We start from the raw sequence: 56,379 nt of genomic DNA, 5'->3' as shown, positions 1-56,379 counted from the left end.
ACCGCGACAAAAATCGTCACCGGAAGCCCAACCTCCGCCTGATTGACCCGCGCCGAATAACCCGAAATCACCCCCCGATCTTCGAGGTTGGCCACTCTGCGCGCACAGGGGGTCGGCGACAGCCCAACGGCCTCTGCAAGGTCTGCGATCTTCATCCGGCCATTGTCCTGCAAGGCGGCAAGGATCTTGCGATCGATCTGATCCACGATTTTCCTCCAATAGGTGCGGCCAAGATAGCGGAAACCTCCAAATCTGGCAATTCATACGCGTGAATTTGGCGAAAACCGGCAAACAGCTGGTGGTAATCTCTGTCGAAACGGAGGAGCACCCCACCCATGACACTCACACTCACCCCTGTCGCCACACCGACGCATGAAGAAATCTACCGCGTCGAAGACGCCTCTGTTGGGCTGACCGGCTTTATCGCCGTCCATTCGACCCTGCTGGGTCCGGCGGCGGGTGGGCTGCGCATGCGCCCCTATGACAGCGCCGAGGACGCGCTGGTCGACGTGCAGCGTCTGTCCGAGGGCATGACCTACAAAAATGCCGCTGCGGGCCTCGCCCTTGGTGGCGGCAAGGCGGTGATCATCGGTGATCCCGCCAAGGACAAGACCCCCGAGCTGCTGCGGGCTTTTGCCCGTGCCATCGACAAGCTGGACGGCCGCTACATCACCGCCGAAGACATGGGCATGAGCCCGACCGACATGGCGATCCTGGCCGAGGAAACGAACCATGTTGCCGGTCTTTCGGATGGTGAATTTGCCTCTGGCGACCCCTCGCCGATCACCGCGCGGGGCATTTTCAACGCGATCCGTCAGACCTGGGCGCATAAAACCGGCAGCGACAGTCTCAAGGATGTAACCATTTCCGTGCAGGGGCTTGGTCACGTTGGCTGGTATCTCTGCGATTTCCTCAACAAGGCAGGCGCAAAACTGGTGGTCACGGATGTCAACACCACCCAGGTCGCGCGCGCAGTCGAGCGCTTTGGCGCCACGGCAGTCACCCCGGATCAGATCTATGCGGTTGAGGCAGACATCTTTGCCCCCTGCGCCATCGGCGGGATCCTGAACGCAACCACCATCCCCCAGCTCAAGGTCGCTGTTGTTGCGGGTGGGGCGAACAACCAGCTTGCCACCGCTGAAGATGGTCAGGCGCTGCATGCCCGTGGCATCCTTTACGCCCCGGATTTCGTTGCAAATGGCGGCGGCATCATCAATGTCGCGACCGAGATCCTCAAGATCGGCAACCGCAACGCCTATGTTGCAGAGCGCCTTGATGCGCTGGTGGTGACACTTGACGCCATCCTGAAACAGGCAACCGCCGAAGATACCAGCCCGGATGCCGTGGCCATCGCAACCGTCCAGGCCAAGATGGCGCCAAAGGCAGCCTAGACCAGACCATTCGACGGGCCCCGCCCTGCGCGGCCCATCGGATCAACCCCGCCGCGCAAGAGCCGGCGCCAGACGGAAGAGCCCGAAACATCGGGAACAAGAATAAAACCTTATCCGGGCGGCCCCAATGGGGTCGCCCTTTTTCATGCCAGCAGTGTCCAGACGCCGGAAGCTGAACCAATCGCGCGCCCGCGCGTTAAGATGAAAAGCCACCAAACCAGACCAAAGCGACGGAGGACAAGATGGCCCTGTTTCACCCCGACAATCGCAACCGCAGTGACCGCCACAAAAAGATCTACGCATATTGCGAAATCGCCTACACCTTTGTCGATGTCTCTGCGGCGCTGCTGTTTGTGGTGGGCTCTATCCTGTTTTTCAATGATGCGACCGTGACCATCGGAACCTGGCTGTTCCTGATCGGCTCAATCCTCTTCGGCATGCGCCCTACGATCAAATTATACCGTGAAATCATGTATATCCGCCTTGGCGACTATGAGGATGTCGCAGGCAAATAGGGCCGCAGGACAGGACCGAAACCGCCTGTCACAGTTTTCCAGCTCGCACAGTTCGCCCGCTCGCACGGCTTGGCTGTCGGGCCGGCACTTGCACAGAGACATGCAAAAGGGCGACCCAGAGGGCCGCCCTTTGCGTTTAGTCCATTGCGTTCAGTTCAATGCGCTCAGATCAAACTGGCGATCAATGTGCCGTTGCGCTGGCGCTGTCATCAGACGCGCCCAGTGCCGCCTTGGCGGCTGCCGCGGCCTCTTCTGCATCCTCGTCCCATTCAATGGGCTCCGGCTGCGAAACAAGCGCGTGCTTCAGCACTTCGGACACATGGCTGACAGGGATGATTTCCAGCCCCTCTTTCACGTTATCCGGGATATCCGGCAGGTCCTTTTCGTTTTCCTGCGGGATCAGCACGGTCTTGATGCCGCCACGCAGCGCCGCCAGCAGCTTCTCCTTGAGACCACCAATCGCGGTTGCATTGCCACGCAGGGTGACCTCGCCGGTCATGGCGATGTCCTTGCGCACCGGGATTTGCGTCAGCACCGACACAATACCCGTCACCATAGCAAGGCCCGCGCTCGGCCCGTCCTTGGGGGTGGCCCCATCCGGCACGTGCACGTGAATGTCCCACTTGTCAAAGCGCGGCGGCTTGATGCCCAACTGCGGAGAGATGGAGCGCACATAGCTAGATGCCGCCTCGATCGACTCCTTCATGACATCGCCCAGCTTGCCGGTGGTCTTCATCCGACCCTTGCCCGGCAGGCGCAGCGCCTCGATGCTCAGCAGCTCACCACCGACCGAGGTATAGGCAAGGCCGGTGACGACACCCACCTGATCCTCTTTCTCGGCCAGACCATAGCGGTACTTTGCAACCCCAAGAAAATCATCAAGATTTTCTGGCGTAACCGTAACGCTTTCGGTCTCTTTCTTGACGATCTTGGTCAGCGATTTCCGCGCCACCTTGGCAATTTCACGCTCCAGGTTCCGCACGCCCGCCTCGCGGGTGTAGGTGCGGATCACCTCGGTCAGCGCCTCATCGGTCAGCTCGAACTCCTTGGCCTTCAGACCGTGGTTCTTCACCTGCTTGGAAATCAGGTGCTGCTTGGCGATCTCGCGCTTTTCGTCCTCGGTGTAGCCGGACAGCGGAATGATCTCCATCCGGTCCAACAGCGGCCCAGGCATGTTGTAGCTGTTCGAGGTGGTCAGGAACATCACGTTCGACAGGTCATATTCCACTTCCAGATAGTGGTCCATGAAGGTCGCGTTCTGTTCCGGATCCAGCACTTCCAGCATCGCCGAGGCAGGGTCGCCACGGAAATCCTGCCCCATCTTGTCGATCTCATCGAGCAGGATCAGCGGGTTGGTGGTCTTTGCCTTTTTCAGCGCCTGAATGATCTTGCCGGGCATGGACCCGATATAGGTCCGGCGGTGGCCACGGATCTCGCTTTCGTCACGCACCCCGCCCAGGGAAATGCGGATGAACTCACGCCCCGTTGCCTTGGCCACGGATTTACCAAGCGAGGTTTTACCAACACCCGGAGGGCCAACAAGGCACAGGATCGGGCCCTTCAGCTTGGCAGAGCGCTGCTGCACCGCGAGATATTCGACAATGCGTTCCTTGACCTTCTCCAGACCATAGTGGTCGGCATCCAGAATGTCCTGCGCCCGGCTCAGGTCCTTTTTGACGCGGGATTTGGTGCCCCACGGCAGCGCCAGGATCCAGTCGAGGTAGTTGCGCACAACTGTGGCCTCGGCGGACATGGGCGACATGTTCTTGAGCTTCTTCAGCTCGCCTTCGGCCTTTTCGCGCGCCTCTTTGGACAGCTTGGTTTCCGCGATCTTCGCTTCCAGCTCGGCCACCTCGTTAGAGCCGTCCTCGCTGTCGCCCAGCTCCTTCTGAATGGCCTTCATCTGCTCATTCAGGTAATACTCGCGCTGGGTTTTCTCCATCTGCGATTTGACGCGGGTCTTGATCTTCTTTTCGACCTGCAGAACCGACAATTCGCCCTGCATCAGGCCATAGACCTTTTCAAGACGCTCGGACACCGACAGCGTTTCCAGCAGCTCCTGCTTGCGGTCCACTTCGATGCCCAGATGGCCGGCCACAAGATCCGCCAGTTTGGCAGGTTCGGTGGTCTCACCCACGGCAGAAAGCGCCTCTTCGGGGATGTTCTTGCGGACCTTCGCATAGCGCTCGAACTCGTCGCCAACGGTGCGCAGCAGCGCCTCGACAGTGGTGACGTCACCGGGAATTTCGCTCAGGTATTCTGCGCGCGCCTCAAAGAAGCTGTCGTTTTCCAGATATTCGGTGATCTTGACGCGGGCGTGGCCTTCAACCAGCACTTTGACAGTGCCATCAGGCAGCTTCAGCAGCTGCAGAACATTGGCCAGCACGCCGACATTGTAGATGCCATCGGACTGGGGATCGTCCTCGCCGGGATCGATCTGACTGGACAGCAGGATCTGCTTGTCATCGGCCATCACCTCTTCCAAGGCGCGCACCGATTTGTCCCGCCCGACGAACAGCGGCACGATCATGTGGGGAAAGACCACGATGTCGCGCAGCGGCAGGACGGGATAGGATGAATTGAGTGGCTCTTGCATACTCGGTCCTTTGGTTTGGCAAGACGCCCCCACCCCGGTTATCGGCAGCTACGGCGCGTCTCCTCTTTGGAATTGTTATCTGGTGCAGCGCTTGTCACATTTCAACCGCCGTGCCTCAAGGTTGGGATCACATTGCCCGCTGCGCCAGCGGACCACAAGGCACCAAATCGACAGAAGGTTCCCAAAAGGTGAAAGGCGGCCCTGTCAGAGCCGCCCTTTTGCGCGTTTCTTGCAAAAACCTGCCTTTTCGCCCCTCAAAGGCGCAAAAACCGGCCTATTTCGTCGCCGTTTGTGTCAAATGAGTCAGGCTGCCACCTTTGCCTGCATGGGCCTCGCCATCATCCAGCAACGCAAAAATCGCCACACCAGCCGCCAGCAGAACCATCAGCGAGCAATGCGCAAGTCCGGTTGAAACAGTCTCATTCATCGGGTCTCTCCACTCCACTCATTCCAGTACGCCTCCCACTTCAGCGCGCGTTTGTGGCGCAAAAGTGTTCGGCGCTGGACCGGCCAGTGAACATTCCCTCAACTTTGACTTAACGCTGGCAGCGATGCCCCCTAAAGCCGCTCAATATCGCCTTGCGCGCGGGTGTCGTGAAAATCCTTTTGCCAGGCTTCAAACGTGCCCGCCGCAATCGCCTCGCGCATTCCGCCCATGATCTCCTGAAAGTAATGCAGGTTGTGCCAGGTCAGCAGCATGCCGGAGATCATCTCGTTGGAGCGGAACACATGGTGCAGGTAGGCGCGGGAATAGTTGCTGCACGCCGGGCAGGAGCACTTCTCATCGAGCGGGCGCGGGTCGTCCTGGTGGCGGGCGTTCTTGATGTTCACCACGCCATAGCGGGTAAACGCCTGACCCGTGCGGCCAGAACGAGACGGCAGCACACAGTCCATCATGTCGATCCCGCGCGCCACCGCGCCGACGATATCATCGGGTTTGCCCACGCCCATCAGGTAGCGCGGCTTGTCCTCGGGCAGGAAACCCGGGGCGTAATCCAGACAGTCGAACATCGCCTCCTGACCCTCGCCCACCGCAAGACCGCCAACGGCATAGCCCTCAAAACCGATCTTCTTCAGCGCCTCGGCGCTTTCTTCGCGCAGGTCTTGCTCCAGCCCGCCCTGCATGATCCCAAAGAGCGCATGGCCCGGACGGTCCCCGAACGCCTCGCGCGACCGCTCGGCCCAACGCATGGACAGGCGCATTGATTCAGCAATGCGGTCGCGGTCCGCAGGCAACGCGGGACATTCGTCGAAACACATCACGATGTCAGACCCCAACAGCCGCTGGATCTCCATCGAGCGTTCCGGCGTCAGCTCGTGTTTGGAGCCATCCACATGGGATTTGAAGGTCACGCCCTTCTCGGTCAGCTTGCGCAACCCCGCCAGCGACATCACCTGAAAGCCGCCGCTATCCGTCAGGATCGGGCGTTCCCAGTTCATGAACTTGTGCAAGCCCCCCAACCGGTCGATGCGTTCCGCCGTCGGGCGCAGCATCAGGTGGTAGGTATTGCCGAGCAAAATGTCGGCGCCGGTCAAGCGCACGCTTTCAGGCATCATGGCCTTCACGGTTGCAGCAGTGCCAACCGGCATGAAAGCAGGCGTGCGGATCTCGCCACGCGGGGTATTGATGACACCTGTACGTGCCTTACCGTCGGTTGCCTTCAGTTCGAAGTTGAAAAGCTCTGCCATCTCGTATTCCTGCCGTTACCATGACACCGGCAATCCGGTGATTCCCCCTAATGCCAAGGAGCCCCGCGCATGTCCACAGCAGACCAGGCGCCAACATTGAAACTCGGATGGGAAGAATGGGTCGGCCTGCCCGATCTCGGCCTGCCTGCGTTGCGGGTCAAGGTCGACACAGGGGCCCGCACCTCGTCGCTCCATGCCACCGAAATCGAAACCTTCGGGCCGCAGAACGCCCCCAAGGTCCGCTTTCTCGTGCATCCCATTCCGGGTCAGTTCGATCTTGCGATCCCCTGCTCCGCCGTGATCAAGGACCGTCGCGATGTGACCTCCTCCAATGGCGAGAGCGAGCTGCGCTATGTGATCGAAACCAACCTGGCGATTGCCGGGCACCAGTGGCCGATCGAACTGACGCTCACCGACCGCAGCGGCATGGCGCTTCATATGCTGCTTGGCCGTCAGGCGCTGACCGACAATATCAGCGTCGTGCCTGCCGAACGGCTCTGCCAGCCAGAACTGGATTACTCGGTCTATTCCTCCGCCAGCATCCGCAAATCCGCCCCCAAACGGGCGCTGCGCATCGCTGTTCTTAGCCGCGAAGACAATTATTCCACCCGCCGCCTCGTCGAAGAGGGCGAGGCGCGGGGTCATACGGTTGAGGTCATCAATACCACCCGCTGTTATATGGCAATCAATGCGCTGGCGCCGGAAATCCACTATGACGGCAAACGCCTGCCCCGCTATGACGCCGTGATCCCGCGCATCGGCGCATCCATCACCCAATACGGCACCGCGCTTTTGCGGCAGTTCGAAACGCTGGGCACATTCTGCGTCAACGGCTCTGACGGCATCACCGCCAGCCGCGACAAGCTGCACGCCCATCAGGTGCTGGCACGTCACCGGATCGGCATGCCCTCCACCGCCTTTGCCGCCTCGCCCAAGGACACCGCAAACCTGATCAATATCGCAGGCGGTGCGCCCCTGATCGTCAAGCTGCTGGAGAGCACCCAGGGCAAAGGCGTGGTTCTGGCCGAAACCAAGAAAGCGGCGGAAAGTGTCATCACCGCCTTCCGTGGGCTCAAGGCAAACTTTCTCGTGCAGCAATTCGTCAAGGAAGCCGCAGGCGAGGACATCCGCTGCCTTGTCGTCGGCTCGCGGGTTGTCGCGGCAATGAAACGCTCAGGGGCTGAGGGGGATTTTCGCTCCAACCTCCATCTCGGCGGCAGCGCCACATCCGTGCGCATCAGCAAGGAAGAGCGCGCCACCGCCGTGCAGGCCGCCCGCGCCTTTGGGCTCAATGTGGCGGGTGTGGATCTGCTGCGTTCGGAAACCGGCCCAAAGGTGCTGGAGGTGAACTCCTCCCCCGGTCTTGAGGGGATCGAACGCACCTCCACAAAGAACATCGCCGGGCTGATCTACGACGAAATCGAGAACCGCGTCCGCCCCACCCCACTGCGCCGCCGCATTGCGCCGGCCTCCTCGTGACAGATCACAAGATCTTGAAAATCAACCGCGCGACACCCAAATGCATACCATAGCATACATTCATTGAAGGACACCCGCATGAGCGAAGACCTTATCCTCAGCCTGATTGGCGAGAACATCATTTTCCTTCTCGGCGCCCTCCTGTTGGTCATTCTGGTGGTCAAAGGCGTGCGCATCGTGCCGCAATCCGAGAAATACGTGGTTGAGCGGTTTGGCCGTCTGCACGCCGTGCTTGGCCCCGGCATCAATTTCATCGTCCCGCTTCTGGATTCCGTGGCGCATAAGGTGTCGATCCTCGAACGCCAGTTGCCGAACGCGACACAGGACGCCATCACCAAGGACAACGTGCTGGTGCAGATCGACACCTCCGTCTTCTACCGCATCCTTGAGCCGGAAAAGACCGTTTACCGGATCCGCGACGTGGATGGCGCTATTGCCACAACGGTTGCAGGCATTGTCCGCGCAGAGATCGGCAAGATGGATCTGGACGAAGTGCAGTCCAACCGCTCGCAACTGATCGCACAGATCCAGAAAAGCGTGGAAAGCGCCGTGGATGACTGGGGCATTGAGGTCACCCGCGCCGAAATCCTGGACGTGAACCTCGATCAGGCTACTCGTGATGCGATGCTGCAGCAGCTCAATGCCGAACGCGCCCGCCGCGCCGAAGTCACCAAGGCCGAGGGCCAGAAACGTGCGGTCGAACTGGCGGCTGATGCCGAACTATATGCAGCCGAACAAACCGCCAAGGCCCGCCGCATTCAGGCCGACGCCGAAGCCTACGCGACCGAAGTGGTGGCCAAGGCGATTGCGGAAAACGGTCTGGAGGCAGCCCAGTATCAGGTCGCGCTGAAGCAGGTCGAGGCGTTGAACGCGCTCGGCGATGGCGATGGCAAGCAGACCATTCTGGTGCCAGCCAACGCGCTGGAGGCCTTTGGCAACGCCTTCAACATGCTCAAAGGCCCCGGCAAATGACCGCGCTCTGGGAATTGTGGTGGGTCTGGGTAGCGGCCGCCATCGGCCTTGCCATCATAGAGGTCCTGGCGCCGGGCTTCCTGTTCCTCGGCTTTGCCATCGGTGCAGCCATCACCGGCCTTCTGGTCGCCCTCAGCGCCGCAGGCAGCATGACATTGCCCGTGCTCCTGCTGGTCTTTTCCGGGCTTTCTCTGGTGGCGTGGCTTGTTCTGCGCCGCAGTTTCAAGGGGCCAAAAGGCCAGGTCAAAACATTCGACCACGACATCAACGACGGCTGATCGCCACCAAACAGGCTGCCCCCCTGGCGGCCTGTTTTCTTTGCGCGCGGTCCTATCCGGCGATCCGACGCATCGCCGCCTCAATCGGCCCCCGTTTGAGCAACCGCGCCCACAACACCGCATAAACCGTGGCCACGGCACAAAACACCAGCGCCGCCATCAGCGCCTCTTGCACGCTGCGCCCGCCCAAAAGGCCCAGCGCCTCAAGCGCTCCCATCCCCAGAACGATATGCGCAATATATAGCGTCAGCGTCTGACGCCCCGCAGGCACCAGCAGCGACACCAGCCCAACCCGCGCCAGCGGACCCGCCAGCAGCAGGCAGGCGCCAACCACAGCTGCGGCAGCTCCACAGCCCGCGACAAAGTAAAAGACCGTCGCAGGCACCGGATCAGTGCCTGCCAGCGCTGCCAGTTCAGGATCTATCGACGCCAAGACAGGCGCCAGCATGCTGCTGCCCGCCTCAGCCAGCGCAACAGCCAGAACACCGCCCAGCACCAGCCACAACTGAACCGCCCGCTGTGCCAGCGCCTGACGGCTCAGCAGCACCCCAAACACCAGAAACCCAAGCCAGGGCACAACCGGATGCCAGCCATTGAAAAACAGGTTCCGCACAACCCCCGCCGCTGTCCAGAAATCCGCATAGTGATAGCTCTGCCAATCCCACCCCTGATCGAAATCAAGGCTCAGGATCATGACCAGCGCGAGCCCGTTCAGCCCAGCCATGACCGCGATCAGCCCCGCAGAACTCAGCCGCAGCAGGGCAACGCCAAAGACAAAGTAAACCGCGTAGTAATGCAGGATATCTGCTTCGAATATCGTCATGTTCACAAGGCCAAGCGCCAGAAGAAACAGCGCCCTGCGCAACGTCACCGCGCCCGTCTGCGCCAGCCCGGCCTGCCCTGCAAGCCCCAGACCGATGCCTGCCAGCACCACAAAGGTGGCCGCTGCCCGCCCCTCGATCGCAGAGGTCACAGCAGCCGCCAGCCCCGCGCCCCCTTCGGCGCCCATCGCAATCTTGAAATTGACGATGACCATCCCAACAAAGGCAACATATCGCGCCAGATCCAGCCCCAAGAGCCGGTCCGCGCCGCTTGATGGGCGCGTCATGCCGCTGCCCTCTTGGCGCGTCTTGTCACAAATCCGGCCTCAGAACAGGAAATCGCCACTGTCCAAGAGATCAGCATCCACGCCCTCCAGCACCACAGATCCCCCGGCCCAGCTGATACGCGCGCCATCGCCCTGCTGTTCAATGGACAGATCGGCCATGCTCTGGCCTGTAAACTGCAGCCGGTCGAGCCCATCTGCGAAATCCTTGACCAGATCATCGCCATTTCGCCCCCGCGAAAAGACAAACACATCGCTGCCAACCCCGCCGCTCAGCACATCATTTCCGCGCCCGCCCGCCAGTCTGTCAGCGCCGAAGCCGCCCGCCAGCACATCGTGCCCTGCCTCGCCAAACAGCCTGTCGCGTCCGGCACCGCCCAAAAGCGTATCGCCATGGCTGCCCCCCTTCAGGGTGTCGTGGCCCGCACCTGCGCGCAGGGTGTCAAACCCCTGTCCACCACGCATAAGGTCACGACCAAAACCACCTGCCAGAACATCAGATCCCGCTTGCCCCAACAGGGTATCAGCACCGGCATTTCCGCTCAGTTGGTCGTGACCGTTGCCACCAGACAGGTAATCGCGACCGCGACCGCCGCTCAGACTGTCCCGCCCGACCCCGCCGATCAGATGGTCCTCACCCTCGTGCCCTGTCAGCACGTCATGGCCACCACGGCCCAACAGAGTGCTGCCCTCCGCCCGCGCGATGACCGTCTCGTCGCTGTCATCGCCCCACCAGACGTCACCGCCCTGTCCACCGCCGATCGGCGACAGGCTGTTTATCCTCGCGGTATGACCATCGGTTTCGCTGTAATCACTGGTGTAGATGACCACCCAATCGCCGCTTTCGCTCAGCGCGTAGAGAGAGAGGCCCCCGTCACTGCGAGCTGACGCATAGAGCGTTCCGTTCTGTACACCGTGGAGCGTTACATCCGGCGAGGGCAACTCCAACGGGACCAACTCGCCATTCCGGATCGCATAGGCCAGCCCTCTCGCGTCGGAGTTCATGTATTGGCGGACACCAGAGGTATCGAAATCGATAATTATGTCCGGCCAAGGAAGCCGTTCGTCGGCCCCCAGCCCGTTGACAGTTTCAATCGTTCCGGTCTCATCAATGCGATAAATGTCATCAGTGTCGTCACTTTTCACATAGATCTGCTCTCCCAGCCTGAACGACCGCAACAGCACTGCGCCATTCCCACGTCCCGGGACAAAATCGATCGCGAGCGAAAAACCATCTTCGGTCAGCCGGTACAACTCACGACCATAGGCATCATTCACAGCTGTGAAGTAATGCTCGCCATTCTGGGTAAACGCATAAGACGGAGAGCCATAGCCACCCCCCGGTGAATGATCGTCGAACAGGGACCAAACGCCGTCCTTCAGCTCCCACAGCTCCCGCCCGTAGGCGGACGTGTAAATCTGGGCAAAGAGGCGATCTTCAACCTGGTAGACATTGCTGACGCTCCACCCCGAAACACTTCGATCAAACTCGCCGTACTGGGTGTATCGTCCTGCAACAGGATCAATCTCAAACAGCCGCCCCCCATTTTCCCCATTGGCATCTGCGATCATGAGATAGGCGTCACCACGCCGACCCACAAAACGCGCATCAGCAAAACTGTCATATCCGGAAAAGAAGGTCGCAAAATGAGTCCAGGTCCCATCTGCGCGCAAAACCGTCGGGATAGCCTTTTTTCCGCCCGTGACGGCGACCACATAACGGTCACCACCCAGCCCACCAAAGGCCTTGTCAAAGTCAAAGAATGAAGGCCCATCCCCCGCCGCGATATCCGCAAACAGGCTGACGATGCTGGTCTTTGTATCCAGCGAATAGACTTCATACCCCAGGGTCTGCCCCGTCGCAGATGTCACCTCCCCAGAGATGAGCGTCTGACCAAATGCCTCATAGGGCGCGCTATAGGGCTTGAATTGCGCACCATTGGGGCCAGAAACCTGCGCGAACCCACCAGATGTGTCCTGGAAGTGAAACGCGGAAATCTCCTGCGTTCCGGGAAATCCGCGAAAGAAACTGCCGGACAGGCCCTTGATCCACATTTTGTCTGAAATCCACTTTTTCAAATTTGACGAAACACTATCCGCAACCTGAAGGGGAATGAACCCCCCAAACCCGGAACAGCCCCGCGTCCTGCCGTCATCCGCCACTGGACCCTCAGGGCCAGCTTCCCTATATAAACACTCAGGAAACGAACCGAGGCCCAAATGACCAACGCATCCGAGCCACTGGAAGGCACCCCCCTTATCGCCCCTTCTTCCGTGAACCATCCGCTGTTTGACGCGGTGGTAGAGGCGTGCCGCACGGTCTATGACCCTGAAATTCCGGTGAATATCTACGAACTCGGCCTGATCTACACGATCCACATCTCAGACGAGAACGACGTGCAGATCATCATGACCCTGACCGCGCCGGGCTGTCCGGTGGCAGGCGACATGCCTGGCTGGATCATCGACGCCGTCACCCCCGTTCCCGGCGTCAAGAGCTGCGATGTCGAACTCACCTGGGAGCCGCCCTGGGGAATGGAGATGATGTCAGACGAGGCCCGTCTCGAACTCGGCTTCATGTAGGCCGTGGCGCTCAGCGAAAAGCAAAAGATGCTATCGGGGGCGCTCTATGACGCGAGCGACCCCGAATTGGTGGCAGACCGCACCCATGCCCAGCAGGTGATGCGCGCCTATAACGCCACCATCGACGCCGAGGTCACAGTACGCCACAGCCTGCTGGACCAGCTGATCGGCAGCTATGGCACCCCCTGCGAATTGCGCGCGCCATTCTATGTGGACTATGGCCGCAACATTCACCTGGGTCGCGGCGTGTTCATGAATTTCGGCTGCGTGCTGCTCGACGTGTGCGAAATCCGCATCGGCGATGGCACCGAAATCGGCCCCTATGTCCAGATCCTGACCGCAGACCACCCTCGCGACCCCGCTGCGCGTGCCTCGGGACGGGAATTTGGCCGCCCGATCACCATTGGTGCTCAGGTCTGGATCGGCGGCGGTGCCATCATCCTGCCCGGTGTGACAATTGGGGACGGCGCGACCATCGGCGCTGGCGCGATCGTCACCCGCGACGTTCCTGCAGGGGCAACCGTCGCAGGCAACCCGGCCCGCCCAATCACCACTGGTCCAACCGGGACTGCAAGCTAGATACCACCAAGGCCGGAGCAACCGGCCCGTTTCATTTCCAAATTCCGTTTCCGACCGTTTCAGATGCGCGCCGCCATTTGCCCCGCGCCCCAAGATCAGGAGATTGCCCGCGTGCCCCGCCCCGTCTTTTGCAACAGAAGCCTTTCCATCAGCCTGTCCCTCGCCCTTGCGACGCTCACACAGCTGCCCCAGACCGCGGCGGCAGACAGCCCGTCAATCGCTCTCAGCTATGGCCAGCGCCCGGCCTATCTGGTGGATGCCCTCCCCGATGGCCCGCTGAAGACAAAACTGCAATCCTGCGCGCAGCAGACCCCCACGCCCACCGATTTCTCCATCGCCCACCGTGGCGCCCCGCTGATGTTTCCCGAACACACCGTCCAAAGCAACACAGCCGCCGCGCGCATGGGGGCGGGCATCCTGGAATGCGATGTCACCTTTACCAAGGATCTCGAACTGGTCTGTCGGCATGCTCAGAACGACCTGCACACAACCACCAACATCCTGACCACGGATCTGGCCGAGCGCTGCTACATGGGGTTTGAACCGGCCACCGACAGCGCCCCCGCCAGCGCCGAATGCCGCACAAGCGACCTCACCCTCGCCGAATTCCAGAGCCTCACCCCGAAATTCGACAGCCGCGACCCAAAGGCCACCACCCCCAGCGCCTATCAGCAGGGCCTCGCCCCCTGGCGCAGCACGCTTTACGGAAACGGCGCCACGCTGATGACCCATGCCGACAGTGTTGCGCTCTTTCGTGATCTGGGGGTGAAATTCACCCCCGAGCTCAAGGCGCCCGCCGTGCAGATGCCCTTCAACGGGATGACCCAGGAGAACTATGCCCAGAAACTGATCGACGCATATGTCGAGGCAGGCATCCCGCCACAGGACGTCTGGGTGCAGAGCTTTGACCTCAGCGACATCAAATACTGGATCGAACACACGCCGGACTTTGGCAAACAGGCGGTCTATCTCGATGATCGCTTTGCCCGCCACGATGACGACGAAGGCAAACTGGACCCGATGGACCCGGCCAGCTTCCGCCCCAGCATGGCAGAGCTGAAAGAGATGGGCGTCAACTACATCGCCCCGCCGATCTGGATGCTGCTGACGCTGAAGGACGGCCAGATGGCGCCCTCTCCCTATGCGATCCAAGCCCGTGAGGCAGGGCTGAACATCATCACCTGGACGCTCGAACGTTCCGGCCCCCTGCACAATGGCGGCGGCTGGTACTACCAGTCGGTGGCCGAGGCCATCACCTCGGACGCAGCCACCTATCAGGTACTGGATGTGCTGGCACAGGATGTGGGCGTCGTGGGCGTGTTTTCCGACTGGCCCGCAACGGTCACCTATTATGCCAATTGCATGGGGCTGTGATCCGCTCCCCTCTTGAGCCGCAGCCCCACACCCCCTAAATTACGCAGTAACGCGCGACATTGGAGTATGAAATGTTCGGTATCCCCGGCAAACAAGCGGTCACAATCACCGACAAGGCGGCCGCTCAGATCGCCAAACTGATGGACAAGGGTGGTCATTCCGGCCTGCGCATCGGCGTCAAAAAGGGCGGCTGTGCGGGCATGGAATACACCATGGAATATGTGGACGAAGCCGACCCCAACGACGAGGTTGTCGAACAGGATGGCGCCCGTGTCCTGATCGCCCCCATGGCGCAGATGTTCCTCTTTGGGACCGAAATCGACTATGAGGTCTCGCTTCTGGAAGCCGGGTTCAAGTTCAACAACCCCAATGTGGCAGAGGCCTGTGGCTGCGGCGAATCCATCAGCTTCAAGGACATGCCCGCAGGCTGACCCATCTGCGCGGCGCCGTGCTTGCCCTTGGACAGACACTTGGCTGGCACTTCACTGGACTGGCACCACACTGGACCAACACCGCACTGGACTGACCCCACTGGACTGGCCCGCCGCTCAGCTGGATCCACACAGTCTTGCAAGCTTGCGACAGCATCAAACCAGATTGAAACGGGACGGATTCCCCATCCGTCCCGTTTTTCGTGCGATGGCCTTGCCGCGCGCAAACCCTCCATCCACCACGCCCCACCCTGTAATGACCTTCGGACGGCTTCGGCCTGGTTACTTTGGTCTGGGCACTGGGGGCGAATGACTGTTGTCTGATGATTGCCTTCTGGCGAATTGTTCTGCCCCGGCAAGGATGCTACCAACAGCGCTAACAGGGCCAAGGCCCGCCCCCTCAACGCTGAATGACACAGCAGAAAACCCAAGGGAGATCACCACATGCGGCGCAAACTTGCAGCAGGCAATTGGAAAATGAACGGAACCGCAGCTGCGCTTGATGAGCTGGCCGCCCTGGCAGAGGCCACCCGCGAAGCCCGCGCTGAGGTGCTGATCTGCCCACCTGCCACGCTTCTGTCACGTGCCGCCGATCGCCTGTCCGCCAGCCATGTCACCCTCGGCGGGCAGGACTGCCACGCCGCAACCTCCGGTGCCCATACCGGTGACGTCAGCGCCGAAATGCTGCGCGATGCCGGCGCCAGCGCGGTGATCCTCGGCCATTCCGAACGCCGCGCCGATCATGGCGAAACCGACGCCGAGGTCCGCGCCAAGGCCGAAGCCGCCATTGCCGCCGGGCTCACTGCGGTGATCTGTGTGGGCGAAACCCTCGAAGAGCGCGAAAACGGCAAGACCCTTGATGTGGTACGCAGCCAGCTCGACGGCTCGCTCCCCGATGACAGCACCGGTGACACCGTGGTGGTTGCCTATGAACCGGTCTGGGCCATCGGCACCGGCAAGGTGCCCACGGTTGCCCAGATCGCAGAGGTGCACAATGACCTGCGCAACAGCCTGATCCAGCGCTTTGGCGGCGAGACAGCCAATGCCATCCGCCTGCTCTATGGCGGGTCTGTCAAAGCCTCCAACGCCGATGACATCTTTGCAGTGGCCCATGTGGACGGCGCGCTTGTGGGCGGCGCCAGCCTCAAGGCCGCCGATTTTGCCCCCATCACCGCCGCGCTCGACGCCAGCTGAGGCGCAGCTGAGTATTTAAGGGAAAGATGACAAGACCAGGCGCACCGCCGCATCGTCATCTTTCCACAAATACTCTGGGGTGAATGCGCGCCCGCGCAGAGGGGCAAAGCCCCTTTTTCTTCGCCCAGCCCCCTGATCCCAAACAAAAAAGGCGCCCCGGTCTCCCAGGGCGCCTTACTCGTTATCCACTCATACGAACCTGCCGATGCCGGCCTACTTGGTAATGATCTCCGGCCCCATGACCGCATTGGGCAAAACGGTCGACAGCCAGGGGATATAGGTAATCATGATGAGGAAGACGAAGAGCACCGCCAGGAACGGCAGAGCCGCCTTCACCACGCCCATCATCGGCATCCCCGCCACGCCCGAAGTCACGAAGAGGTTCAGCCCCACCGGCGGTGTGATCATGCCGATTTCCATGTTGACCACCATGATGATGCCCAGATGGATCGGATCGATCCCCAGTTCGATGGCAATCGGAAACACCAGCGGCGCCACGATTACCAGAAGACCCGAGGGCTCCATGAACTGACCGCCAATCAGCAGGATGACATTCACCACAACCAGGAACATCACCGGGCCGAAACCTGCCGACAACATCGCATTAGCGATATGCTGCGGCACTTGCTCATCTGTCAGCACATGCTTCAGGATCAGCGCATTGGCAATCACGAACAGCAGTGTGACGGTCAGCTTGCCCGCCTCAAACAGCGTGTGTTTCGTATCGCTGTGGAAAAAGGCGGTGATCAACGCATGCGGCTTCTTCAGCAGCGGCGTCTTTGCCTCCCCTTCGCCATTGGACAGCGGGCCCATGTCTTTATAGACAAAGCACGCAATGAAGAAGGCATAGACCGCCGCAACAGCTGCGGCCTCGGTGGGGGTAAAGATCCCGCCATAGATGCCGCCCAGAATGATGACGATCAGGAACAGGCCCCAACCGGCCTCACGCGCTGAGGTAAAGATCTCTCCCCAGCCGAGCCACTCACCCTTGGGCAGGTTCTTGACCTTGGCCATCACATAGATGGTCACCATCAGCATCAAGCCCGCCATCAGGCCCGGAATGACACCCGCAAGGAACATCCGCCCGACAGAGACTTCGACCGCAGCCGCATAGACCACCATGACGATGGAGGGCGGGATCAGGATGCCCAGCGTGCCTGCGTTACAGATCACACCGGCCGCGAATTCCTTGGTATAGCCCACCTGACGCATGCCTGCGATCACGATAGAGCCAATCGCCACCACGGTTGCAGGGGAGGAGCCGGACAGGGCGGCAAACAGCATACAGGCAAAAACACCCGCAATCGCCAGACCACCCGGCAGATGGCCAACACAGGCGATGGAAAACCGGATGATCCGTCGCGCCACGCCACCCGTCGTCATGAAGGACGACGCAAGGATAAAGAACGGGATCGCCAGCAGCGTGAAATGCCCCTCAAAGGCCTCAAACAGCGTGCCTGCAACCGATGCCAGCGAGCTGTCGGAATAGATCAGCAGGAACAACGTCGAGCTGAGGCCAAGCGCCACCGCAATCGGCACCCCGATCAGCAACAGGCCAATGACCATGGAAAACAGCAGTACAACGTCCATCAGTCGTGCTCCCCGCGCTGCGCCTGTACTTCGGCGATCTCATCTTCAACTTCGTGGCTCGCCACCAGACGGTCTGTCTCTCCCCGCAGGATCTGCAAGGCCGCCTGCGCAAAGCGCACCACCAGCAACAGCATCGACACTGGCAACACCAGATACGGCACCACCTTGGGCAGCTTCTCGTAGGCGTCGCCATAGTTGATCAGATCTTCGAGAAAGCGCAGAAAGCTCACCATCGGCACATCCTGCACCTCATAGAAACTCTGGCTGCGGGCCTTCATGTCGAACCCCGTCGGGAACCAACGCCCCGAGGTGGGCGGCAGATCTGCAAAGACCGCCCAATAGTCATAGGCGCCTTTCAGCAGCAGCAGCGAAAACACCAGGCAGCAGGTCACAGAAATGAGTCCGATGACCCGGCGCGCCGGAGGGGCCAGCATGTTCAAAACCGCATCCACCCCCAGATGGGCATGGACCTTGACCGCATAAGACGCCCCCAACAGCACCAACCAGGCAAAGAGAAACACCGTCAGCTCAAGCGCCCACAGGATATTGGAATTAAAGACAAATCGCGCAATCACATTGGCAAAGGTGATCAGAGCCATCAGGCCCAGCAACAGCGCGATCAGGGTTTCTTCGAGCTTATGGATAAAGCCGCTCGGGCCAGGTTTTGCCCCCGCCATCTTTCTCTCCCCGACATGTTTGGAAACTGGATATCGGGGCCGATCCGCCGCCGATAGGTTGGGGCGGGCGCATCATGGCGCCGGCCCCTGATTTCATTTGATTGCGGGCTTACATGCCTGCGTTGATGGCCTGCGCCGCGTCGATCATGTCCTGACCCACGTCACCTGCGAACTTGTCCCAGACCGGCTTCATTGCATCGACCCAGGCCGCGCGCTGCTCCGGTGTCAGCTCGCGCACAACACCACCGGCATCGATGATGGCCTGACGCGCCTCACCGTTCACCTTGGTGGATTCGGCGTTCCGCGTCGCGGTAACTTCGCCCAGGATGGTCAGGAACTGGTCGCGCACTTCCGGCTCCAGGCTGTCGAGCCAGTCGACAGAGGTCACCACCAGATAATCCAGCGCACCGTGGTTGGTTTCGGTCACACCATCCTGCACCTCAAAGAACTTCTTGCCGTAGATGTTGGACCAGGTGTTTTCCTGCCCGTCCACAACACCCTGCTGCAGCGCGCCGTAGACTTCGGAAAAGGCCATTTTCTGCGGGCTGCCACCGATGGCTTCCATCTGGGCGACCAGCACGTCAGACGACTGCACGCGGAACTTCAGACCATTGGCGTCAGAAGGCTCGATCAGCGGCTTGTTGGCCGACATCTGCTTCATGCCATTGTGCCAATAGGCCAGGCCCTGCAGGCCGCGGCGCTGCATGGAATCCAGCATCGCCTGACCGTTTTCAGACGCCTGGAAGGCATCAACCGCATCGATGTTCTTGAACATGAACGGCAGGTCGAACAGGCGGAACTGCTTGGTGAACTTTTCAAACTTCGACAGGCTCGGCGCGGCCAGCTGGACATCGCCCTGCAGCATCGCTTCCAGCACCTTGTTGTCGTTGTACAGCGTGGAGTTCGGATAGACCTCCAGGCACATGGTGCCGTTCATCTCTTCGTTGATGCGCTTTTCCAGCAGCGAGGCGGCAATCCCCTTGGGGTGCTTGTCGGTGTTGGTCACATGGCTGAACTTGACGACGATTTCGCCATCATCACAGGCCGCCATTGCGGTCCCGGCACTCATGGTCAGCGCCACAGCGGTGGCGGCAGCAGTTACGAATTTCATGTCTTTCCTCCCGGAATTTCTCCATAGCCTCCGCCAAGGCGAAGACCCCAGATGCAGCATCACGGGCCTGCGCCCTCTGCTCAAGGGTTCCGTGCCGCCCTTGAAAAAATCTAAATTCCCGTGGAAAAACCGATGCTTACGCAGCGCACCTCAATGGCAAACCCGCCCGCTGTCACTAAGCTGTGCGATTTCCCGCACAAGGCTGCTGCCAACATGTGCGAAAATCCGCACACCCTGTTAGCGCTGGACATTTCTGCAAACGGAATCAGCGCCCGTCATCTTTCCACAAATACTCAAACCCCGCCGCGCGCAGCAAAATGACCGGATGCCTGCCGGGTGTTGCCTGGGCTGCGCACGCATTGGACGCGATCTGTTCATTCGGGTCTGTCAGACTGGCCTTTGTCGCGACACCGGGGTGATTTGGCACATCACCCCAACAAAGCAGCCTCTGGCACAGGCTGCAAACCGGAGACCGGCCCGTCGCTGCAGCGCTGCTGCACACCACGGGCGTTCACATGACCGATGTTGACACTGGTTGACGAACATGGGGCCGACCGACACGCGGCCCCATCCCCCTCCGCCCCTGCCCCTGATCGGGGCTCTGGCGGCGCCGCCACCTTCTGCCCCGCGCCTGTCACAGGACGCGGACCACACCAGAAGCCGGGACAGAGCCCTCAGCGGCGATAGTCCTCAGGCCGGATGCCATAGCGCGCCAGCTTGTCATAAAACGTCTTGCGCGGCAGCTTCAGGGCTTTGGCCGCGGCAGAGGCATTGCCGTTCTGCCGTCCGAGCGCCGCAATAAGCAGCGAGCGTTCGACCTGCGCCAATTGCTCGGCCAGCCCCAGCTCCGCCGACTGCGCCGCTTCCTCCGGCATCCCCAGCACAAACCGCATCGCCGCCGACATCAGCGAACGCGCATTGCCGGGCCAGTCCTGCGCCATCAGCGCCGCCAGATGCTCCTGCGGGATATCCGGCGTGGCGATGCCTGCCTGCTCGGCGGCCTGGGCGACATAGTGGCTGAACAGCACCGGTATGTCCTCGGGCCGCTCTGACAGCGCCGGAATGCGCACCCGCATCACATCAAGGCGGTAGAAAAGATCGGCCAGAAACCGCCCCTCTGCCGCCTCCTGCGCCAGATCCGCAACCGAGCCCACAAGAACCCGCGCCTCGATGCCCTGCTCCAACGCCTCCAACATGGCATATTGCGTTTCACTTGGCAGGGCGGCGATTTCATCAAGGTACAGCGATCCCCCCGCGGCCTCGCGGCACAGGTCTGCAAACCCTTCCGCACTGAGCCCCGCCGCCGGACGTTTCACAAACGGCCCCTGCCCGCGCGGCGACATCAGGTGAATGACCTCCGCCACCTTGGAAATTCCGCCCCCCGGCGCACCGGTCACCAGCACCTCGGCTCCTGTGGCCGCCACCGCGCGGGCCCGCGCGCGCAGCTCTTCCACCTGCGGCGAGGTGCCAAAGATCATCCGCGCTGCCGGATCGCCGCTTTCCAGTCGCGACTTCAGGGCGCGGTTTTCCCGCACCAGCGCCCGCGTTTTCAGCGCCCGACGCACCACCGCCATCAGATCCGCGCTGGCGCAGGGTTTTTCGAGAAAATCAAAGGCGCCTTCGGCCATCGCCTGCACCGCCATGGGAATATCGCCCTCGCCGGTCAGCAGGATCACCGGCAGATCCGCGTCCACCTCGCGCACATAGCGCAGCAGATGAAACCCATCGCGCCCCGGCATTCGCATGTCCGACAGGATCACACCGTCAAAATCAGGCGTGATCAGATCCTTGGCCGCCACAAAGGATCCCACGGTGATGGCATCACATTCCGCCAGCTCCAGCGTCTGCCCCAACGCCGCGCGCACCGCCGCATCATCATCCACCACCAAAACCCGATTGGTCATGCCAGTTCATCCCGTTGTTTGGCCCGTTGTTCGGCCTGCTGATTGGCCTGTTGGCCAGCCTGTTGTCCCGTAACGGTCTGCGCCTGGTCGCGCCAGCGATCCAGCTCTACCGTGAACTCTGCGCCAGTGCCTGTGTTGGTCCCGCGGATATGGCCGCCAAAGCTCTGCACCAGCCCGTAGGAAATCGACAACCCCAGCCCCATGCCATCCGCGCCGCCCACCGCCTTGGTGGAATAGAACGGCTCGAAAATCTTCTCGGGCTCCTTCAGACCGGGGCCAATATCGCGCACCGTAACCGCCAGCCGCCCGCCTGCATCCACACCGCCGTCATCCTGACGTGTCTCAATCGCGATGTGGATTTCGCGCTGTTCCTGATCCAGCATCGCGTCCGCCGCATTGTTGATGAGGTTCACAAACACCTGCGACAGCCGCACCTCTCCCCCCCAGGCAAAGACCGGCTCCGCAGGTGGCTGCCAGATCAGGTCAACCCGGTCCTGCCGAAGACGCGGCTCTGTCAGCTCAATCGCGGATGCAATCACCTGCCCCAGATCGACCCGCCCCATCGGCTCGCTTTCATTGCGGGCAAAGGCGCGCAGGTTCTTGATGATCCGCGCCATCCGACCCGCCATCTGGGCAATGCGGCCAAGGTTCTCTCCTGCCCGCTCCGGCTTGCCGCGCGCCACAAACGCCTCGCCGTTTTCGGCATATTGCTGGATCGCCATCAAAGGCTGATTCAGCTCGTGACTGATCCCCGCCGACATCTGCCCCAGCGCTGACAGTTTGCCCGCCTGCACCAGATCCTCCTGCGCGCGCTTCAGCGCGGCCTCGGCCTCCTGACGTTCCTGCACCTCGCGGGTCAGCCGCATGTTGGTGGCCGACAATGCCCGTGTGCGCGCCTCCACCCGGCTCTCCAGAACGGCATTTGCCTCCGCCAGCGTCCGGCGCCGCTCAATCGCGAGCACCAGCATCGCCCCAAGCGCCAGCACGATCGCGGCCACCGCCGCCGCCTGCAACCCCGCCAGACGCTGTGCAGGGGCCACATCCACGAGGATCTCGCCCACCATACCAATCTGCGGCAGGTTCACCGACAGATGCAGGGCGCGTTCCGGCAGATAGGGCGACCAGCGCAGATCCCAGATCTCATGCGGCCCTTCCAGCCAGGAGCGCAGCGCCACCTGCCGGCCATCCGGTGGCAACAGACCCGGCCCCGCGGTGCTGCGCTGCCAGAACAACAGCTCGCGCCGGTTGGCGATGAACACCTCACCACCCCGGTTGGTGAAAAACACCGCAGGCAGCGACCCGCGCCAGGTCTGTTCCACATCCTCGACATCGGCGACCACCACCAGCGCCCCGCGCACCCGGCGATCCACGTCGAAATCAGGCGCCGCGTAGATATAGGCGCGCCGCCCTCCCGGCTGCAGCACGCCATACCCGGTGCCCAGCGCGCCCTGCATCGCGCGCTGGAAATAGTCGCTCTGGGTCACATCGCGCCCCATCACCCCCTCGGCGGCCACAACCACCCGTCCCTGCCTGTCGACAAAGAACACATCCAGCGCCGCTGTCTTGTCCGCCACCTCGCGCAACAGCCCCTGCGCCGCTGCACGCGCCTCTGCCCGGTCCAGCCGCTTGAGCGTCGGGTGATCGGCCATCAAAACCGCCAGCTCCTGATAGACCTGCAACTGCGTGGTGACCCGGTCCGACGCCAGTTCCAGATCCGCGGCACTGCGTTCGGCAAGCGAATCAAGCGCTTGGCGATATCCCAGCCGGTAAACGCCCCCGGCCACAGCCGCCACCGCCCCCAAAAGAAGCGCCAGAATGATCCACCGATGTGCGTGAAATTGCGTCATTGGCCGCACAGTAGCAAAGCCCCCCTTGCATTGACCAGCCGCCTTGGCAAAAGCTGCGCGGATGAAGACATTGACTCAATCCCCCACCGATCCCGATTTCGTCCAATCGCCCTATGGCTTTTACGCCGCTGCACGGGCCGAGGGACATCTGCATTTCTGGCAGGACTACAAGATGGTTGCAGCCTTTTCACATGCTGCTGTCCACATGCTTTTGCGCGACCGCCGCTTTGGCCGCGAAATCCCGCCAGAGATGGCAAAGGAAAGCCCGGCCCATCTCGCCCCGTTCATGCAGGTCGAGGCCCATTCGCTCTTGGATGCGGAACCTCCCCGCCACACCCGCCTGCGCCGTCTGATCCTGCGCGCCTTCACCAGCCGCGAAATCAAGGCGCTGGCGCCGGGCCTGGACAGCCTCTGCCATGAGCTGATCGACAGCTTTCCCAAGGACGCGCCGTTTGATCTGCTGTCGACCTACTGCACCCAGGTGCCGGTGATCGCGATCTGCCGCCTTTTGGGCGTGCCGACCGATATGGCGCCGCAACTGCTGGACTGGTCACACAAGATGGTGGCGATGTATCAGGCCTCGCGCACCGAAGTGACAGAACACGCCGCCGCCCGCGCCAGCCAGGAGTTCATCGACTTCCTCACCACCTATGTGGATGAACGCCGCAAGACCCCGGGCGAGGATCTCATCACCCGCCTCATCCAGGCCGAAGAAGACGGCGAGAGCCTGTCGACGGACGAGCTGATCGGCACCTGCATCCTGTTGCTGAACGCAGGCCACGAGGCCACGGTGCATTCGCTGGGCAATGGCGTGAAAACCATGCTGCAACAGGGCTGGGACGCCGCTTGGCTGTCACCCGAGGGGATCGAGGGGCTGGTCGAGGAAATCCTGCGCTATGACCCGCCGCTGCACATGTTCACCCGCTACGCCTATGAAGAGGTCGAGATGTTCGGCCATACTTTCAAACTCGGCGACGAGGTGGCCTTGTTGCTGGCTGCGGCCAACCGTGACCCGGAGCTGCTGGAGGATCCGGAGCGTTTTGACCCCACGCGCCCGCCAAAGGTCAACCAGAGCTTCGGCGGTGGTCTGCATTTCTGCGTCGGCGCGCCACTGGCACGGATGGAAATGCAGATCGCCCTGCCCATCCTGTTTGAGCGCTGCCCGAACCTGAAACTGGCCGCGGCCCCGGAATACAACAACACCTACCACTTCCACGGGCTGACCCGCCTGATGGTCGAGGTGTGACACAGAGCCGGCGGGCCGCTTGGCCCGCCACCTGCCCTGTCCAAGCGGATTTGGCTGCCCTGTTTGGCCAGCCCTGAGTACGCCATCACGCAGGCGTCTTGGGCCGCCCCAGGATAAGCACGACACAGGCCACGATCGCCACCAGCGACGCGCTGCGGATCACGGTCTGGAAATCATAAGCCTGGGCAATCACCCCCACTGCCGGACCTGCCAAAATGCCGCTCATCATCAGGGCGTTCCAATAGATCGCCGTGGCCCGCGCGGGGGCGTCCTTGGCGAACGACTGCACATAGCTGATGCCGAGACTTGCGTAGAACCCATAATAAAGCCCCTCCAGCGCAGCCCCGGCCATCATCTGGGCAAAGGTCTCCACCAAGGCCAGCAGCTGGATCGTCACGATCGCCAGACAGGTCACCGCCAGCAGCGCCCGCCACATGCCAAACCGTGCAATCACCCAGGGTGTCGAGAAAATCGCAATGACCTCGACAAAGGTCTTCATGCTAAAGGCAACCCCCGGTGCATAGCCCGGAAGCCCGACCTCCTGAACGAAAAATACCGGCAAAGCGGAAAATGTCGCCGCATGGGCCAACGACAGGGAAAAAACAAACACAGCCGCGAGCCAGATCTCTCGCGACAGAGGCCCGGCCCCGACGGCAGAGCTGCGGGCCCCCGGCTGATCCACGGCCTGCCCCTGTGCCGGGGTCCGGCGCGCGCTCTGCTCCGGTGCCGCGGCCGTGATCTCCCGCGGCAAGGTCAGCCACCACAGCGCCACATAAACCGCCGCCGCCATCAGCGCCGCCACAAACACCGCGCGCGCACCAAAGCCGTCCGCGATCAGAAAACTCAACGCGGGCCCGATCATCCAGGCCGTCGAAGTGGTGGCCCGCATATGCGAATTGAACTGCACCCGCGACACGGCATGACGCTCTGCCATGTGACCGCCAAGGCTGAACATGGTGGAAATCGCGCTGGACGACATGCCAAAGCCCAGCACCCCAAGGCTCAGCAGCACCCAAAGCGCAGGTTTGAGCGCCAGCGCCCCTGCCGCCAGCACAAAGCCAGCAGCCGCCAGCCCCACCAGTGGAAACACCCGCGCGCCTGCATCGATGCGGCGCGCAAACAGCCGGTTCGCCGTCAAGGTCACGCTGATGGCCAGCACCGAGTACACCGAAATGACCCAAGGCGCCTGGCCCAGCCCCTCAACTAGAAAATAGCTCATGAACGGCAGTGTCATCGCCGTGCAGATGGTGCCGCTGAACAACAGCAGCAAAAACAGGATCCGCGCGCGAACCGGGCTGCGGTCCTGTGCCGGGGCAATCGGATGGGTCATGATCAAAGGGGCTCAACTGAAAACAGCCAAGCTATCCCAGAGCCCGCCGCCCCATGCAAGGGACTTGGTGCAAGGGATTTGACCGCCCCCTCTGCGCACCCGCGCCCGTCATCTTTCCCAAAATACTCCGGGGGAGAGGCGCAGCGCGCCGAGGGGGCAGCGCCCCCTTCTGTTCCCCCTTCTGGTCACCACCCCGTCAATCGGTGGCCACCGCCTCCAATGGCAAAAGCGTGGTCGATTTGATTTCCTCCATCGACAACAACGCGGTGACGTTGTGCACCTTCACCTCGGAAATCAGCGCCTGATAGAAAACATCATAGGCCCGGGCGTTCTTGACCCGCACCTTCAGGATATAGTCGATGTCCCCCGCCAGCCGGTGCGCCTCCTGCACTTCGGGGCGGTCGCGCAGCGCCTTGAGGAATTTGGCCTGCCACTCCGCTTCATGTTCCGATGTGCGGATCAGAACAAAGAAACAGGCCTCAAATCCCAGCGACTCTGCATCCAGCACCATGGTCTGCCGGCCAATGACGCCTGCCTCGCGCAATTTGCGGATACGATTCCACACCGGGGTCTTGGAACTGCCCACCCGACGAGCGATTTCATCCAGCGATTGGCCTGCATCGCGTTGCAGCTCTGCCAGGATTTTCCTGTCTGTGGCGTCAATCCGCACTGTCATTCCTGTTTTCTCCTTGTTTCGGGACCAACCAGACTGATTGCGTCACCGATTGGAACGATTTTCCTTATTTGCCGCAGCACGTAGCGCATAACAGGGAATATTTCCTATATCTAGGGACAAGTCAAACACACCCGACGCCCCCAAACCGGCGCATCCAGCAACAGAGACGAGGCCCAACATGACCGGTCCCATCAACACCACTTCCCACAAGCCCCTGCCCCAGCAGGCCGGGCGCTGTTGTGGGCTGGTTGCGGGCGAAGTGGCCTTTGCTGGCTCCGGCCCCGGCGATCCTGATCTGTTGACCCTCAAAGTGGCGCGCGCGCTGCAAGAGGCGGATGTGATCCTCTTTGATCGTCTGGTCAGCGCCGAGATCATGGCTCTTGCCGGGCCGCAGGCGCAGCTGGAAGACGTCGGCAAAGAGGGATTTGGACCGCAGGTCAGCCAGGAAGAGATCTGCGCCCGCATGGTGGCCCATGCCCGCACCGGTAAAAAGGTCCTGCGCCTGAAGTCCGGCGATCCCACCGTCTTTGGCCGTCTCGATGAAGAGCTGACCGCCTGTGAAGCTGCTGGCATCGGCTATCAGATCATGCCGGGCATCACCGCCGCCTCTGCGGCCGTGGCCTCCATTGGTCAAAGCCTGACGCAACGGGGCCGCAATGCCTCTGTGCGGTTTCTGACCGGCCACGACATGAAGGGCTTTGCCGATCACGACTGGGCCGCACTGGCCCGCCCCGGCGAGGTTGCCGCGATCTATATGGGCAAGAAATCCGCCCGCTTCGTGCAGGGCCGCCTGATCATGCACGGCGCCGATCGCGCAACCCCCGTGACCCTTGTCGAAAACGCCTCGCGGGCAGATCAGCGGGTGATTGAAACCACGCTGGACCGCCTGCCCACCGATCTTGCCGCGGCCAATCTGACCGGCCCGGCGCTGACTTTTCTTGGCCTTGCCCCGCGCGCCAGCGCCCAGGCCCTGAGTGACTTGAAAATGGAGCTCGCATAATGCCCCGCCCCTTTACGCCGAAAATCATCACCGCCAACGACCTGCTTGAAGGCGATGTGATCTATTACACCGCCGACAACAGCTGGACCCGCGAGATGTCGCAGGCCGAGCTGATCGAGGACGAGGCCGAAGCCCAGCTGCGCCTGATCGAAGCCGAAAAAGACGCGCTGCGCGTTGTGGGCATCTACCTGACCGACGCCAAGGCAGGCGCCAACGGCCCCGAGCCCACCCATTTCCGCGAAGATTTCCGCCGCACCGGCCCATCGAACTACCGCCACGGCAAACAGGAGGCCGCAGCCAATGTATAAGTACAACGACTTCGACACTGCCTTCCTGGAAGAGCGCAACCGCCAGTTCCGTGCCCAGGTCGAGCGCCGCATTGACGGCTCGCTGACCGAGGACGAGTTCAAGCCCCTGCGCCTGATGAACGGTCTGTATCTGCAGCTGCACGCCTATATGCTGCGGGTTGCGATCCCCTATGGCACGCTGTCTGCCAACCAGATGCGCCAGCTCGCGCTGCTGGCGGAAAAGTGGGACAAGGGCTATGGCCATTTCACCACCCGTCAGAACATCCAGTACAACTGGCCCAAGCTGAAGGACGTGCCGGACATGCTGGACGCGCTGGCAGAGGTGAACCTGCACGCAATCCAGACCTCCGGCAACACCATCCGCAACGTGACCGCCGACCATTTCGCCGGCGCCGCCGCGGACGAGATCGAAGACCCCCGCCCGATCGCGGAACTGATCCGTCAGTGGTCGACCGATCACCCGGAATTCCAGTTCATGGGCCGCAAGTTCAAGATCGCCGTCTCTGCCGGTGAAAAGGATCGCGCGGTTCTCAAGGCCCATGACCTCGCCGTGCGCATCGTGCGCAATGACGCGGGTGAGACCGGCTATCAGATCCTTGTGGGCGGTGGTCTTGGCCGTACGCCAATGATCGGCAAGGTGCTGAACGATTTTGTCAGCCAGGACGACCTGCTGCCCTATATCGAATCCGTGGTTTCAGTCTGGAACCAGCACGGTCGTCGCGACAACAAATACAAGGCGCGCATCAAGATCACCGTGCATGAGCTGGGCCTCGACAAGATCCGCGAGCTGACCGAAGAGCGTTTTGCGCTGGTGCGCCCAACCTTTGGTGGCGCCGATCTGGCCCTGTTCGAAGAGATCAAGGCCCATTTCGCAAACCCCGCCTTCCGCTCTGGCGGCACCGATGCCTATGAGGCCGCCTATCAGACCGATCCGGTCTTCCGCGCCTGGGCAGACACCAACCTGACCGCGCATAAGGCGGCCAACCACAGCATCGTCACCATCTCGATCAAGGCCCATGGCCAGACGCCCGGCGATGCCACCGCCGAGCAGATGCGCGTGATGGCAGATCTGGCCGAAGAGTACGGCTATGGCGAACTGCGCATCAGCCACGAGCAGAATGTGATCCTGCCGCATGTCCATCAAAACGACCTGCCCGCGATCCATGCGCGGCTGAAGGAACACGGTCTGGCCACCGCCAATATCGGCCTGATCTCCGACATCATCGCCTGCCCCGGCATGGACTACTGCGCGCTGGCAACCGCCCGCTCGATCCCGGTCGCTCAGGAAATCGCTACCCGCTTTGACGACCTGAAGCTGGAGCATGACGTGGGCCACCTGCAGATCAAGATCTCGGGCTGCATCAACGCCTGTGGCCACCACCACGTCGGTCACATCGGTATTCTGGGTCTCGACCGTGCAGGTGTGGAAAACTACCAGATCACACTGGGCGGCGATGCCACCGAAACCGCTGCCATCGGCACCCGCACCGGTCCCGGCTTTGCCTATGACGAAATCGTCCCGGCGGTAGAACGCATCGTTCTGACCTATCTGGACATCCGCGAAACCGAGGAAGAGACCTTCCTGGAGACCTATCGCCGCGTTGGCATGGATCCCTTCAAGGCAGCGCTCTATCCGGCGTCCGAAAAAAAGGTGGCCTGACCCATGGTTGGATTTGACCAGGCCCCGACAGCGGGTCCGGGCTCCGTAACCGAGACCGACCGGGATCTGGTCGAAAAGGTTGCCGAGCTGAACGCCCGCTACAAACACCATTCGGCCACCGCCGTGATGGAAGCTGCGTTGAATGATGCGGGCAACATTGCGCTGGTGTCGTCCTTTGGGGCGGAATCGGTGGTGCTGCTGCACATGGCGGCGCTGGCGGACAAAATGACGCCGGTGCTGTTTGTGGACACCGAATTGCTGTTCACCGAAACGCTGGTCTACCAGCAAGAGGTGAGCGAACGTCTGGGGCTGCGCAATGTTCAGGTCATCAAGGCCGATGACATTGCCGAAAAAGACCCCTATGGCGCGCTGCGGTTCTCGGACACCGATGCCTGCTGCGCCCTGCGCAAGACGGTGCCCCTGCAAAAGGCACTGGCTGGCTTTGATGGCTGGATCACGGGGCGCAAGCGCTTCCAGTCCGGCACCCGCGCCGCGCTTGACTTCTTTGAGGTCGAAGACGGCACCGGTCGCATCAAGGTGAACCCGCTGGCCCATTGGGCGCCCGATGATGTGCGCGCCTACATGACTGAAAACCGCCTGCCCCGGCACCCGCTTGTGGCAAAGGGCTATCCGTCGATCGGCTGTGCCCCCTGCACCAGCCCGGTCGCCGAAGGCGAAGATCCCCGCGCCGGTCGCTGGCGCAACCAGAACAAGGAAGAATGCGGCATCCACGTGGTGGATGGCAAATTCGTCCGCACAGGAGCTTGAGAGATGACTGTCATCATCACCGACGAGGGCTTTGGCCCTGAAACCTGGGACGCAGGCTTTGACGGCGCAAATGTGCTGGATCTTGCGTCTGACACCGACCCGCGCACCCTGGAAGGCAAGCTGGACGGGATCGAGATGATCCGCGTCGACTTTCCCTCCTTTGCGGATGGTCGCGGCTTTACCATCGCCCGGCATCTGCGCCTCATCGGCTACAAGGGCCGCCTGCGCGCCAAGGGTCATGTGATTTCCGACCAATACGCGATGGCGCGCCGCACCGGGTTTGATGAGGTGGAAATCTCTGACGAGCTGGCCGCCCGCCAGCCCGAAGACCAGTGGCAGTTCCGCGCCAACTGGCAGAGCCACAACTACCAGGCCCGCATGCGCGCGACCTCCAATCACGCCTGAGCCAGCCGGACCCCGAGCCCGGGAAAACCAGCGAAACCTGACCCTGACGCCGGTCCTGTTGCAAAAAGCGCGGGGCCGGTTTCACAAAACAGGGGTTTTCCTGACATGTATCAAAGACTAATCAGAGGTGCCGGCTACTCCTCCGGCAGTGCAACCGATGAATGAGATGACCTCCGTGACCGACACAGCAACCGACCAGAAGCCCGCCAAAGCCACCCCCGCGCTGCCCGACGCACAGACCGTGACCGAGGTGAAGCACTGGACCGACCGCCTGTTTTCGTTCCGCTGCACCCGCCCCGCGTCGCTGCGGTTCCGTTCGGGTGAGTTCGTGATGATCGGCCTGATGAACGACCCCGACCCCAAGACCGGCAAGCAAAAGCCGCTGTTGCGCGCCTATTCCATCGCGTCGCCCTCCTGGGACGAGGAAATGGAATTCTACTCGATCAAGGTGCAGGACGGTCCGCTGACCTCCAAGCTGCAGCACATCAAGGTGGGCGATGAAATCATCCTGCGCCCCAAACCCGTCGGCACGCTGGTGCATGATGCCCTGCTGCCCGGCAAGCGGATCTGGTTCTTTGCCACCGGCACCGGCTTTGCCCCCTTTGCGTCGCTCCTGCGCGAGCCGCAGACCTATGAAGATTACGACGAGGTCATCATCACCCACACCTGCCGCGAGGCCGGTGAGCTGACCTATGGCCGCGAACTGATCGAAAGCCTGAAAGAGGACGAGCTGCTGAACGAGCTGATCGGCGAAGGCTTCTGGAAGAAGATCAAATACTACCCGACCACCACCCGCGAAGAGAGCGCCAAGATGGGCCGCATCACCGACCTGATGCGCTCGGGCGAGGCCTTTGCCGATCTCGGCGTGCCGCCGCTGAACCCGGAAAGCGACCGCGCCATGATCTGCGGCAACCTCGCGTTCAATCTGGAACTGAAGGACCTGTTCGAAAACACCTATGGTCTGGAAGAAGGCGCAAATTCCAAGCCCGCGCATTTCGTGGTGGAAAAGGCCTTCCTCGACTGATCTCGGTCAGACACGGACAAGACAGCAAAACCCCCGCCGGATTGGCGGGGGTTTCTTTGTTTCTGGATGTTCATTCCGGGGGCGCTGACGGGCGCTGTTACTTCAGACCCAGCGCTTCCTGAATGCGGGTCAGGGTCTGCTCCAGCAGGGCCGGGTTGTTGCGCACCTGATCCAGCGTGGTTGTCAGCAGCGCCTTTTGGCCTGCGTCCAGCACAGAGGCGTCGATCATCTCTGCCACCTTGTCAAAATCAAAGCCTTCTGGGCTCAGCAGGGTTTTCTTGTCTGCATCGCTCAGCTCTGCCACCGGTGTATCAGCGGCCGCTGCGCTGGCGGCATCAGATGCGGTCTCGGCCCCCTCGCTCAGCGCATCAGCAGCGGTATCGGCAGCGCCGGTGACGGCCTCACCTGCGGCTTCGATCCCCTCGGCAACCGCCCCGGCGCCTGCGTCAACTGCGGCTCCGGCCTCTGCCGTGGCTGCATTGGCGGCATCAGATGCCCCTTCTGCCAGCTCTTCGCTCAGGGCGTTTGCGCTGTCCTGCGCCGCCTCTGCCTGATCGCTCAGCGTGGTTTCTGCGAGGTTTGCGCTGTTGCTGACACCCTCGGCAATGCCGCTGGCGGTGTTCTCGACGCTTTCGGCAACAGCCGCCGCCGCGTCATTGGCCGAAGAGACCGCCCCCGCAACAGCGTCATTGACCGCATCCGCCACATTGTCGGCAAGCGCTTCGGCCTGTTCCTGTACCTCGGCCCCGGCATCAGCGGCGGCATCGGCCGCGTTGTTCAGCGTCTGCTCCAGCTCTTGGGTGATGGTGGTGTCATCCGTGGCAAGCGGCTCCTGCGCGACGATCTCGGCGGGGGCCTCGTTGACCTGCTCTGGCGCTGCGGTGATGTCATCGGCCTGCTGGGAGGAGACATAGACATATCCACCCAAGGCAAGGGCGCCCACGCCAAGTGCTACGACGATCGGTTTCATGGTCATTCTCCTTCTGGTTTCCTGTCGGAATAACTGTGCCCTGCACTTGGCCCCTGACCTGCGCAACAACAAGGGGGAGAAATCCGCCCCCCGCCTCATCGGCCAAGCCCCGCTGATCGTGGCAGATTTTCCGCCGACCCGGCGCAGACAACATGACAGAAACGCGAAATCAGCGCACAAGTTCCCCTTGTGTCCCAAAGAAACCTTGAAATGCCCGGTGGGGGCGGTCATACCCGCATTTGACTTGAATCGCTGGCCCGGGGACGTTATTTTCCGGGCACTTTTCCGAAGTGACAGAAGGATAGACGTCATAGCCCGCAGACCTCATAATGCGCCGCCGCAACGCGATACCGGCCCGCGCACGAACGAAAAAATCCGTGCTCCTGAAATTCGCCTGATCGGCGCCGACGGGGAAAATGTCGGGGTGGTGCACCCTGCCAAGGCAATGCAACTGGCAGAAGAAGCCGGTCTTGACCTGGTAGAAATCTCGCCCAACGCAAACCCGCCCGTCTGCAAGATCATGGACTACGGCAAGTTCAAGTATGAACAGCAGAAGCGGGAAAGCGAAGCACGCAAGAAGCAGAAGATCATCGAGGTCAAAGAGGTCAAGTTCCGTCCGAACACGGATACCCATGACTATCAGGTCAAGATGAAGAACGTTTTCAAGTTCCTTGAAAACGGTGACAAGGTCAAAGTCACCCTGCGGTTCCGTGGTCGCGAAATGGCCCACCAGAACCTGGGCCGTGACCTGCTTTTGCGCGTTGCCGAAGACATCAAGGAACTGGGCAAGGTCGAAAACATGCCCAAGATGGAAGGCCGCCAGATGATCATGATGATCGCGCCGCTGCCCCAGAAATAATCCGCGCCACTGGCCGGACTGCCGACACCCTCGCACCTGATCCGTGCGGGGGTGTTTTGCGTTTGCGCCCCAGGCAAACCAGATCCCACCGCGCCTGTCGGATGGGTCGGCCACTGCCCCGCTGCTGCCCGCTCAAAAAAGAGGCAATTTATCCAATAGATACATGGCACGCTCACGTTTTCTTTACGTCCAGGCCCTAGCTCCTTTGGGGCAGATCGGCTGCAGCCGACACCACGACCGACAGAAGATGGAGCCCCCATGAAGCCTCTTTCCGACATTCAGAACAGTGCCTTCATGGCCATTGCCCCCTGCCGGGCCGCGTCTCTTGCGCTGGTGCTGATGGCCCGCGATGACACGCAGCAATCCCCCGAAGACAGCGCAACCCTGTTAGAGCAATCCGTCAGCCGCATCACTTCTGCCCATGACATGCTGACCCGTGGCCTCGACCGGCTGCTGGAAGAGGCCGAACATAAACTGCCTGCCGACCTTGAGGAACAGCGCAGAAACTCGCTCCAGGCGTTGCAACCATTTACCGATGTGATCGGTGAAGGCGGCAAATCCAGCCTTCTGGAGCGGATTTCAGCCAGGCCCTCACTGACGTCGCAATCGCTCTACCAGGTAGAGCCCATCGTCTCGCGTTTCCTCATCGACATGACCAAGAACATGTTCGACGAGCAGAAATCCCGCGACAGCGCCCGGGACGAGGGGATGCGCGACGCGATTGAAAATGCCGAAACCGTGGGGCGGCACATCCAGCTGATTGCCTTCAACGCCTCGATCGAGGCGGCCCGCATTGGCGATCAGGGCAAGGGGTTTGCGGTGATTGCGACCGAAATCCGCAACCTCTCAGGCCGCACGCAGACGCTCCTGGACACCATGTCGGACTATCTGCGCGCCTGATCAATGCAGGATCCATGAAAAACCAGCCCCAGCGATTGGCCGGGGCTGGTTTTTCTGTGTTTTACCTGTGTCTTACCCAGGTTCGGGTTCTGGGTTCAGGCCGCAGCGGCCACCGCCCTCTTGGTGATCACACCAACCAGATGGGCGCGGTAGGCCTTGGTGCCGTGCAGATCACCGATCATGCCCTCTGCATCCACGCTCAGACCGTCGATGGCGGCGGGGTCGAAATTCCCCGCAAGCGCCGCCTCGGCCTCGCTCCAGCGAAACACCCCCTCCTCAGAGGCGCCAGTGACAGCAACACGCACCCCATCAGCGAACCGCGCCACAAACACCCCCACAAGGGCAAAGCGCGAGGCGGGTTGGACGAATTTCTCGTAATGCGCTGCCTGTGGCACCGGCATCCGGACGTTGGTGATGATTTCGCCCTCGTCCAGCGCGGTGGTGAACAGGCCCTGAAAATAATCATCCGCCGCAATCTCGCGAGCGTTGGTCACGATCGTGGCCCCACTGGCCAGCGCCGCGGCCGGATAGCAGGCCGACGGGTCGTTATTGGCAAGCGAGCCACCGATGGTGCCGCGATTGCGCACTGCCGGATCGCCGATCTGTCCCGCCAGCGCAGACAGGGCCGGATAGCTGTCGGCGGTTGCGGCTTCGACCTCTGCGTGGGTGGTTGCGCCACCGATGGCAATGGCATCACCATCCGGGCAAACACCGCGCATTTCTGCAATACCGCTGAGGCTGACCAAGGTGCTGGGCATCGCCAGACGCTGTTTCAGCGTCGGGATCAGCGTCTGCCCCCCACCCAGGGCCTGCGCGTCCTCTTCGCCCAGAGCCTTCACCGCATCGGCGATGGTCGAGGGCTTCTCGAACTCGAATTCATACATGTCGTATCCTTTCCGAAAACCGGCTGACCGGCTGTCATCTTTCCGAAAATACTCCGGGGGTATGGGGGCAGCGCCCCCATGACCGTTAGCCGTTCATCGCCGCCCAGACCCGTGCCGGGCTCAGGGGCATGTCGATATGGGTGACATCCTTGCCCGCCGACTGCAGCGCATCCACCACGGCGTTGACCACCGCAGGCGGGGTGCCGATGGCGCCAGCCTCACCGCAGCCCTTCACGCCCAATGGGTTGTGGGTGCAGGGCGTCTGGCAGGAGTGATCCACTTTGTAAAACGGCAGATCATCGGCACGCGGCATGGCGTAATCCATGAATGAGGCCGACAGCAGCTGACCGTCCTCGTCATAAACGCAGCCCTCAAGGAGCGCCTGACCAATGCCCTGACCGATACCACCATGAACCTGGCCGTCGACAATCATCGGGTTGACGATATTGCCAAAGTCATCGGCCGCCGCAAAGCTTTCGATGGTGACCTTGCCGGTATCCGGATCGACCTCCACCTCGCAGGCATAGGCGCCTGACGGGTAGGTGAAGTTCGCCGGATCGTAAAAGGCGGTTTCCTCCAGCCCCGGCTCGATATCTTCCAGCGGGTAATTATGCGGCACATAGGCCGCAAGGGTCACATCCCCCCAGGCCAGCGATTTATCTGTGCCGGCAACGGTGAACTGGCCGTCTTTCAGCTCGATATCCGCATCCGAGGCCTCCAGGATATGGGCGGCGATCTTCTTGGCCTTGGCGATGATCTTTTCGGTCGCGCGCACCATTGCAGAGCCGCCCACCGCCAGCGAACGCGAGCCATAGGTGCCCATGCCCATCGGCGTATTGGCGGTATCGCCATGTTCGATCTCGACCATATCCTCGGGGATGCCGATCATATCGGCAATCACCTGCGGGAAGGACGTCTCGTGCCCCTGCCCGTGGCTGTGGCTGCCGGTCATGACGACGATGCCGCCGGTGGCGTTGACCCGCACCGTTGCGCTTTCATAAAGGCCTGCACGGGCCCCCAGCTGACCCACGAGGTTCGACGGCGCAATGCCGCAGGCCTCGATGTAGCAGTTGACGCCAAGCCCCCGCAGCTTGCCCTTGGCCTCGCTGGCGGCGCGGCGCGCGGCAAAGCCGCTGAGATCGGCGATCTCTTCCAGCTTGTCCATCGTCGCCACATAGTCACCGGTGTCATATTCCACCGCAACCGGCGTGGCATAGGGGAATTCGGTGATGAAGTTCTGGCGGCGCAATGCAATCGGATCCACGCCCAGCTCGCGCGCGGCCTTGTCGATGACGCGCTCCAGCTGATAGGTCGCCTCCGGCCGGCCGGCACCGCGATAGGCGTCAACGGCAACGGTATTGGTGAACACCGCCTTCACGTTCACATAGATCAGCGGCGTCTTGTAGTTGCCCGCCATCAGCGTGCCATGCAGCCAGGTCGGAACCGAAGGCGCAAATGTCGACAGATACGCCCCCATATTGGCGTAGGTCTCGGTGCGCAGCGCCGTAAAGTTGTTGTCCGCATCCAGCGCCAGTTCGATCTTGGTCACATGGTCACGGCCGTGGGCGTCGGACATGAAGGCCTCGGACCGCGATGAGGTCCATTTCACCGCCCGGTTCAGCGCCTTGGCCGCAAAGGTACAGAAGGCCTCTTCCGCGTAGTGGAAGATCTTGGAGCCAAAGCCCCCACCCACATCGGGCGCCACCACGCGCAGTTTGTGTTCAGGGATGCCCAGCACAAAGGCCCCCATCAGAAGGCGGATCACATGGGGGTTCTGCGAAGTGGTGTAAAGCGTGCTCTCCCCCGTGGCGCGATTGAAATCTCCCACCGCAACGCGCGGCTCCATCGGGTTGGCGACCAGACGGTTGTTGACCAGCTCCAGCGTGGTGACATGGGCGGCGTCCTGAATGGCCTTGTCTACCGCCTCGCGGTTTTCTTCGACAAATCCCCAGTCATAACAAAGGTTTGAGGTCAGATCGTCATGCACCTTGGTGGCGCCGTCCTTGACCGCCTCTTTCATGTTGATGACGGCGGGCAGCTCTTCCATTTCCACGGCAATGGCTTCGGCTGCGTCACGTGCCTGTTCGGGCGTGTCGGCCACAACCGCAGCGATGGGGTCGCCCACATGGCGCACCTTGCCCTGGGCCAGCACCGGATGAGCCGGTTCCTGCATCACCTCGCCAAAGCGGTCGGTCACCTGCCAGCCGCAGGGCAGACCGCCGACGCCTTCGAAATCGGCACCGGTGAAAATGCGCACAACGCCGGGCATGGCGGCGGCATCTGAGGTGTCGACCGAGACAAGCCGACCATGGGCCACATCCGAGCGCAGGAAATGCACATAGGCCTGGCCGTTGAGGTTGATGTCATCTGTGTAATTGCCGGTTCCGGTCAGGAACCTCACGTCTTCGCGCCGTTTTGGGCTGGCGCCGATGCCGCTATCCTTGGGCATTGTCCAATTCTCCTCCCTGGACGGTCCGCCTCTGGGCAGACCTCTTGGTCATGCTTTGGTTCTGAAACGGGTCGCATGCAGCTGCGCCATCCCGATCTGCCAGCCGCCCCGATTGTCGTTATCTGGGTGGGGTGGTCTGCCGCGTGGGGATGGTTTGCACCGCAGCTGCGGCGTTACTCTGCCGCGACGGCAGATACATCCTGACCCGAAGCCGCCATGATCGCCTTGACGATATTGTGGTAGCCGGTGCAGCGGCACAGGTTGCCTTCGAGATACTCGCGGATCTCCTGTTCGCTGGGTTTGGGGTTGTCCTTCAACAGGGCGGCCGCAGACATCACCATGCCCGGTGTGCAAAACCCGCACTGCAGCCCGTGGTGATCCTGAAACGCCTGCTGAATGACGTTGAGAGTGCCATCCGGGGCGGCCTGCCCTTCGATGGTGGCGATCTCTGCGCCGTCAGCCTCGGCTGCCAGCATGGTGCAGGACTTCACCGCCTTGCCATCCACATGGACGACACAGGCGCCGCATTGGCTGGTGTCGCAGCCCACATGGGTGCCGGTCAGGCCCAACTCTTCTCGCAGGAAGCCGGACAGCAGCGTGCGCCCCTCAACCTCTCCGCTGGCAGTCCGACCGTTTACGGTCATTGTGACTTTCACCATCTACTCCTCCCTTGGCTCGCGTGAACTCGCTGGCAGAAGTTAAGCACGGCAAAGTTGCTGGCGCGAAGCATTATTCGCATCGTTTGGACTAAAGTCGCAAAAGCCCGCCGGTTGGCCTTTTTCTGCCTGCGCGGCCCGCGTCAGACCACAGCGGAGCGGTAGCTGAAGGGGATGCAGGCGCGGCATGCTAGCGTGCGGATGCAGCAATTGCCGCAAAGGTATCTGCGCCTATTGCGCGTCGCTGCGGCGTGGGCGGGGGCGTGTGGGGATTTCCTTCAGCAGGCCCCCAACCCCCATCGCGGCGATGTCGGCACTGCTGACATCGATCCCGCAGACTAGCCGTTCCAGCACCCAATCCGCCCCGTTGAGCGCAGGCGAGCGGGCACAGCCCGGCAGACCCAGAACCGGGCGGCCAGACAGCTCTCCCAGGAACAGCAGGTTGCCAGGGTCCACCGGCATGCCAAAGCGCAGCACCTTGCCACCGGCGGCGCGCACAGCGGCAGGTGCCACATCAAGCGGATCGGAGGTCGCAGACCCCGTAAGCACCATGATCAGATCAGAGCGCGGCGTCTGTGCGGCGGCGTCGCGCAGGGCTGCGGCCAGATCCGCCTCGCGGTGGGGCACCACCTTGCGCGGGGCCAGTGCCATGCCGAACCGGTCAAGGCGGCCGACCATTGCAGCGCGCCCCTTGTCCGGGGGCGTTTCTGCGCTGATGCGGGTTTCAATCAAGGTGGCGCGCGCGCAAGTCACAGGCGCCAGGCGGATCGCGCCCGCCACATCCTGTGTCGCAGCTTGCAGGGCGGTTTCCGGCACCGCGTAGGAAATGATCTTGGCGGTGGCGACCATGCCATCTGCATCCGCGCGGTGATAGTCGGGCACGGTTGCAAGGGTGATCATCGGATCCACCGCATTCAACGCGTGAATGCGTTTGGCATCGACCCGCACCAAACCGGGATGCAGCGCATGAAGATTGACCCGCCCGGCCCCAGCACCGGAGATGCGCAGGCCGAGCGAAGCAGGATCGGGCAGCAGGGCCTGCGCCAGCATTTCGGCGGCGCGGTCTTCATGGAGATCGCCGCGTTCCAACCGCGCCACTGTCAGCTCTGTGTGGCCCGCTGCCGCCAGATCAGCGAGATCGGGGGCCGCCAGCCGCGTGCCCTTGGCGATGCGATGCTCTGCCCCCTGCAGGGAATGGGCGAGATAGCAGCCCGCCGCCTGATTGAGAGGCACCTTTCCAAAAATCACGCCTGTCGTCCCCGCAGAACTGCCGTCATCTCTGCTATGATCGAAACCGCGATTTCGGCGGGGCCGGCCGCCCCGATATCCAGACCGATTGGGCCGTGGATCCGTTCCAGCGTGGGCGCGTCAAAGCCTGCGTCCTGCATCCGGGTGATCCGTTTGGCATGGGTCCGGCTGGATCCAAGGGCACCGATATAGAAACACTGCGAGCGCAAGGCCGTCTCTAGTGCGGGGTCATCTATTTTCGGGTCGTGGGTCAGCAGGACAACGGCGCAGCGCGCATCCAGCCCGATCGCTGCGATCGCCTCGTCCGGCCAGTCGTCGATCAACACCTCATCCGGGAACCGCTCTGGCGAGGCAAAGGCGCCGCGCGGGTCGATGATAATGGGGTCATAGCCTGCGATGCGCGCCATCGGCACCAGCGCCTGGGTGATATGCACGGCCCCCACTGCAATCAGTCGAAGGGGGGGATTGTGAACCGCGACAAATGTCTTGCCGTCCTCTTCCACACCGGAACGGTCCATGCGCTTGCGGTCGGTGTGGCCTTCTGCATCAAGCCGCCCTGCGCCAGTGTCGAGATCCACCACATAGCTCACCGCGCGGCGCTCTGCACGGGCTGCGACGAGATCCGCCAAAGTGGTTTCGGACAAAGAGCCGCCGACGGGTTCGACAAGGATGCGGATGGTGCCGCCGCAGGCCAGCCCGACGGCAAAGGCATCTTCATCGCTGACCCCGAATTCGAGAATCTGGTGACGGCCATCGGCAATGGCGTCCTGTGCGGCAAGGATCACAGCGCCCTCGACACAGCCGCCCGAGACGGACCCCTCTATCCGGCCATCGCCAGCCACGACAAGCTGGGAGCCGGTGCGGCGCGGGGCGGATCCCCAGGTTTCCACCACTGTCGCCAGTGCAGCCCCCTGCCCGGCCCGATGCCAGGCAAGCGCCTGTTCCGGGATGGCATCAAACCGCTGGAGGCCGGAGTTGACTGAGGATCGGGCTGTGGTCATGAGCTCACCTATCAAGTGGCCGCGCCAAATCGGCGGCGCGGGCATGTCGTCGCCCGCCAAGTTCGAAGGCTCAACTGTAGCCGGTTCGCCCCGCTGTGTGACTGCGACTTTGGTGGCGGACCAGACATCCGCCGCCCCCAGTTCACCCGCGGGTCATTTCATTTTGGACAGTTTGTCCTGCAGCTCGGCCAGCTGGCGTTTGATGTCATCCAGATCGCCGCCTTCGCCGTTGTCGGCTTCGGGCTTGTCCGTCTCTGCGCCGCCGGTCCAGCCGCCAGCGAACCCACCGGTCATGGCCTTCAGAAAGGCCTCTTGCTGGGCCTTGATCGCCTCGAACCCGGGGATCTGTGCCATCGGGTTCATCGCGTTCATATTCTTGACCATCTTGTCCTGGCTTTCGCGCAGCATCTCAAACGACGACTGCAGAAACTGCGGCATGACACCGCCGCCGGGCACCATATAGCTGCGCACCAGATCATTGAGCACGTTGACCGGCAGGATGTTTTCCCCACGGCTTTCGTGTTCGGCGATGATCTGAAGGAGATACAGGCGGGTCAGGTCGTCGCCGGATTTCAGATCAACGATCTGCACTTCGCGGCCCTCGCGGATGAAGCCTGCGATGTCTTCCAGCGTGACGTAATCGCTGGTTTCGGTGTTGTAGAGCCGCCGGCTGGCATATCGTTTGATCAACAAGGGTTTGTCCTGATCCGACATGTCAATACTCCCCAGACATGATGCGTTGCAGCAAAGCCTATGCGAGCGCAGAACAAAAGGGAAGCACTACACCGTCCCGCGCAAGATTTGATCGCGCAAGTGATCTGCAAGTGATCGTAGAGGAGCGCGGACCCGGCGGCCCCTGCGATAAATGCTGCACCTGCAAAGTTCAGCCCCATGCTGCGCAGCATCTGCCCCGGCGGCATGCCCCAACAAGGACAAAGAAAAGGGGCAGACCGTTTGGCCTGCCCCCGCCTTGTGCAAGGAGACATAAGAGGGAGGAGGAGTAACGCCTCCTTGCGGTCGTGGCTTACTTCGCAGCAGCTTTCTTAGCTGCGGCGGTTACGTCGTTTGTTGCCTTTTTCACGGCAGCAGACGCTTCTTCGGACATGTCTTTGCCAGCCGACATCAGCAGCTCAACGGTGTCCATCTGGACTTTTTTGGCGACTTCAGCGAACGCAGCCATGTTCTCGGCAGCCACTTCGGCGGAAGCGGATGCGAAATCGGTTGCGGCTTTGGCGTAGTCTGCAGGCTCGGTCTTGGCCTTGGACATGTCGCCCATCTTGGACAGGGTTTCTTTTGCCCAGCTGTTGGAAATCTCGGCGGATTTCTCAGCGGCTTCCAGGGCAACGCTGGACAGTTTCTCGTTCAGAGCTGCGGTGGATTTGAACGCATCTTCCATCGCGGTGGTGTCCACCGGGAATGCGCCCATCATGTCTTTCATCATTGCGGTAAAATCTTGGGTCTTAGCCATCGTACTTGTTCCTCTGGTTACGCGGCCGGGACGGTCCGCCGCCTCCGCATGAGATGAATATACTTTCTGCAGCGCAGCATTTCAAGGTTTTCATTGCTGCAATGCAGAATATTTTTCAGATGCAAGGAATATCAGCGGCTTGCATGAGGTGGCGAAGGCCCGTCTAGCGACGCGCCTTGACCCGAACATAGTCACCCGGCGCCGGTGTCAGAGGCGGATGTTTCGAATCACCGGGCTCGCGGGCGGTGACCTGCTTGCCCGAGCGTTTCTTGAGCCAGGCCTCCCAGCGGGGCCACCACGAGCCTTCGTGAAAGGTTGCCCCCTCCATCCAGGCGTTGGCGTCGCCCTTGAGGTCGGTGTTGGTGTAATGACCGTATTTGTTGCGGCTGGGCGGGTTCACGATGCCTGCGATATGGCCGGATTGGGCGACCACGAACGTCTTGGAACGCGACCCCATCTGCTGCACGCCGCGATAGCAGTCTTTCCAGTTGGCGATGTGATCGGTTTCGCAGGTGATCGCCATGACCGGCACGGTCACCTCGCGCAGGTGCAGACGGTGGCCGAGCAGTTCAAACCCGCCATCTGCGAATTCGTTGCGCTGACACAGCCCGCGCAGATATTCCATCGCCATACGCCCCGGCAGATTTGCGCCATCGCCGTTCCAGTACAGCAGATCAAACGCAGGCGGGGTCTCTCCCAGCATATAGCTGCGAATGGCCGGGCCGTAGACCAGATCATTGGAGCGCAGGAAGGAGAAGGTGCGCGCCATGATATAGGAGCGCAGCAGACCGTTGTTGTTCACCTCTTCCTCGATCCCGTCGATGAAATCATTCTGCAGGAACGGGGTGAATTCGCCCTGATCGGAAAAATCGGTGAGCGCGGTAAAGAGCGTCGCAGATTTGACCGAGGTATCCCCGCGCTGTTTCATCAGCGACAGCGTCAGGCTGAGCGTGGTGCCCGCAATGCAATAGCCCACCGCGTTGACCTGTTTGACCTTGCAGATCGACTTGGCGGTGTCGATTGCGGTCAGGAACCCCTTTTCAACATAGTCATCAAGGCCAAGATCGGCGTGCTCTTGCCCTGGGTTGAGCCAGGACACCACAAACAGCGTATAGCCCTGCTCTGTCACCCATTTGATCAGGCTGTTCTGCGCCTTGAGATCGAGGATGTAGAACTTGTTGATCCAGGGCGGGAACAGAACAATGGGGGTTTCATGCACGGTTTCGGTGGTGGGCCGGTACTGGATCAGCTCCATCATCTCGTTGCGAAACACCACCTCGCCCGGTGTCGTCGCGATGTTGCGCCCGATTTCAAAGGCGGTTTCATCCGCAAGCCGCACAACCAGTTCGCCGTCATTGGCCTCTAGATCCGCAACAAGGTTCTCCAGCCCCTGGATCAGCGACTTGCCTTCGGTCTCCACCGCCTTTTCCAGCGCATCGGGGTTGGTTGCGAGGAAATTGGTCGGTGCCATCATCTGCACGATCTGATCCGCAAAATAGCGCACCCGGCGTTTGTCGATGTCTTCGAGGTTGTCGATCTCGGCCACCGCGCTCTGGATGGCTTCGGCGTTGGTCAGATATTGCTGTTTGATGAAATGGAAATACGGGTTGGTGTCCCACATCGGATTGGCAAAGCGGCGATCACCCGGTTTGGATTTGGGGGTCTCGGCGTCGCTGTCTTCACCTGTCATCTGCTCCATCTGCTTGGCCAGAAGAGCCTGGGCTTCGGCGAAATTCACCACCGCCTGCCCCCAGTAAGCCACCTGATTTTCGAGCAGTTTGGCCGGATTTTTGACCATTTCAGACCAATAGGCCGTTGCTGCGCGTGCAAAAAGCTCTTGATTCGGACCGTCCAGAGAGGGGGGGTGAGGTTTTTTCTGAGCCAGAACTTCCACCAGGCGTTTTGAAAGTTGCTCAACCTGCTCCATATTTTGTTTAATTCGTTCAAGGTGTTCTGGTGACACTATCGTCCCGGCACCGTCACTTGTTGTCATCTTAATAAATCCCCCGTAACCTTTCTGCTGTGCAGAATACCTTTGCACCATCTTACGACAAAGAGACGAAACGTCCGATGGGTTGTGACACAACCGCACGTTTAATGGGGATCAGGTCCGACGGACCGCTCAATGAAGAGGCAGACACATGCGTTACATGATGTCCTACGATCTGATGGAAACCATGCGCAACACCAACCAATGGTTGGGGGCAACCGCGCTGTCGATGGCGTCGGTCCCGGCCTTTGCCGCGCTGCCGAACCCGGCGCTGAGCTGGATGGCCGCATGGGGCGAAGTCACCGAACGCAGCTTTCAGCGGATGGTGGTCAAACCCGACTGGGGCATTCGCACCGTTACCTGCGCGGACGGGCGGGACCACGTGGTCGAAATCGACACTGTGGTGGAACGCGCCTTTGGCGACCTGATCCATTTCCGTGTCGCAGGCCGCGCCGAGCAGCCGCGCAAGGTTCTTTTGGTGGCGCCGATGTCCGGCCATTACGCGACGCTCTTGCGCTCAACCGTCAAAAGCCTGATCGAAAACTGCGAGGTCTATGTCACCGACTGGCACAATGCGCGCGACATCCCGGTGTCCGAAGGCAAGTTCGACATCGAAGACTACACGCTGTACCTTGTTGATTTCATGCGTGAAATGGGGCCTGAAACCCACGTAATCGCAGTCTGCCAGCCGGCTCCGCTGACGCTGGCGGCGACTGCCTATCTGGCAGAGCAGGATCCAGCGGCGCAGCCGTCTTCGCTGACGCTGATCGGCGGGCCGGTAGACCCGGATGCAACCCCCACCGATGTGACCGATTTTGGCCGCCGCGTGACCATGGGCCAGCTGGAAGAGACGATGATCCAGCGCGTGGGCTTCAAATACAAGGGCGTGGGCCGCAAGGTCTATCCCGGCCTGCTGCAGCTGAGCTCTTTCATGTCGATGAATGGCGAGCGCCATTCCAAAGCGTTCATGGACCAGATCCTGCGGGTAAGCCGTGGGGAAGCCTCGGACCACGACGCGCACAACCGTTTTTACGATGAATATCTCGCGGTGATGGACATGACCGCAGAGTTCTACCTGTCCACCGTTGAACGCGTGTTCAAAGGCGGCGAGATTGCCCGCAATGAATTTGTCGTCGCGGGGCATAAGATCGATATCGGCAAGATCACCGATGTGGCGGTCAAGACTGTCGAAGGCGCCAATGATGATATCTCTGCGCCCGGACAATGCATCGCTGCGCTGGATCTGTGCACCGGCCTGCCGGAGGAAAAGAAAGCCAGCCATGTGGAGCCCGGCGCAGGCCATTACGGCATCTTTGCGGGCCGCAGCTGGCGCGACAATATCCGCCCGCTGGTGATCGAATTCATGAACGCCAATGCCCGCACCGCCAAGAAACCCGCCGCAAAACGGGCCAAGGCCGCAAGCTAAGCACGCCCCTTGGCGCCGCATGTCGGCAGATCCCCCCGTGGGGCCAGGGCCGGGGTGCGGGCCGGGATATGGGTATGACGCCCAAGGCAAGAGATAGGAACAAAAATGGCAGATGGTCTGACGTTTTCCTGTAAATGCGGGGAGGTGCAGGGCCATCTCTCTGTTGCGGCGCGCAAGGCCGGCACGCGGGTGCAGTGTTTCTGTGCCGATTGCCGCGCGGCCGAAATTCACCTGACCCAACGCGATCCCGCCCCTCACCCGGTGGACCTGTTCCAGACCACACCCGACGGGCTGCACATCACTCAGGGCGCCGACAATCTGCGCCTGCTGCGGCTGAGCCCGCGAGGGCTGATGCGCTGGTATGCCGGATGCTGCGGCACCCCCATCGGCAACACGTTGGCCAAACCCGGCCTGCCATTTGTCGGGCTGAACAGTCATCTGTTCACCGATCCCGCAACCCTGGGCAAGGTGCGCGCCAAGGCGTTTATCTCGCGCCCCGGTCAACCCCCGCGCAGCAAGGGCGCGGGTCGGATGGCATTTGGCATCGTGACGCGGATGATCACCTCGCGCCTGTCCGGGCGCTGGCGCGAGACGCCGTTTTTTGACGTCGAAAGCGGCGCACCGGTGGCAGAGGCCGAGGTGCTGAGCAAGAAAGCACGGGACGCGCTGTTGCGTTAGGCGCTGGCGCGCGCCTCCTGCGTGGCAGGATCACAGCGGATTGGTCAGCGTCAGCGGTGGCAGCGGCGCCTTGGCCGCCGGTGGGTCAGTTTTTTCCCCTGATACCTTCTGCGCACCGGTTGCAGCGGCGCGCAGATCCGCATCCTCCAAAGGTGCGGCCAACCAATGGGCCAGCGCGGTTGTCACCTCCTGCGGCGCTTCCAGCGTTGGCAGATGGCCCGCGCTCTCGATCACCTGAAGGCGGGCGTTGGGCATCATGTTGGCGATAAATTCATGGCGCATGGGCGGGGTGATCGGATCCGCCCCCCCGCAAAGCGCCAGCGTCGGCCCGCGATAGCGCCGCAGGCTGGCCTGCTGATCGCTGCGCCGCTGCATGACGCGGCTGCGGGTGATGAAAAACGCCTCTCCCAGCATCAGCCCCTGTTCGTAAAGAGACGTCAGGATCGACGGGTGCGCCCCTGCCCCCAAGGCATCAGCAGGCAGACAGGCGCGCAAGGCCTCTTCCAGCCGGCCGGTGCGGGCGGCGATGATCTGCGGCTCACGCGCAGCCGCCTGATCGGGGGTATCCGGCAGCGGCGTGGTCGACATCAGACAGAGCCTCGCCACACGCTCTGGCGCGCGCCGGATGATCTCCATTGCGACCACCCCACCAAGCCCATGTCCCAGCAGGGCAAATCGCGGCGGCAGCTGGTCCAGCAGATGGCGGGCGATCGTCTCGACCCGCTCTCCACCCAGCGGCGGTGCAACCATGACCGGCAACACCCCGGACAGGGCCCGCATCTGGGGGCCAAACAGCACCGCGTCCCCGAATATACCGGGGATCATCACCAGTGGCTCGCTCAGCCCGGCTGCGGCAGGGCCTTCTCCGGTCTGCGCCTCAGCTGTCATAGCCATTCCAGCGAAAGGCGCCATTTTCGGCGAGTGGTGAAAACGGATTGTGGGCGATTTCCCAGATATGGCCGTCGGGCGCGCGGAAATAGCCGATGGTGCCGCCCCAGAACACCTCTCCGGCCGGGCGCAGGATGGTCGCGCCTGCTGCTTCGGCCTTGTCCAGCAGGGCTGCGACCTCTTCTACCGTGCGGGTATTGTAGCTGAGTGTCATTGCGCCGTGGCCCAGTTCCGACACCGGCAGGCCGATATCTTCGGCCAGTGCCTCCAGCGGATAAAGACCGAGTGTCTGCGAAATCAGATCAAAGGCCACCACCCCATCGGGACTATCGGCGCGGCGCCAGCCGAGTTGTTCGTAAAACCCTGCGGCCTCGGCCACGTTGGGGACACCCAGGGTGATGAGACTGACACGCTGCTCCATCCGCTCTGCTCCATTCCTTTTCAGGCCACACTCTGCGCCGCACCGATGTGCCCATGCCACGCCCCCGACAGGGCCCGGCCGGATCCAACGGTTCGATCCCGCGCAGACGGGGCCACAACCACTCAAATCAAACCCATGCGCGGGCAGGTCAATGCGCCCTGCCCCACCGTTTCAGTCTTACGCGATTTGATACCTCGCAGATAGCCCCGCGCTCAGCCGTCAAGCACATCCTCGACCGCCTGTTCGATCAAAGCCAGGCAGGTCGGATCAGAGAACCGGTGGTCGGCGTCCTTGACCAGTGTCAGGCGCATGTCGTCGCAGGTGGCGTGATCCATCAGGCGCAGCGCGGTTTCGGTGCTGACAGCCGTATCCGCCGTACCCTGCAGGCAGCGCACCGGGAACGGCAACGCCAGCTCAGAGCGCAGCACGAGATTTTCGCGCCCGTTTTCCACCATGCGTTTGGTCACGATGTAGGGCTCCATGTAATCGCTGGGCAGCTCCACCCGGCCCAGGCGCTCCAGATCGGCCTTTTGCTCATCCGAGAAATTGGCCCAATAGCCATCCTCGGTAAAATCCGGAGCGGCTGCGATCGTGACCAGCCCGGCGATCCGCTCAGGCAGGGCGCGCGCCAGCAAAAGCGCCTGCCACCCCCCCATGGAAGAGCCCACCGGGACAATCCGCCCGGTGGTCAGCGCCCCGACCGCAGCGAGCGTGTCCTCGTGCCAGTCGCCAATGCAGCCCTCCTCGAACTGGCCAGAGCTTTCGCCGTGGCCGGAATAGTCAAACCGCAAAAACGCCTGACCGCGCGCCTTGGCCCAGGCCTCGAGGTGGATGGCCTTGGTGCCTTCCATGTCGGATTTGAGCCCGCCCAGAAAGACCACGGTCAGGCCTGTGCCTTCGGTCTTGTGATAGGCGATGCGGCGGCCTTCTGCGGTGTCGAGAAATGCGGTCTCAGCCATCTGGGGTCTCCGTCGTTGGGCTTGGCTCCGGCCTGCATCCCTTGCGCAGGGGCCGGTATGTTGCCCCAGATCTGCCACGGCCAGCGATTTTGCGCAATCACCACAGTTGGGCAATATGGCGTAGGTCATGACCGGGGCCAGCGCGCGCTCACCGCTTGGCCTTGCGCCGCTGTGGGCGGGCCAGTACGGTCGCGCGCGAACAGTTATCAGGATCCGTATTTTGCCCCGTTTCATGCGCCTTTTTCTGCTTGGTCTTCTTGGCCTTACTCTCATCCTTGCAACTGTCTGGGGGGCGATGGCGCTGTGGTATCGGCTGCCGTTGGACGGCGCGTTGCGCACGGGGGTTGCAGCCGCCTTTGCAGGCCTTGGCCTTGCCACGCTCTGGGCGGTGATCCGGGGGCGTGCGCTGCGCGGGATGGCCACGTTCTGCCTGGCGCTGGCGGCGGTGATCTGGTGGTGGGGCACGCTGACCCCACCGGCTGAGGCAAACTGGTCGCCCGATGTGGCCCGTCAGGTCACAGGCGAAATCAAGGGCGACCAGCTGACGCTGACAGATGTGCGCAATTTCGACTGGCGGACGCCGCAGGACTTCACCCCCCGCTGGGAAACCCGCAGCTATGATCTCAGCCAGGTGCAGACGGTTGATCTGTTCATGTCCTATTGGGCCGGGCCCGAGATGGCGCATATGATTGTCAGCTTCGGCTTTGCCGATGGGGCCCAGATCGCCTGGTCGGTCGAGGTGCGCAGGCAGGTGGGCGGCGGGTTCTCTCCCATTGCAGATCTGTTCAAGACCAACACGCTGGTGCTGGTTGCCGCCGATGAACGGGATCTGGTCGGCACCCGCACCAACGCCCGTGGCGAGGACGTGCAGCTGTTTCGCATCAACACCGATCCCGACACCGCCCGCGCGCTGTTGCTGCAATATGTCGAGGCCGCCAACCAGCTGGCCGCGCAGCCGCAATGGTATAATTCGCTCACCTCAAACTGCACCACGGTCGTGATGACAATGATCCGCACCATCGTCGAGGACGTCCCGCTGGACTGGCGCGTTCTGGCCAATGGCTACCTGCCCGAATACGCCCATGATCAGGGGGTTCTGGCGGCAGGCTACAGCACCGAAGAGCTGCGCGAGCGCGGCAGCATCACCGCCAAGGCGCAGGCCCAGGGCATTACGCAAGACTACTCTGCCCTGATCCGCGAAGGCGTCCCCGCACCCGCCCCCTGATCCAGGAATTTCATCTTCTGGCGAAAAATATCCCGGGGAGCGCGAGGGGCTGGCCCCTCGCCTGCTTGACAGGCCCGCACACCCCTGCCAAACGGGCGGAACACATATTACCCGCAACCGGGCGTTCAGTGGGCGCCAAACCGACGAGGAGCAGCCGATATGGCCCAGATCTCTCTCACCTTCCCCGATGGCAATGCACGATCCTATGACGCAGGTATCACCCCTGCCGAGGTCGCGGCCTCCATCTCCACCTCGCTGGGCAAAAAGGCGATCTCAGCAACGGTGAACGATCAGCACTGGGATCTCCAGTGGCCGATCAACGACGACGCCGCCATTGCCATCCACACCATGAAGGACGAAGAGCAGGCCAATGAGCTGATCCGCCACGATCTTGCTCATATCATGGCCCGTGCAGTTCAGGAAATCTGGCCCGACACCAAGGTCACCATCGGCCCGGTCATCGACAACGGCTGGTATTACGACTTTGACCGCGCAGAGCCCTTCACCCCCGAAGATCTCGGCGCGATCGAGAAAAAGATGAAGGATATCATCAACAAGCGTGATGAAGTCCGCACCGAGGTGTGGGAACGCGACCGCGCGATCCAGCATTACACCGACAACAACGAACCCTATAAGGTCGAACTGATCGAGAGCATCCCCGGCGATGAGCCGCTGCGCATGTACTGGCACGGCGACTGGCAGGATCTGTGCCGCGGTCCGCACCTGCAGCACACTGGTCAGGTGCCGGGCGATGCCTTCAAACTGATGTCCATCGCAGGCGCCTACTGGCGTGGTGACAGCGACCGCGCCATGCTGCAGCGGATCTACGGCGTGGCCTTCACCGGCAAGGAAAAGCTGAAGGCGCATCTGACCATGCTGGAAGAGGCCGCCAAGCGCGACCACCGCAAGCTGGGCAAGGAAATGGGTCTGTTCCACATGCAGGAAGAGGCCCCCGGTCAGGTGTTCTGGCACCCCAATGGCTGGCGCATCTACACACAGCTGCAGGACTACATGCGCCGCATGCAGGACCGTGACGGCTATGTCGAGGTGAACACCCCGCAGGTGGTGGATCGCAAGCTGTGGGAAAAATCCGGCCACTGGGACAAATACCAGGAAAACATGTTCATCGTTGAGGTGGACGAGGATCACGCCCGCGAAAAGGCGGTGAACGCGCTGAAGCCGATGAACTGCCCCTGCCACGTGCAGGTGTTCAATCAGGGTCTGAAATCCTACCGCGATCTGCCGCTGCGCATGGCCGAATTCGGCTCCTGCGCCCGCTATGAGCCCTCGGGCGCGCTGCATGGCATCATGCGGGTCCGCGGCTTTACGCAGGACGATGGTCACATCTTCTGCGCCGAGGATCAGATCACCTCGGAAACCGCCAAATTCATCGCCTTCCTGTCCAAAGTCTACGCCGATCTCGGCTTCCACAACTGGACCATCAAGCTCTCCACCCGTCCGGAAAAACGGATCGGCTCGGACGAGACATGGGACCACATGGAACAGGCGCTTGGTGAGGCCTGCAAGGCGGCGGGTTATGATTTCGAGATCCTCGAAGGCGAAGGCGCCTTTTACGGTCCCAAGCTGGAATTCACCCTCACCGATGCAATCGGGCGGAACTGGCAGTGCGGCACCCTGCAGGTGGATGCAAACCTGCCGGAACGTCTGGAGGCGACCTTTATCGGTCAGGACGGCGCCAAGCACCGCCCCGTCATGCTGCACCGTGCCTGCCTTGGCAGTTTTGAGCGCTTCATCGGCATCCTGATCGAAGAACACGCAGGCAAGTTGCCGTTCTGGCTGGCGCCGCGTCAGGTGGTTGTGGCCTCCATCACTTCCGAGGCGGATGACTATGTCCTTGAGGTGGTCGAGCAGCTGAAAGCCGCAGGCGTGCGGGCCGAGGCCGACATGCGCAACGAAAAGATCAACTACAAGGTCCGCGAGCATTCCGTGGGCAAGGTGCCGGTGATTCTGGCCGTGGGCGCGCGCGAAGTGGAAGAGCGCACCGTCTCTGTCCGTCGACTGGGTGAAAAGCAGACCAAGGTCGAAAGCCTTGAGACTGTAACAAAGACCCTCGCGACCGAAGCGACCCCGCCGGATCTTCTGTAACATTTCGGCGCGATACAGCTTCTATTAACTGTCAAACCGGCCTCCACTTGCGGGGCCGGTTTCTTTTTGGGCATGTTTTCAGGGGAATTACCGCCAGCCGCCTGTAATATTCGGTCACAGCTGCTGACGCCCGCGTGAGACACAGCCTCGTGAATTCAAAGCCTTGCCCGGCTGGGCTAGTGTCAGTCTTACAAACACGCCATCGCAACTACACTTGATAGAAGGAAGACACCGATGTCCAACACTGCAAAAACCCTCGCCGTCGCTGGTGCCGTCGCTGCCGCACTGACCTCTGCTGTCGTGACCCCGGCTGCCGCCCAGTCCAAAGAGAAATGCTATGGCGTCTCCCTGGCGGGTCAGAACGATTGCGCTGCCGGCCCCGGCACCACCTGCGCAGGCACCTCGACCGTTGATTATCAGGGCAACGCCTGGACCCTGGTTGACGCAGGCACCTGCGAAGGCATGGAACTGCCCGCAATGGCAGACGGCACAGCCCGCGAAGGCTCGCTGGAGCCGCTGGAGCGCGACCTGCCCGCATAAGGTTCGCCTGACAGACATCAGCCCGCCGCACAGAACCCACGTCTGATGCGGCAGGCTCTTCCGGCAGGACAGGCCACTGCCCTGCCGGCTTCCCTTTCCCCCTTCGAAGCGCGGCTTCGAAGCGTGTCTGGTCAGACCGCACTCTCTGCCCCGGCCCATCATGGGTCATTGCGGCCTCGGGTGCAGGTGCCTGACCCATCGCAAGCGACCGCGCCCGGATCATGCCTTTGCCTTTCGCGCAGCCAATTGATTTCTAACGTCATTCGGGATCACTGATATGCTGGACGCCGCTCAAACCCTCCCTGCCGCCGCTGGTGTCGGATACAAACCGCAGCATTTTGCGGACATCCTTAAGGATGCAGGCGACGTGCGCTGGCTGGAAATCCATGCGGAAAACTACATGGGCGATGGCGGCCGCCCCCTGGCGCAGCTGCGCCATCTGGCCGAGGAATTCGCGATCTCTGTTCATGGTGTCGGCCTCTCCATCGGCGGAGAAGGCGCGCTGGACCGCGATCACCTCGCCCGGCTGAAACATCTGGTCGGATGGCTCAATCCTGCGAGTTTCTCTGAACATCTGGCCTGGTCCACCCATGACAGCCATTTCTACAACGACCTGCTGCCCTTGCCCTATACCGACGCAACGCTTGCGCGGGTCTGTGACCATATCAACCAGGTGCAGGACACCATCGGGCGGCGGATGCTCTTGGAAAACCCCTCCAGCTATCTGGCCTTTGCCGAAAGCACGTGGTCTGAGCCCGAGTTTCTGGCCGAAATCACCCGGCGCACGGGCTGTGGCCTGCTTCTGGATGTGAACAACGTCTTTGTCTCCGCCACCAATCTCGACTTCTCGCCGCAGGGCTATATCGATGCCTTCGCGCTTGATCAGGTCGGCGAGATCCACCTTGGCGGCCATGACGAGGATGAAGACGACCACGGCAAGCCGCTGTTGATCGACAGCCACGGCGCTGAGGTGGTGGATCCGGTCTGGGCGCTGCTGGATTATACGCTGGCCAAATCGGGCCCCAAGCCGGTTCTGGTGGAATGGGACACCGATGTGCCGGAATGGCCGGTGCTCGCCGCCGAGGCCGCGCGCGCCGCCACAGCGCTGGAGCGCATCCCGGCATGAGTGTTTCGCAAACAGACTTCACCCGCGCCATGATGGATGCAAACCAGCCGGTGCCAGAGGGGTTGCTTGATGCCTCCGGGGGGCCTGCGGGGCGTCGCTTCAGCGTTTATCGCAACAATGTGGCGGTCTCTCTCACCGAAGCGATGCACAGCGCCTTTCCCCTCATTGGCAAGCTGCTGGGCAAGCAGAACCTCGACGGGCTGGCGGGTCTGTACCTGCGGGCGCACCCACCGTCGTCGCCGCTGATGATGCACTACGGGGCGGAGTTCCCGGAGTTCCTCGCCGGGATGGAGCAGCTGAAACACCTCGGCTATCTGCCGGATGCGGCGCGGCTCGACCTTGCCCTGCGCCGGGCCTATCACGCAGGCGACGCCACACCGGTTGACCCGGCGCAATTGGGCGCGCTCGCACCCGACGCGCTGATGGGCGCACGGCTGTCCTTTGCACCCGCGATGCAAGTGCTGCGGTCGCCCTGGCCGCTGTTTGATATCTGGCGGTTCAACACCGAAGAGGATGCCCCCAAACCCCGGCACGAGGCACAGGATATCCTCATCACCCGGCCAGAGTTTGACCCTGTGGTGCAGCATCTGCCTGCCGGTGGTGCCGACTGGATCGACGCCATGAACCGCGGCGCCACGCTGGAGGGTGCGCTGAGCACCATTCACGCACAGCACCCTGATTTTGACCTTTCCCACGTACTCGCCCTGTTGCTGCAAGGCGGTGCAATCACTCACCTGGACAGCAAAGGATGACCCCCCATGCATGCGCTCGTCTCGCTTCACGATAAGATCTTTGACCTGGTAGACCGGGCCGGAACCTGGCTTTTGCCGCTTGGTGCCCGCTTTGTCTTTGCCGCGACCCTTCTGGTGTACTACTGGAACTCGGGCCTGACCAAACTGGGTGATGGGGTTCTGGGTATCTTCAGCCCCTCGATCGGCGCCTACAGCCAGATCTTCCCCAAGCAACTGGAAGCCGCGGGCTATGATGTGTCCCAGTTCGGCATCTTCCAATGGGCTGTTGTGATGGCCGGCACCTACGCCGAATTCATCTTGCCGCTGCTGATCGTGATCGGCCTGTTCACCCGTCTCGCCTCCCTTGGCATGATCGGCTTTGTCGTGGTGCAGTCGCTCACCGACGTTTACGGCCACGGCGCCACTGACCTCAAAACCCTTGGCGCCTGGTTTGACCGGTTCTCCGATGGGGTGATCCTTGATCAGCGTCTGTTCTGGGTCTTTGTTCTGTCGATCCTCGTCATCAAAGGCGCCGGCGCCCTGTCTGTCGACGCCCTGCTGCGCAGCCGTCGCGCCCAGCCCGTGATGGCCTGATCGCCCCACACGACACTTCGAAAACAAAAAACACGGCCCCATCGGTCCGCGTTTTTTCGTGGATCTCGCCCAAGAAGACCGGGATCAGAAATGCGCCTTTTCCTCGTCCGGCTTGCCCGCTGCCACTGCCAGAACACCTGCGAGGCAGGCCATCGAAATCGGGAAGATGGTGAAAAAACCAAGCCCGTAGCCCGCATAAACGCCGCCGGCACCAACCAGCATCAGCACCCCGCCCCACAGCGCCCGGGCCCGCGCCATTGCACCACCAGCAAGGATCAAGAGCGGCGAAATCACCGACAACAGGCGCAGTTCCCCGACATTGTCGACCTGCCGCGCAAACCCGTCGATCTCTCCGAAATGCTCGACCGCCGTGGTATAACCATAGCCGAAGAACCCCACCACCATGGCAAAGAGCCCGGCAATGATCCCCAAAACAAGCGCAGCATTGCGCATGGCGCTTCTCCTTTTGTTGTGCCCCAGATCAGATGGGGGCGTCAGGCCCCAACGCCAAGTGCCGCCTGAGTTTTCTTGTCCCAGCCAAGATAAAGCGCATCACCGGATCGGATCAGCGGCCGCTTCATCAGCGTGGGATGGGCGCGGATCAGTTCAAGCGGGTCGCCTGCCCGCTCGGCCTCGCCCAACTCGCGCCATGTGGTTGAGCGGGTGTTGAGCAGCTTGTCGCCAAATTCAGCCTGCGCCGCCTGCAAGAGATCATCCGGCACCCCCTCTGCGCGCACGTCTACAAATGTAGCATCTGGCAGCAGTTTGAGCGCCTTGCGGCAGGTGTCACAGGTCTTCAGTCCGTAGAGCTGCACGGTGTTTTCCTCTCTTTTTCGCGGCATTCTGCACAATTTACGGTAGAAACGCGCTGTTTCGCTTGATTTTTACATGACCCGTGCAAAACTTGAAACCGGGGTAGGACAAATTCCCTGCCCTGTTCTGCAAGCACACTGCGGCAGGACCGACCAGTTCAACCTGCAGCGCAAAATTCCGTTGTGTTGAGGGTGAAGAGTAAACGAGAAGGAGACACGGGAACATGGCAAATGGCACCGTGAAATGGTTCAACACCACCAAAGGCTACGGCTTTATTGAGCCCGAAGGCGGCGGAAAAGACGTTTTTGTGCATATTTCCCAGGTAGAACGTTCTGGCCTGACCGGCCTTGCGGACAACCAGAAAGTTGAATTTGAAATGATCGAAGGTCGCGACGGTCGTCAAATGGCTTCCGAAATTCGCCCGCAATAACGCAGCACATGAACACCAGTTGCGGCGGGGGCCAGCCCGGCGCAGCTCTCTCCTGATGGTTGACTTGGCCTGATGGTTGACTTGCACGGTCAGCATGGAAAACCCCGACAGCTGCCTGCCGGGGTCTGTTTGTTTTTACATTTGGCCGCGCGCGCCGGGACGTGTCTGGCCGTATCGGGGCGCGTCAGCGGCGCAGGTATTCCACCGCAACGCAGTTCGGCGCCTCGCTGCGCAGTTCGGTCTGACTGGCGATGGCCCACTCACTTGCCGAAAACGCCGGAAAAT

At 61.7% G+C, this 56,379-nt stretch carries 56 protein-coding genes (2 of these 56 cut by a window edge); 28 read left to right on the top strand and 28 right to left on the bottom strand.

The annotated features are described in order from the left end of the window. On the bottom strand, positions 1–206 hold the start of the coding sequence (locus NIT7645_RS15735) for an Lrp/AsnC family transcriptional regulator (RefSeq protein ID WP_008559052.1). It extends 250 nt beyond the left edge of the window; the window shows 206 of its 456 coding nt (coding positions 1–206); its start codon is at positions 204–206; its stop codon lies off the left edge, out of view. Between the two features lie 129 nt (positions 207–335). Here NIT7645_RS15735 and NIT7645_RS15730 point away from each other — a divergent pair, with 129 nt between their 5' ends. Beyond that, positions 336–1,391, top strand: a complete 1,056-nt coding sequence (locus tag NIT7645_RS15730; protein WP_008560042.1) for a Leu/Phe/Val dehydrogenase — start codon at positions 336–338, stop codon at positions 1,389–1,391. Positions 1,392–1,633: 242 nt separating this feature from the next. After that, entirely contained in the window at positions 1,634–1,906 is a 273-nt protein-coding gene (locus NIT7645_RS15725) for a YrhK family protein (RefSeq protein WP_008560522.1), read from the top strand. A 181-nt stretch (positions 1,907–2,087) separates the two neighbouring features. Here the strand turns inward: NIT7645_RS15725 and lon are convergent, their stop codons facing one another. The 3 genes from lon to tgt all read right to left on the bottom strand — a co-directional run bounded on the left by lon (position 2,088) and on the right by tgt (position 6,191). Beyond that, positions 2,088–4,502: an endopeptidase La gene (lon, locus tag NIT7645_RS15720; protein WP_008563282.1), complete on the bottom strand. Its 2,415-nt coding sequence runs from the start codon at positions 4,500–4,502 to the stop codon at positions 2,088–2,090. Positions 4,503–4,776: 274 nt separating this feature from the next. Beyond that, positions 4,777–4,929 (bottom strand): hypothetical protein, encoded by a 153-nt coding sequence (locus tag NIT7645_RS19555; protein ID WP_008559840.1) that lies wholly within the window; start codon positions 4,927–4,929, stop codon positions 4,777–4,779. Positions 4,930–5,060: 131 nt separating this feature from the next. Continuing rightward, positions 5,061–6,191 (bottom strand): tRNA guanosine(34) transglycosylase Tgt, encoded by a 1,131-nt coding sequence (gene tgt / locus NIT7645_RS15715; protein ID WP_008560749.1) that lies wholly within the window; start codon positions 6,189–6,191, stop codon positions 5,061–5,063. Between the two features lie 69 nt (positions 6,192–6,260). On the opposite strand from tgt, the gene rimK reads away from it, so the two are divergent. The 3 genes from rimK (at position 6,261) to NIT7645_RS15700 (ending at position 8,920) form a co-directional block, all read left to right on the top strand. Continuing rightward, positions 6,261–7,670, top strand: coding sequence for a 30S ribosomal protein S6--L-glutamate ligase (gene rimK, locus NIT7645_RS15710; protein ID WP_008559048.1), 1,410 nt, complete (start codon positions 6,261–6,263; stop codon positions 7,668–7,670). Between the two features lie 78 nt (positions 7,671–7,748). After that, entirely contained in the window at positions 7,749–8,642 is an 894-nt protein-coding gene (locus NIT7645_RS15705) for an SPFH domain-containing protein (protein ID WP_008561972.1), read from the top strand. Next, positions 8,639–8,920, top strand: coding sequence for an NfeD family protein (locus NIT7645_RS15700; RefSeq protein ID WP_008561948.1), 282 nt, complete (start codon positions 8,639–8,641; stop codon positions 8,918–8,920). Before NIT7645_RS15705 ends, NIT7645_RS15700 begins: the two co-directional genes overlap by 4 nt. 52 nt (positions 8,921–8,972) lie before the next feature. Here the strand turns inward: NIT7645_RS15700 and NIT7645_RS15695 are convergent, their stop codons facing one another. After that, a complete protein-coding gene (locus NIT7645_RS15695) occupies positions 8,973–10,028 on the bottom strand; it encodes a DUF418 domain-containing protein (protein ID WP_050687493.1) in 1,056 nt (351 codons plus the stop codon). Positions 10,029–10,067: 39 nt separating this feature from the next. Next, positions 10,068–12,080 carry a calcium-binding protein gene (locus NIT7645_RS15690; RefSeq protein ID WP_050687491.1) on the bottom strand — a complete coding sequence of 671 codons (2,013 nt, stop codon included), beginning with the start codon at positions 12,078–12,080 and terminating at the stop codon, positions 10,068–10,070. Between the two features lie 165 nt (positions 12,081–12,245). On the opposite strand from NIT7645_RS15690, the gene NIT7645_RS15685 reads away from it, so the two are divergent. The 5 genes from NIT7645_RS15685 (at position 12,246) to tpiA (ending at position 16,186) form a co-directional block, all read left to right on the top strand. Next, the gene (locus tag NIT7645_RS15685) at positions 12,246–12,608 is read left to right on the top strand and encodes an SUF system Fe-S cluster assembly protein (protein WP_050687489.1); all 363 of its coding nucleotides are present in this window, start codon (positions 12,246–12,248) and stop codon (positions 12,606–12,608) included. Between the two features lie 27 nt (positions 12,609–12,635). Beyond that, the gene (locus NIT7645_RS15680) at positions 12,636–13,187 is read left to right on the top strand and encodes a sugar O-acetyltransferase (protein WP_207383208.1); all 552 of its coding nucleotides are present in this window, start codon (positions 12,636–12,638) and stop codon (positions 13,185–13,187) included. 63 nt (positions 13,188–13,250) lie between these two features. After that, positions 13,251–14,561, top strand: a complete 1,311-nt coding sequence (locus NIT7645_RS15675) for a glycerophosphodiester phosphodiesterase family protein (protein WP_008562173.1) — start codon at positions 13,251–13,253, stop codon at positions 14,559–14,561. Between the two features lie 71 nt (positions 14,562–14,632). Then, positions 14,633–14,992, top strand: coding sequence for a HesB/IscA family protein (locus NIT7645_RS15670; RefSeq protein WP_008561193.1), 360 nt, complete (start codon positions 14,633–14,635; stop codon positions 14,990–14,992). Between the two features lie 444 nt (positions 14,993–15,436). Next, positions 15,437–16,186 (top strand): triose-phosphate isomerase, encoded by a 750-nt coding sequence (tpiA, locus tag NIT7645_RS15665; RefSeq protein WP_008559861.1) that lies wholly within the window; start codon positions 15,437–15,439, stop codon positions 16,184–16,186. Positions 16,187–16,399: 213 nt separating this feature from the next. Here tpiA and NIT7645_RS15660 read toward each other — a convergent pair whose 3' ends face one another. The 5 genes from NIT7645_RS15660 to NIT7645_RS15640 all read right to left on the bottom strand — a co-directional run bounded on the left by NIT7645_RS15660 (position 16,400) and on the right by NIT7645_RS15640 (position 23,315). Beyond that, positions 16,400–17,776, bottom strand: coding sequence for a TRAP transporter large permease (locus tag NIT7645_RS15660; RefSeq protein WP_008561068.1), 1,377 nt, complete (start codon positions 17,774–17,776; stop codon positions 16,400–16,402). After that, a complete protein-coding gene (locus NIT7645_RS15655) occupies positions 17,776–18,453 on the bottom strand; it encodes a TRAP transporter small permease (RefSeq protein ID WP_008562644.1) in 678 nt (225 codons plus the stop codon). Before NIT7645_RS15655 ends, NIT7645_RS15660 begins: the two co-directional genes overlap by 1 nt. 109 nt (positions 18,454–18,562) lie before the next feature. After that, the gene (locus NIT7645_RS15650; protein ID WP_008559009.1) at positions 18,563–19,564 is read right to left on the bottom strand and encodes a DctP family TRAP transporter solute-binding subunit; all 1,002 of its coding nucleotides are present in this window, start codon (positions 19,562–19,564) and stop codon (positions 18,563–18,565) included. A gap of 674 nt (positions 19,565–20,238) precedes the next feature. Beyond that, positions 20,239–21,468, bottom strand: a complete 1,230-nt coding sequence (locus NIT7645_RS15645; RefSeq protein ID WP_008562930.1) for a sigma-54-dependent transcriptional regulator — start codon at positions 21,466–21,468, stop codon at positions 20,239–20,241. After that, entirely contained in the window at positions 21,465–23,315 is a 1,851-nt protein-coding gene (locus NIT7645_RS15640) for a sensor histidine kinase (RefSeq protein ID WP_110732374.1), read from the bottom strand. The genes NIT7645_RS15645 and NIT7645_RS15640 overlap by 4 nt, the downstream gene beginning before the upstream one ends. 61 nt (positions 23,316–23,376) lie before the next feature. On the opposite strand from NIT7645_RS15640, the gene NIT7645_RS15635 reads away from it, so the two are divergent. After that, on the top strand, positions 23,377–24,561 hold the full coding sequence (locus NIT7645_RS15635; protein WP_050687487.1) for a cytochrome P450: 1,185 nt from the start codon (positions 23,377–23,379) through the stop codon (positions 24,559–24,561). A gap of 85 nt (positions 24,562–24,646) precedes the next feature. Here the strand turns inward: NIT7645_RS15635 and NIT7645_RS15630 are convergent, their stop codons facing one another. Both NIT7645_RS15630 and NIT7645_RS15625 read right to left on the bottom strand, forming a co-directional pair. Beyond that, a complete protein-coding gene (locus NIT7645_RS15630; protein WP_037302219.1) occupies positions 24,647–25,891 on the bottom strand; it encodes an MFS transporter in 1,245 nt (414 codons plus the stop codon). A 196-nt stretch (positions 25,892–26,087) separates the two neighbouring features. Then, entirely contained in the window at positions 26,088–26,567 is a 480-nt protein-coding gene (locus NIT7645_RS15625) for an Lrp/AsnC family transcriptional regulator (RefSeq protein ID WP_008561313.1), read from the bottom strand. 178 nt (positions 26,568–26,745) lie between these two features. Between NIT7645_RS15625 and cobA the strand changes: the two genes are divergently transcribed. From cobA to NIT7645_RS15595, 6 genes are all read left to right on the top strand, one after another. Continuing rightward, complete coding sequence (gene cobA / locus NIT7645_RS15620) at positions 26,746–27,567, top strand: uroporphyrinogen-III C-methyltransferase (RefSeq protein ID WP_008559923.1); 822 nt, start codon at positions 26,746–26,748, stop codon at positions 27,565–27,567. Beyond that, on the top strand, positions 27,567–27,875 hold the full coding sequence (locus tag NIT7645_RS15615; RefSeq protein ID WP_008563087.1) for a DUF2849 domain-containing protein: 309 nt from the start codon (positions 27,567–27,569) through the stop codon (positions 27,873–27,875). Before cobA ends, NIT7645_RS15615 begins: the two co-directional genes overlap by 1 nt. Further along, the gene (locus NIT7645_RS15610; protein ID WP_008561135.1) at positions 27,868–29,535 is read left to right on the top strand and encodes a nitrite/sulfite reductase; all 1,668 of its coding nucleotides are present in this window, start codon (positions 27,868–27,870) and stop codon (positions 29,533–29,535) included. Before NIT7645_RS15615 ends, NIT7645_RS15610 begins: the two co-directional genes overlap by 8 nt. Positions 29,536–29,538: 3 nt before the next feature. Beyond that, complete coding sequence (locus NIT7645_RS15605) at positions 29,539–30,303, top strand: phosphoadenylyl-sulfate reductase (protein WP_008558794.1); 765 nt, start codon at positions 29,539–29,541, stop codon at positions 30,301–30,303. Between the two features lie 3 nt (positions 30,304–30,306). Further along, on the top strand, positions 30,307–30,708 hold the full coding sequence (locus NIT7645_RS15600; RefSeq protein ID WP_008559827.1) for a DUF934 domain-containing protein: 402 nt from the start codon (positions 30,307–30,309) through the stop codon (positions 30,706–30,708). 157 nt (positions 30,709–30,865) lie between these two features. Beyond that, positions 30,866–31,732 (top strand): ferredoxin--NADP reductase, encoded by an 867-nt coding sequence (locus NIT7645_RS15595; RefSeq protein ID WP_008561336.1) that lies wholly within the window; start codon positions 30,866–30,868, stop codon positions 31,730–31,732. A 97-nt stretch (positions 31,733–31,829) separates the two neighbouring features. Here the strand turns inward: NIT7645_RS15595 and NIT7645_RS15590 are convergent, their stop codons facing one another. Continuing rightward, positions 31,830–32,702, bottom strand: a complete 873-nt coding sequence (locus tag NIT7645_RS15590; protein ID WP_008561048.1) for a hypothetical protein — start codon at positions 32,700–32,702, stop codon at positions 31,830–31,832. Between NIT7645_RS15590 and infC the strand changes: the two genes are divergently transcribed. Further along, positions 32,701–33,561: a translation initiation factor IF-3 gene (infC, locus tag NIT7645_RS19900; protein ID WP_341461998.1), complete on the top strand. Its 861-nt coding sequence runs from the start codon at positions 32,701–32,703 to the stop codon at positions 33,559–33,561. The genes NIT7645_RS15590 and infC overlap by 2 nt on opposite strands. A gap of 258 nt (positions 33,562–33,819) precedes the next feature. Further along, positions 33,820–34,461 carry a methyl-accepting chemotaxis protein gene (locus NIT7645_RS19780; RefSeq protein WP_050687483.1) on the top strand — a complete coding sequence of 214 codons (642 nt, stop codon included), beginning with the start codon at positions 33,820–33,822 and terminating at the stop codon, positions 34,459–34,461. Positions 34,462–34,556: 95 nt separating this feature from the next. Here the strand turns inward: NIT7645_RS19780 and NIT7645_RS15575 are convergent, their stop codons facing one another. The 8 genes from NIT7645_RS15575 to NIT7645_RS15540 all read right to left on the bottom strand — a co-directional run bounded on the left by NIT7645_RS15575 (position 34,557) and on the right by NIT7645_RS15540 (position 44,160). Continuing rightward, positions 34,557–35,345: an FAD binding domain-containing protein gene (locus NIT7645_RS15575; protein ID WP_008561073.1), complete on the bottom strand. Its 789-nt coding sequence runs from the start codon at positions 35,343–35,345 to the stop codon at positions 34,557–34,559. An 85-nt stretch (positions 35,346–35,430) separates the two neighbouring features. Then, positions 35,431–37,794 (bottom strand): xanthine dehydrogenase family protein molybdopterin-binding subunit, encoded by a 2,364-nt coding sequence (locus NIT7645_RS15570; protein ID WP_008561621.1) that lies wholly within the window; start codon positions 37,792–37,794, stop codon positions 35,431–35,433. Between the two features lie 173 nt (positions 37,795–37,967). After that, entirely contained in the window at positions 37,968–38,453 is a 486-nt protein-coding gene (locus NIT7645_RS15565) for a (2Fe-2S)-binding protein (protein WP_008560472.1), read from the bottom strand. A gap of 228 nt (positions 38,454–38,681) precedes the next feature. After that, positions 38,682–39,698, bottom strand: a complete 1,017-nt coding sequence (locus NIT7645_RS15560) for a molybdopterin-binding protein (RefSeq protein ID WP_008562076.1) — start codon at positions 39,696–39,698, stop codon at positions 38,682–38,684. Next, positions 39,695–40,699: an XdhC family protein gene (locus NIT7645_RS15555; RefSeq protein WP_008560861.1), complete on the bottom strand. Its 1,005-nt coding sequence runs from the start codon at positions 40,697–40,699 to the stop codon at positions 39,695–39,697. Before NIT7645_RS15555 ends, NIT7645_RS15560 begins: the two co-directional genes overlap by 4 nt. Positions 40,700–40,852: 153 nt before the next feature. Beyond that, the gene (gene phaR, locus NIT7645_RS15550) at positions 40,853–41,413 is read right to left on the bottom strand and encodes a polyhydroxyalkanoate synthesis repressor PhaR (protein ID WP_050687481.1); all 561 of its coding nucleotides are present in this window, start codon (positions 41,411–41,413) and stop codon (positions 40,853–40,855) included. Between the two features lie 310 nt (positions 41,414–41,723). Further along, positions 41,724–42,167, bottom strand: a complete 444-nt coding sequence (locus NIT7645_RS15545) for a phasin family protein (RefSeq protein ID WP_008558767.1) — start codon at positions 42,165–42,167, stop codon at positions 41,724–41,726. A 163-nt stretch (positions 42,168–42,330) separates the two neighbouring features. Then, a complete protein-coding gene (locus NIT7645_RS15540) occupies positions 42,331–44,160 on the bottom strand; it encodes a PHA/PHB synthase family protein (RefSeq protein ID WP_037302216.1) in 1,830 nt (609 codons plus the stop codon). Positions 44,161–44,308: 148 nt separating this feature from the next. On the opposite strand from NIT7645_RS15540, the gene phaZ reads away from it, so the two are divergent. Together phaZ and NIT7645_RS15530 are read left to right on the top strand one after the other, a co-directional pair. Further along, entirely contained in the window at positions 44,309–45,583 is a 1,275-nt protein-coding gene (gene phaZ, locus NIT7645_RS15535; protein WP_050687479.1) for a polyhydroxyalkanoate depolymerase, read from the top strand. A 105-nt stretch (positions 45,584–45,688) separates the two neighbouring features. Next, on the top strand, positions 45,689–46,261 hold the full coding sequence (locus NIT7645_RS15530) for a DUF6151 family protein (RefSeq protein ID WP_050687477.1): 573 nt from the start codon (positions 45,689–45,691) through the stop codon (positions 46,259–46,261). Between the two features lie 30 nt (positions 46,262–46,291). Here the strand turns inward: NIT7645_RS15530 and NIT7645_RS15525 are convergent, their stop codons facing one another. From NIT7645_RS15525 to NIT7645_RS15515, 3 genes are all read right to left on the bottom strand, one after another. Next, a complete protein-coding gene (locus NIT7645_RS15525; RefSeq protein ID WP_306316144.1) occupies positions 46,292–47,155 on the bottom strand; it encodes an alpha/beta fold hydrolase in 864 nt (287 codons plus the stop codon). Then, positions 47,139–47,570 (bottom strand): VOC family protein, encoded by a 432-nt coding sequence (locus NIT7645_RS15520; protein WP_008560731.1) that lies wholly within the window; start codon positions 47,568–47,570, stop codon positions 47,139–47,141. The genes NIT7645_RS15525 and NIT7645_RS15520 overlap by 17 nt, the downstream gene beginning before the upstream one ends. A gap of 212 nt (positions 47,571–47,782) precedes the next feature. Further along, positions 47,783–48,529, bottom strand: a complete 747-nt coding sequence (locus tag NIT7645_RS15515) for an alpha/beta hydrolase (RefSeq protein ID WP_050687473.1) — start codon at positions 48,527–48,529, stop codon at positions 47,783–47,785. Between the two features lie 232 nt (positions 48,530–48,761). On the opposite strand from NIT7645_RS15515, the gene NIT7645_RS15510 reads away from it, so the two are divergent. The 6 genes from NIT7645_RS15510 (at position 48,762) to NIT7645_RS15485 (ending at position 54,851) form a co-directional block, all read left to right on the top strand. Then, a complete protein-coding gene (locus NIT7645_RS15510; RefSeq protein WP_008561632.1) occupies positions 48,762–49,754 on the top strand; it encodes an Lnb N-terminal periplasmic domain-containing protein in 993 nt (330 codons plus the stop codon). Positions 49,755–49,913: 159 nt separating this feature from the next. Next, entirely contained in the window at positions 49,914–51,860 is a 1,947-nt protein-coding gene (gene thrS, locus NIT7645_RS15505) for a threonine--tRNA ligase (RefSeq protein ID WP_008562321.1), read from the top strand. Positions 51,861–52,094: 234 nt separating this feature from the next. Then, a complete protein-coding gene (locus tag NIT7645_RS15500) occupies positions 52,095–52,400 on the top strand; it encodes a BufA1 family periplasmic bufferin-type metallophore (RefSeq protein WP_008559644.1) in 306 nt (101 codons plus the stop codon). A 277-nt stretch (positions 52,401–52,677) separates the two neighbouring features. Then, the gene (gene bufB / locus NIT7645_RS15495; RefSeq protein ID WP_008560875.1) at positions 52,678–53,526 is read left to right on the top strand and encodes an MNIO family bufferin maturase; all 849 of its coding nucleotides are present in this window, start codon (positions 52,678–52,680) and stop codon (positions 53,524–53,526) included. Then, positions 53,523–54,278 (top strand): HvfC/BufC N-terminal domain-containing protein, encoded by a 756-nt coding sequence (locus tag NIT7645_RS15490; protein ID WP_008562703.1) that lies wholly within the window; start codon positions 53,523–53,525, stop codon positions 54,276–54,278. The genes bufB and NIT7645_RS15490 overlap by 4 nt, the downstream gene beginning before the upstream one ends. A 6-nt stretch (positions 54,279–54,284) precedes the next feature. Beyond that, complete coding sequence (locus tag NIT7645_RS15485) at positions 54,285–54,851, top strand: DoxX family protein (protein ID WP_008563181.1); 567 nt, start codon at positions 54,285–54,287, stop codon at positions 54,849–54,851. An 84-nt stretch (positions 54,852–54,935) separates the two neighbouring features. Here the strand turns inward: NIT7645_RS15485 and NIT7645_RS15480 are convergent, their stop codons facing one another. Next, on the bottom strand, positions 54,936–55,304 hold the full coding sequence (locus NIT7645_RS15480) for a hypothetical protein (protein ID WP_008560964.1): 369 nt from the start codon (positions 55,302–55,304) through the stop codon (positions 54,936–54,938). Between the two features lie 41 nt (positions 55,305–55,345). Further along, positions 55,346–55,666 carry an arsenate reductase family protein gene (locus NIT7645_RS15475; RefSeq protein WP_008558707.1) on the bottom strand — a complete coding sequence of 107 codons (321 nt, stop codon included), beginning with the start codon at positions 55,664–55,666 and terminating at the stop codon, positions 55,346–55,348. A 221-nt stretch (positions 55,667–55,887) separates the two neighbouring features. On the opposite strand from NIT7645_RS15475, the gene NIT7645_RS15470 reads away from it, so the two are divergent. After that, complete coding sequence (locus tag NIT7645_RS15470; RefSeq protein ID WP_008563275.1) at positions 55,888–56,094, top strand: cold-shock protein; 207 nt, start codon at positions 55,888–55,890, stop codon at positions 56,092–56,094. Positions 56,095–56,278: 184 nt separating this feature from the next. Here the strand turns inward: NIT7645_RS15470 and NIT7645_RS15465 are convergent, their stop codons facing one another. After that, on the bottom strand, positions 56,279–56,379 hold the 3' portion of the coding sequence (locus tag NIT7645_RS15465; RefSeq protein WP_008561836.1) for a dihydrofolate reductase. Its footprint extends 376 nt past the window's final position; 101 of the gene's 477 nt are visible here — the last part of the coding sequence; its start codon lies beyond the right edge, outside the window — the gene reads right to left on this strand; it ends in the stop codon at positions 56,279–56,281.

Source organism: Phaeobacter italicus, from assembly GCF_001258055.1.
GTDB lineage: Bacteria > Pseudomonadota > Alphaproteobacteria > Rhodobacterales > Rhodobacteraceae > Phaeobacter > Phaeobacter italicus.
Note: the sequence above shows the minus strand (reverse complement) of the source record. Positions and strands in the feature narration are given on the sequence as shown.

Coding starts and splice junctions, on each gene's coding strand:
- NIT7645_RS15635 (WP_050687487.1), top strand. CDS start 23,377: ATGAAGACATTGACTCAATCCCCCACCGATCCCGATTTCGTCCAATCG.
- NIT7645_RS15655 (WP_008562644.1), bottom strand. CDS start 18,453: ATGGCGGGGGCAAAACCTGGCCCGAGCGGCTTTATCCATAAGCTCGAA.
- NIT7645_RS15670 (WP_008561193.1), top strand. CDS start 14,633: ATGTTCGGTATCCCCGGCAAACAAGCGGTCACAATCACCGACAAGGCG.
- NIT7645_RS15645 (WP_008562930.1), bottom strand. CDS start 21,468: ATGACCAATCGGGTTTTGGTGGTGGATGATGATGCGGCGGTGCGCGCG.
- cobA (WP_008559923.1), top strand. CDS start 26,746: ATGACCGGTCCCATCAACACCACTTCCCACAAGCCCCTGCCCCAGCAG.
- phaR (WP_050687481.1), bottom strand. CDS start 41,413: ATGTCGGATCAGGACAAACCCTTGTTGATCAAACGATATGCCAGCCGG.
- NIT7645_RS15600 (WP_008559827.1), top strand. CDS start 30,307: ATGACTGTCATCATCACCGACGAGGGCTTTGGCCCTGAAACCTGGGAC.
- NIT7645_RS15510 (WP_008561632.1), top strand. CDS start 48,762: ATGCGCCTTTTTCTGCTTGGTCTTCTTGGCCTTACTCTCATCCTTGCA.
- NIT7645_RS15530 (WP_050687477.1), top strand. CDS start 45,689: ATGGCAGATGGTCTGACGTTTTCCTGTAAATGCGGGGAGGTGCAGGGC.
- NIT7645_RS15520 (WP_008560731.1), bottom strand. CDS start 47,570: ATGGAGCAGCGTGTCAGTCTCATCACCCTGGGTGTCCCCAACGTGGCC.
- NIT7645_RS15700 (WP_008561948.1), top strand. CDS start 8,639: ATGACCGCGCTCTGGGAATTGTGGTGGGTCTGGGTAGCGGCCGCCATC.
- NIT7645_RS19780 (WP_050687483.1), top strand. CDS start 33,820: ATGAAGCCTCTTTCCGACATTCAGAACAGTGCCTTCATGGCCATTGCC.
- NIT7645_RS15705 (WP_008561972.1), top strand. CDS start 7,749: ATGAGCGAAGACCTTATCCTCAGCCTGATTGGCGAGAACATCATTTTC.
- phaZ (WP_050687479.1), top strand. CDS start 44,309: ATGCGTTACATGATGTCCTACGATCTGATGGAAACCATGCGCAACACC.
- NIT7645_RS15480 (WP_008560964.1), bottom strand. CDS start 55,304: ATGCGCAATGCTGCGCTTGTTTTGGGGATCATTGCCGGGCTCTTTGCC.
- infC (WP_341461998.1), top strand. CDS start 32,701: ATGGTCATTCTCCTTCTGGTTTCCTGTCGGAATAACTGTGCCCTGCAC.
- bufB (WP_008560875.1), top strand. CDS start 52,678: ATGCTGGACGCCGCTCAAACCCTCCCTGCCGCCGCTGGTGTCGGATAC.
- NIT7645_RS15675 (WP_008562173.1), top strand. CDS start 13,251: ATGCGCGCCGCCATTTGCCCCGCGCCCCAAGATCAGGAGATTGCCCGC.
- NIT7645_RS15690 (WP_050687491.1), bottom strand. CDS start 12,080: ATGTGGATCAAGGGCCTGTCCGGCAGTTTCTTTCGCGGATTTCCCGGA.
- NIT7645_RS15545 (WP_008558767.1), bottom strand. CDS start 42,167: ATGGCTAAGACCCAAGATTTTACCGCAATGATGAAAGACATGATGGGC.
- NIT7645_RS15500 (WP_008559644.1), top strand. CDS start 52,095: ATGTCCAACACTGCAAAAACCCTCGCCGTCGCTGGTGCCGTCGCTGCC.
- NIT7645_RS15615 (WP_008563087.1), top strand. CDS start 27,567: ATGCCCCGCCCCTTTACGCCGAAAATCATCACCGCCAACGACCTGCTT.
- tpiA (WP_008559861.1), top strand. CDS start 15,437: ATGCGGCGCAAACTTGCAGCAGGCAATTGGAAAATGAACGGAACCGCA.
- rimK (WP_008559048.1), top strand. CDS start 6,261: ATGTCCACAGCAGACCAGGCGCCAACATTGAAACTCGGATGGGAAGAA.
- NIT7645_RS15590 (WP_008561048.1), bottom strand. CDS start 32,702: ATGAAACCGATCGTCGTAGCACTTGGCGTGGGCGCCCTTGCCTTGGGT.
- NIT7645_RS15490 (WP_008562703.1), top strand. CDS start 53,523: ATGAGTGTTTCGCAAACAGACTTCACCCGCGCCATGATGGATGCAAAC.
- NIT7645_RS15470 (WP_008563275.1), top strand. CDS start 55,888: ATGGCAAATGGCACCGTGAAATGGTTCAACACCACCAAAGGCTACGGC.
- NIT7645_RS19555 (WP_008559840.1), bottom strand. CDS start 4,929: ATGAATGAGACTGTTTCAACCGGACTTGCGCATTGCTCGCTGATGGTT.
- NIT7645_RS15685 (WP_050687489.1), top strand. CDS start 12,246: ATGACCAACGCATCCGAGCCACTGGAAGGCACCCCCCTTATCGCCCCT.
- tgt (WP_008560749.1), bottom strand. CDS start 6,191: ATGGCAGAGCTTTTCAACTTCGAACTGAAGGCAACCGACGGTAAGGCA.
- NIT7645_RS15650 (WP_008559009.1), bottom strand. CDS start 19,564: ATGAAATTCGTAACTGCTGCCGCCACCGCTGTGGCGCTGACCATGAGT.
- NIT7645_RS15515 (WP_050687473.1), bottom strand. CDS start 48,529: ATGGCTGAGACCGCATTTCTCGACACCGCAGAAGGCCGCCGCATCGCC.
- NIT7645_RS15540 (WP_037302216.1), bottom strand. CDS start 44,160: ATGACAACAAGTGACGGTGCCGGGACGATAGTGTCACCAGAACACCTT.
- NIT7645_RS15595 (WP_008561336.1), top strand. CDS start 30,866: ATGAATGAGATGACCTCCGTGACCGACACAGCAACCGACCAGAAGCCC.
- NIT7645_RS15680 (WP_207383208.1), top strand. CDS start 12,636: ATGCTATCGGGGGCGCTCTATGACGCGAGCGACCCCGAATTGGTGGCA.
- NIT7645_RS15610 (WP_008561135.1), top strand. CDS start 27,868: ATGTATAAGTACAACGACTTCGACACTGCCTTCCTGGAAGAGCGCAAC.
- NIT7645_RS15640 (WP_110732374.1), bottom strand. CDS start 23,315: ATGACGCAATTTCACGCACATCGGTGGATCATTCTGGCGCTTCTTTTG.
- lon (WP_008563282.1), bottom strand. CDS start 4,502: ATGCAAGAGCCACTCAATTCATCCTATCCCGTCCTGCCGCTGCGCGAC.
- NIT7645_RS15575 (WP_008561073.1), bottom strand. CDS start 35,345: ATGTATGAATTCGAGTTCGAGAAGCCCTCGACCATCGCCGATGCGGTG.
- NIT7645_RS15630 (WP_037302219.1), bottom strand. CDS start 25,891: ATGACCCATCCGATTGCCCCGGCACAGGACCGCAGCCCGGTTCGCGCG.
- NIT7645_RS15555 (WP_008560861.1), bottom strand. CDS start 40,699: ATGACCACAGCCCGATCCTCAGTCAACTCCGGCCTCCAGCGGTTTGAT.
- NIT7645_RS15730 (WP_008560042.1), top strand. CDS start 336: ATGACACTCACACTCACCCCTGTCGCCACACCGACGCATGAAGAAATC.
- NIT7645_RS15625 (WP_008561313.1), bottom strand. CDS start 26,567: ATGACAGTGCGGATTGACGCCACAGACAGGAAAATCCTGGCAGAGCTG.
- NIT7645_RS15605 (WP_008558794.1), top strand. CDS start 29,539: ATGGTTGGATTTGACCAGGCCCCGACAGCGGGTCCGGGCTCCGTAACC.
- NIT7645_RS15485 (WP_008563181.1), top strand. CDS start 54,285: ATGCATGCGCTCGTCTCGCTTCACGATAAGATCTTTGACCTGGTAGAC.
- NIT7645_RS15525 (WP_306316144.1), bottom strand. CDS start 47,155: ATGGCTATGACAGCTGAGGCGCAGACCGGAGAAGGCCCTGCCGCAGCC.
- NIT7645_RS15660 (WP_008561068.1), bottom strand. CDS start 17,776: ATGGACGTTGTACTGCTGTTTTCCATGGTCATTGGCCTGTTGCTGATC.
- NIT7645_RS15695 (WP_050687493.1), bottom strand. CDS start 10,028: ATGACGCGCCCATCAAGCGGCGCGGACCGGCTCTTGGGGCTGGATCTG.
- NIT7645_RS15565 (WP_008560472.1), bottom strand. CDS start 38,453: ATGGTGAAAGTCACAATGACCGTAAACGGTCGGACTGCCAGCGGAGAG.
- NIT7645_RS15570 (WP_008561621.1), bottom strand. CDS start 37,794: ATGCCCAAGGATAGCGGCATCGGCGCCAGCCCAAAACGGCGCGAAGAC.
- NIT7645_RS15725 (WP_008560522.1), top strand. CDS start 1,634: ATGGCCCTGTTTCACCCCGACAATCGCAACCGCAGTGACCGCCACAAA.
- thrS (WP_008562321.1), top strand. CDS start 49,914: ATGGCCCAGATCTCTCTCACCTTCCCCGATGGCAATGCACGATCCTAT.